This is a genomic window from Lutimaribacter saemankumensis, from assembly GCF_900100005.1.
Classification (GTDB): domain Bacteria; phylum Pseudomonadota; class Alphaproteobacteria; order Rhodobacterales; family Rhodobacteraceae; genus Lutimaribacter; species Lutimaribacter saemankumensis.
This window is the reverse complement of sequence record NZ_FNEB01000001.1, coordinates 223875-279421: the sequence shown is the minus strand read 5'-3', so window position 1 is coordinate 279421 and position 55547 is coordinate 223875. Positions and strand designations below refer to the sequence as shown.

At 64.2% G+C, this 55547-nt stretch carries 56 protein-coding genes and 1 pseudogene (2 of these 57 cut by a window edge); 32 read left to right on the top strand and 25 right to left on the bottom strand.

The window, feature by feature from the left end:
• Positions 1 to 438 carry the beginning of a trimethylamine methyltransferase family protein gene (locus BLT50_RS01365; protein ID WP_090025750.1) on the bottom strand. The gene continues 1107 nt to the left of window position 1, outside the view, so the window shows 438 of its 1545 coding nt (coding positions 1-438); it begins with the start codon at positions 436 to 438; the stop codon falls past the left edge of the window.
• A 363-nt stretch (positions 439 to 801) separates the two neighbouring features.
• Between BLT50_RS01365 and BLT50_RS01360 the strand changes: the two genes are divergently transcribed.
• From BLT50_RS01360 to BLT50_RS01320, 9 genes are all read left to right on the top strand, one after another.
• Positions 802 to 2004 carry an OmpP1/FadL family transporter gene (locus tag BLT50_RS01360; protein ID WP_175491364.1) on the top strand — a complete coding sequence of 401 codons (1203 nt, stop codon included), beginning with the start codon at positions 802 to 804 and terminating at the stop codon, positions 2002 to 2004.
• A 91-nt stretch (positions 2005 to 2095) separates the two neighbouring features.
• The gene (gene guaA, locus BLT50_RS01355) at positions 2096 to 3670 is read left to right on the top strand and encodes a glutamine-hydrolyzing GMP synthase (RefSeq protein ID WP_090025746.1); all 1575 of its coding nucleotides are present in this window, start codon (positions 2096 to 2098) and stop codon (positions 3668 to 3670) included.
• Between the two features lie 159 nt (positions 3671 to 3829).
• Positions 3830 to 4717, top strand: coding sequence for a DMT family transporter (locus BLT50_RS01350; protein WP_090025744.1), 888 nt, complete (start codon positions 3830 to 3832; stop codon positions 4715 to 4717).
• A gap of 60 nt (positions 4718 to 4777) precedes the next feature.
• Positions 4778 to 5638 carry an ATPase gene (locus BLT50_RS01345; protein WP_090025742.1) on the top strand — a complete coding sequence of 287 codons (861 nt, stop codon included), beginning with the start codon at positions 4778 to 4780 and terminating at the stop codon, positions 5636 to 5638.
• A gap of 48 nt (positions 5639 to 5686) precedes the next feature.
• A complete protein-coding gene (metA, locus tag BLT50_RS01340; protein WP_090025740.1) occupies positions 5687 to 6610 on the top strand; it encodes a homoserine O-acetyltransferase MetA in 924 nt (307 codons plus the stop codon).
• A gap of 1 nt (position 6611) precedes the next feature.
• Entirely contained in the window at positions 6612 to 7580 is a 969-nt protein-coding gene (locus BLT50_RS01335; protein WP_090025738.1) for an alpha/beta fold hydrolase, read from the top strand.
• 41 nt (positions 7581 to 7621) lie between these two features.
• Complete coding sequence (ppk2, locus tag BLT50_RS01330; protein ID WP_090025736.1) at positions 7622 to 8491, top strand: polyphosphate kinase 2; 870 nt, start codon at positions 7622 to 7624, stop codon at positions 8489 to 8491.
• Entirely contained in the window at positions 8484 to 9101 is a 618-nt protein-coding gene (locus tag BLT50_RS01325) for a TetR/AcrR family transcriptional regulator (RefSeq protein ID WP_090025734.1), read from the top strand. The genes ppk2 and BLT50_RS01325 overlap by 8 nt, the downstream gene beginning before the upstream one ends.
• Positions 9102 to 9306: 205 nt before the next feature.
• Positions 9307 to 9951: a hypothetical protein gene (locus BLT50_RS01320; RefSeq protein WP_090025732.1), complete on the top strand. Its 645-nt coding sequence runs from the start codon at positions 9307 to 9309 to the stop codon at positions 9949 to 9951.
• A 138-nt stretch (positions 9952 to 10089) separates the two neighbouring features.
• Here the strand turns inward: BLT50_RS01320 and rpsI are convergent, their stop codons facing one another.
• The 3 genes from rpsI to BLT50_RS01305 all read right to left on the bottom strand — a co-directional run bounded on the left by rpsI (position 10090) and on the right by BLT50_RS01305 (position 12132).
• Positions 10090 to 10590 (bottom strand): 30S ribosomal protein S9, encoded by a 501-nt coding sequence (gene rpsI, locus BLT50_RS01315; RefSeq protein ID WP_090025730.1) that lies wholly within the window; start codon positions 10588 to 10590, stop codon positions 10090 to 10092.
• Positions 10590 to 11057 carry a 50S ribosomal protein L13 gene (gene rplM, locus BLT50_RS01310; protein WP_090025728.1) on the bottom strand — a complete coding sequence of 156 codons (468 nt, stop codon included), beginning with the start codon at positions 11055 to 11057 and terminating at the stop codon, positions 10590 to 10592. The genes rpsI and rplM overlap by 1 nt, the downstream gene beginning before the upstream one ends.
• A gap of 175 nt (positions 11058 to 11232) precedes the next feature.
• The gene (locus BLT50_RS01305) at positions 11233 to 12132 is read right to left on the bottom strand and encodes a DMT family transporter (protein WP_090026973.1); all 900 of its coding nucleotides are present in this window, start codon (positions 12130 to 12132) and stop codon (positions 11233 to 11235) included.
• Between the two features lie 240 nt (positions 12133 to 12372).
• Between BLT50_RS01305 and speD the strand changes: the two genes are divergently transcribed.
• Positions 12373 to 12882, top strand: a complete 510-nt coding sequence (gene speD, locus BLT50_RS01300; protein ID WP_090025726.1) for an adenosylmethionine decarboxylase — start codon at positions 12373 to 12375, stop codon at positions 12880 to 12882.
• Positions 12879 to 13724 (top strand): polyamine aminopropyltransferase, encoded by an 846-nt coding sequence (gene speE, locus BLT50_RS01295; RefSeq protein ID WP_090025724.1) that lies wholly within the window; start codon positions 12879 to 12881, stop codon positions 13722 to 13724. Before speD ends, speE begins: the two co-directional genes overlap by 4 nt.
• 132 nt (positions 13725 to 13856) lie before the next feature.
• On the opposite strand, the gene BLT50_RS01290 is transcribed toward speE, so the two are convergent.
• Complete coding sequence (locus BLT50_RS01290; RefSeq protein WP_090026971.1) at positions 13857 to 14276, bottom strand: PaaI family thioesterase; 420 nt, start codon at positions 14274 to 14276, stop codon at positions 13857 to 13859.
• Between the two features lie 57 nt (positions 14277 to 14333).
• Between BLT50_RS01290 and BLT50_RS01285 the strand changes: the two genes are divergently transcribed.
• The 4 genes from BLT50_RS01285 to gluQRS are packed head-to-tail and all read left to right on the top strand — an operon-like array spanning position 14334 to position 18005.
• Complete coding sequence (locus BLT50_RS01285; protein ID WP_090025722.1) at positions 14334 to 15119, top strand: enoyl-CoA hydratase; 786 nt, start codon at positions 14334 to 14336, stop codon at positions 15117 to 15119.
• 57 nt (positions 15120 to 15176) lie between these two features.
• Positions 15177 to 16532, top strand: coding sequence for a methylenetetrahydrofolate--tRNA-(uracil(54)-C(5))-methyltransferase (FADH(2)-oxidizing) TrmFO (gene trmFO / locus BLT50_RS01280; RefSeq protein WP_090025720.1), 1356 nt, complete (start codon positions 15177 to 15179; stop codon positions 16530 to 16532).
• Positions 16533 to 16554: 22 nt separating this feature from the next.
• Positions 16555 to 17169, top strand: coding sequence for a class I SAM-dependent DNA methyltransferase (locus tag BLT50_RS01275; RefSeq protein ID WP_090025718.1), 615 nt, complete (start codon positions 16555 to 16557; stop codon positions 17167 to 17169).
• Positions 17166 to 18005 carry a tRNA glutamyl-Q(34) synthetase GluQRS gene (gene gluQRS / locus BLT50_RS01270; RefSeq protein ID WP_090025716.1) on the top strand — a complete coding sequence of 280 codons (840 nt, stop codon included), beginning with the start codon at positions 17166 to 17168 and terminating at the stop codon, positions 18003 to 18005. The genes BLT50_RS01275 and gluQRS overlap by 4 nt, the downstream gene beginning before the upstream one ends.
• 8 nt (positions 18006 to 18013) lie before the next feature.
• Here the strand turns inward: gluQRS and hisI are convergent, their stop codons facing one another.
• A complete protein-coding gene (gene hisI / locus BLT50_RS01265; RefSeq protein WP_090026969.1) occupies positions 18014 to 18373 on the bottom strand; it encodes a phosphoribosyl-AMP cyclohydrolase in 360 nt (119 codons plus the stop codon).
• A 66-nt stretch (positions 18374 to 18439) separates the two neighbouring features.
• Here hisI and BLT50_RS01260 point away from each other — a divergent pair, with 66 nt between their 5' ends.
• Positions 18440 to 18892 (top strand): iron-sulfur cluster assembly scaffold protein, encoded by a 453-nt coding sequence (locus BLT50_RS01260; protein WP_090026967.1) that lies wholly within the window; start codon positions 18440 to 18442, stop codon positions 18890 to 18892.
• Between the two features lie 195 nt (positions 18893 to 19087).
• Here the strand turns inward: BLT50_RS01260 and BLT50_RS19675 are convergent, their stop codons facing one another.
• The 5 genes from BLT50_RS19675 to sciP form a co-directional block, all read right to left on the bottom strand.
• Positions 19088 to 19210, bottom strand: a complete 123-nt coding sequence (locus tag BLT50_RS19675) for a hypothetical protein (protein WP_281241571.1) — start codon at positions 19208 to 19210, stop codon at positions 19088 to 19090.
• 110 nt (positions 19211 to 19320) lie between these two features.
• Positions 19321 to 21411, bottom strand: coding sequence for an ATP-dependent DNA helicase RecG (recG, locus tag BLT50_RS01255; RefSeq protein ID WP_090025714.1), 2091 nt, complete (start codon positions 21409 to 21411; stop codon positions 19321 to 19323).
• Entirely contained in the window at positions 21408 to 23528 is a 2121-nt protein-coding gene (ligA, locus tag BLT50_RS01250; protein ID WP_090025712.1) for an NAD-dependent DNA ligase LigA, read from the bottom strand. The genes recG and ligA overlap by 4 nt, the downstream gene beginning before the upstream one ends.
• A gap of 75 nt (positions 23529 to 23603) precedes the next feature.
• Entirely contained in the window at positions 23604 to 24329 is a 726-nt protein-coding gene (gene ctrA / locus BLT50_RS01245) for a response regulator transcription factor CtrA (protein ID WP_090025710.1), read from the bottom strand.
• An 88-nt stretch (positions 24330 to 24417) separates the two neighbouring features.
• Positions 24418 to 24705 (bottom strand): CtrA inhibitor SciP, encoded by a 288-nt coding sequence (gene sciP, locus BLT50_RS01240; protein ID WP_090025708.1) that lies wholly within the window; start codon positions 24703 to 24705, stop codon positions 24418 to 24420.
• A 137-nt stretch (positions 24706 to 24842) separates the two neighbouring features.
• Between sciP and mnmA the strand changes: the two genes are divergently transcribed.
• The gene (mnmA, locus tag BLT50_RS01235) at positions 24843 to 25985 is read left to right on the top strand and encodes a tRNA 2-thiouridine(34) synthase MnmA (RefSeq protein WP_090025706.1); all 1143 of its coding nucleotides are present in this window, start codon (positions 24843 to 24845) and stop codon (positions 25983 to 25985) included.
• A 3-nt stretch (positions 25986 to 25988) separates the two neighbouring features.
• On the opposite strand, the gene BLT50_RS01230 is transcribed toward mnmA, so the two are convergent.
• Positions 25989 to 26885, bottom strand: a complete 897-nt coding sequence (locus tag BLT50_RS01230) for a DMT family transporter (protein WP_090025703.1) — start codon at positions 26883 to 26885, stop codon at positions 25989 to 25991.
• 43 nt (positions 26886 to 26928) lie between these two features.
• Positions 26929 to 27564 (bottom strand): DUF2238 domain-containing protein, encoded by a 636-nt coding sequence (locus BLT50_RS01225; protein ID WP_090025700.1) that lies wholly within the window; start codon positions 27562 to 27564, stop codon positions 26929 to 26931.
• Positions 27565 to 27599: 35 nt separating this feature from the next.
• Between BLT50_RS01225 and BLT50_RS01220 the strand changes: the two genes are divergently transcribed.
• The 4 genes from BLT50_RS01220 to BLT50_RS01205 all read left to right on the top strand — a co-directional run bounded on the left by BLT50_RS01220 (position 27600) and on the right by BLT50_RS01205 (position 30702).
• Complete coding sequence (locus tag BLT50_RS01220; protein WP_090025698.1) at positions 27600 to 28298, top strand: endonuclease/exonuclease/phosphatase family protein; 699 nt, start codon at positions 27600 to 27602, stop codon at positions 28296 to 28298.
• A gap of 39 nt (positions 28299 to 28337) precedes the next feature.
• On the top strand, positions 28338 to 29189 hold the full coding sequence (locus BLT50_RS01215) for a PhzF family phenazine biosynthesis protein (RefSeq protein WP_090025696.1): 852 nt from the start codon (positions 28338 to 28340) through the stop codon (positions 29187 to 29189).
• Positions 29190 to 29286: 97 nt separating this feature from the next.
• On the top strand, positions 29287 to 30099 hold the full coding sequence (locus tag BLT50_RS01210; protein WP_090026965.1) for a tellurite resistance TerB family protein: 813 nt from the start codon (positions 29287 to 29289) through the stop codon (positions 30097 to 30099).
• 42 nt (positions 30100 to 30141) lie between these two features.
• On the top strand, positions 30142 to 30702 hold the full coding sequence (locus tag BLT50_RS01205; protein WP_090025694.1) for an rRNA large subunit pseudouridine synthase E: 561 nt from the start codon (positions 30142 to 30144) through the stop codon (positions 30700 to 30702).
• Between the two features lie 32 nt (positions 30703 to 30734).
• On the opposite strand, the gene BLT50_RS01200 is transcribed toward BLT50_RS01205, so the two are convergent.
• A complete protein-coding gene (locus BLT50_RS01200) occupies positions 30735 to 32357 on the bottom strand; it encodes a divergent polysaccharide deacetylase family protein (RefSeq protein WP_175491363.1) in 1623 nt (540 codons plus the stop codon).
• Positions 32358 to 32528: 171 nt separating this feature from the next.
• Here BLT50_RS01200 and BLT50_RS01195 point away from each other — a divergent pair, with 171 nt between their 5' ends.
• From BLT50_RS01195 to lexA, 6 genes are all read left to right on the top strand, one after another.
• Positions 32529 to 33110 (top strand): anthranilate synthase component II, encoded by a 582-nt coding sequence (locus BLT50_RS01195; RefSeq protein ID WP_090025690.1) that lies wholly within the window; start codon positions 32529 to 32531, stop codon positions 33108 to 33110.
• A complete protein-coding gene (gene trpD / locus BLT50_RS01190; protein ID WP_090025685.1) occupies positions 33107 to 34129 on the top strand; it encodes an anthranilate phosphoribosyltransferase in 1023 nt (340 codons plus the stop codon). Before BLT50_RS01195 ends, trpD begins: the two co-directional genes overlap by 4 nt.
• Before the next feature lie 66 nt (positions 34130 to 34195).
• Entirely contained in the window at positions 34196 to 35008 is an 813-nt protein-coding gene (gene trpC / locus BLT50_RS01185) for an indole-3-glycerol phosphate synthase TrpC (RefSeq protein ID WP_090025683.1), read from the top strand.
• Positions 35008 to 35484: a cyclic pyranopterin monophosphate synthase MoaC gene (gene moaC / locus BLT50_RS01180; protein ID WP_090025681.1), complete on the top strand. Its 477-nt coding sequence runs from the start codon at positions 35008 to 35010 to the stop codon at positions 35482 to 35484. The genes trpC and moaC overlap by 1 nt, the downstream gene beginning before the upstream one ends.
• Positions 35481 to 36665 (top strand): molybdopterin molybdotransferase MoeA, encoded by a 1185-nt coding sequence (locus BLT50_RS01175; RefSeq protein ID WP_090025679.1) that lies wholly within the window; start codon positions 35481 to 35483, stop codon positions 36663 to 36665. Before moaC ends, BLT50_RS01175 begins: the two co-directional genes overlap by 4 nt.
• Before the next feature lie 60 nt (positions 36666 to 36725).
• Entirely contained in the window at positions 36726 to 37421 is a 696-nt protein-coding gene (gene lexA / locus BLT50_RS01170) for a transcriptional repressor LexA (protein WP_090025677.1), read from the top strand.
• On the opposite strand, the gene BLT50_RS19760 is transcribed toward lexA, so the two are convergent.
• Complete coding sequence (locus tag BLT50_RS19760; RefSeq protein WP_425433921.1) at positions 37415 to 37741, bottom strand: hypothetical protein; 327 nt, start codon at positions 37739 to 37741, stop codon at positions 37415 to 37417. The genes lexA and BLT50_RS19760 overlap by 7 nt on opposite strands.
• 241 nt (positions 37742 to 37982) lie before the next feature.
• A pseudogene (locus BLT50_RS01165) lies at positions 37983 to 39329 on the bottom strand (ComEC/Rec2 family competence protein); the annotation flags it as partial.
• Between the two features lie 206 nt (positions 39330 to 39535).
• Between BLT50_RS01165 and gltX the strand changes: the two are divergent.
• The 4 genes from gltX (at position 39536) to BLT50_RS01145 (ending at position 44383) form a co-directional block, all read left to right on the top strand.
• On the top strand, positions 39536 to 40936 hold the full coding sequence (gene gltX, locus BLT50_RS01160; protein ID WP_090025675.1) for a glutamate--tRNA ligase: 1401 nt from the start codon (positions 39536 to 39538) through the stop codon (positions 40934 to 40936).
• Positions 40937 to 41022: 86 nt separating this feature from the next.
• Positions 41023 to 42318 carry a citrate synthase gene (gene gltA / locus BLT50_RS01155; RefSeq protein ID WP_090025674.1) on the top strand — a complete coding sequence of 432 codons (1296 nt, stop codon included), beginning with the start codon at positions 41023 to 41025 and terminating at the stop codon, positions 42316 to 42318.
• A gap of 172 nt (positions 42319 to 42490) precedes the next feature.
• On the top strand, positions 42491 to 43252 hold the full coding sequence (locus BLT50_RS01150) for a calcium-binding protein (RefSeq protein ID WP_090025672.1): 762 nt from the start codon (positions 42491 to 42493) through the stop codon (positions 43250 to 43252).
• Positions 43253 to 43435: 183 nt separating this feature from the next.
• Positions 43436 to 44383, top strand: a complete 948-nt coding sequence (locus BLT50_RS01145) for a calcium-binding protein (RefSeq protein WP_175491362.1) — start codon at positions 43436 to 43438, stop codon at positions 44381 to 44383.
• Between the two features lie 67 nt (positions 44384 to 44450).
• On the opposite strand, the gene BLT50_RS01140 is transcribed toward BLT50_RS01145, so the two are convergent.
• The 9 genes from BLT50_RS01140 to BLT50_RS01100 form a co-directional block, all read right to left on the bottom strand.
• Positions 44451 to 45227 carry an enoyl-CoA hydratase-related protein gene (locus tag BLT50_RS01140; protein WP_090026962.1) on the bottom strand — a complete coding sequence of 259 codons (777 nt, stop codon included), beginning with the start codon at positions 45225 to 45227 and terminating at the stop codon, positions 44451 to 44453.
• A 72-nt stretch (positions 45228 to 45299) separates the two neighbouring features.
• The gene (locus tag BLT50_RS01135; RefSeq protein WP_090025668.1) at positions 45300 to 45764 is read right to left on the bottom strand and encodes a cytochrome c-type biogenesis protein; all 465 of its coding nucleotides are present in this window, start codon (positions 45762 to 45764) and stop codon (positions 45300 to 45302) included.
• Positions 45761 to 47737, bottom strand: coding sequence for a heme lyase CcmF/NrfE family subunit (locus BLT50_RS01130; RefSeq protein WP_090025666.1), 1977 nt, complete (start codon positions 47735 to 47737; stop codon positions 45761 to 45763). The genes BLT50_RS01135 and BLT50_RS01130 overlap by 4 nt, the downstream gene beginning before the upstream one ends.
• 68 nt (positions 47738 to 47805) lie before the next feature.
• Positions 47806 to 48381: a holin family protein gene (locus tag BLT50_RS01125; RefSeq protein ID WP_090025664.1), complete on the bottom strand. Its 576-nt coding sequence runs from the start codon at positions 48379 to 48381 to the stop codon at positions 47806 to 47808.
• Entirely contained in the window at positions 48372 to 48983 is a 612-nt protein-coding gene (locus BLT50_RS01120) for a holin-associated N-acetylmuramidase (protein ID WP_090025662.1), read from the bottom strand. The genes BLT50_RS01125 and BLT50_RS01120 overlap by 10 nt, the downstream gene beginning before the upstream one ends.
• A gap of 61 nt (positions 48984 to 49044) precedes the next feature.
• Complete coding sequence (gene ccmE, locus BLT50_RS01115) at positions 49045 to 49491, bottom strand: cytochrome c maturation protein CcmE (RefSeq protein WP_090025660.1); 447 nt, start codon at positions 49489 to 49491, stop codon at positions 49045 to 49047.
• 108 nt (positions 49492 to 49599) lie between these two features.
• Complete coding sequence (locus BLT50_RS01110; protein ID WP_090025658.1) at positions 49600 to 50412, bottom strand: glutamate racemase; 813 nt, start codon at positions 50410 to 50412, stop codon at positions 49600 to 49602.
• Between the two features lie 23 nt (positions 50413 to 50435).
• Positions 50436 to 51314: a lysophospholipid acyltransferase family protein gene (locus BLT50_RS01105; protein WP_090025656.1), complete on the bottom strand. Its 879-nt coding sequence runs from the start codon at positions 51312 to 51314 to the stop codon at positions 50436 to 50438.
• Between the two features lie 98 nt (positions 51315 to 51412).
• Positions 51413 to 54820 (bottom strand): indolepyruvate ferredoxin oxidoreductase family protein, encoded by a 3408-nt coding sequence (locus tag BLT50_RS01100; protein WP_090025654.1) that lies wholly within the window; start codon positions 54818 to 54820, stop codon positions 51413 to 51415.
• A 175-nt stretch (positions 54821 to 54995) separates the two neighbouring features.
• On the opposite strand from BLT50_RS01100, the gene BLT50_RS01095 reads away from it, so the two are divergent.
• A protein-coding gene (locus BLT50_RS01095) for a LysR family transcriptional regulator (RefSeq protein WP_090025652.1) crosses the window boundary here: on the top strand, positions 54996 to 55547 show its 5' portion. It continues 354 nt past the right edge of the window; the window shows 552 of its 906 coding nt (coding positions 1-552); it begins with the start codon at positions 54996 to 54998; the stop codon falls past the right edge of the window.

Here is a 55547-nt window from a genome sequence, read left to right as displayed (position 1 = left end):
CGTCGCATAGCGGCGGCCGGTTTGCGCGTCATGCACGAAGGGAGGGCCATAGACCGGGGCCAGCACCAGGTTGCGGCCGCCGATTTCGACGTTGCGCGCGGGGTTGCGCGCGTGCTGGGTGAATTGCGATGGCGCGGTCGCGCACAGCTTGCGGGCCAGGCCGCGCGGGATACGCACCCGTTCGCCATCGACCTCGGCACCGGCATTGCGCCACAGTTCCAGCGCGGGCGGATTGTTGACGAAGTTGACGCCGATTTCGGCAAGAACCGTTTCCGCGTTCTCTTCGATGATCTGAAGCGCCTCTTCGTTCAGAACATCGAAGTTCGGGATGTTCCGTTCGATATATTTCGCGGTCTCGAAGGACACCGCCCCACGGGCCGCACGGCGCGCCGCGCCTCCACCACCCCGAACACGTTTGCGCGTTTCTGCGTCTGCCATCGCCTATCCTCTGCATCGCCGATGCCCCGCAGGATTCTGCGGGGTTGCCCTGTCATACAGCCTGTCCATTTCGTCAAAGGTCTGGAAACCGTCGCCTGACGTGAAAAAGCGACATCGCGCGCCCTGCGCGAATGGGCCGGACGCGAAAATGCAGTTTTTCGAAAAAAGGCATGACAACCCACATTCCGAAAACCTAATATCATGATTCAGGAATATACGCGACACAGGGACGGCCTGCCCACGTTACGGGCACAATCCAACAAAAGCGCCGCAAAGGCGCATCGCCAACGGGAGGGGACCACCCCAATGATACGATCATTTGCGCGCCTGGCTGCGGCGGGCGCACTTGCTTTCTGCGGCCTGATGACAGGCCCTGCTTCGGCCACCAACGGATATATCGCCAACGGTTACGGCGGCGGATCGAAAGGCATGGCCGGTGCCGGCGTCGCCGTGCCGACCGGCGTTCTGGGCATGGCCCAAAACCCGGCCACGGGCTATTCCATCGGCAACATGGCGGGCTTTTGCCTGACCACCTTCGCGCCCGACCGCTCGGTCACCGTGTCACCGGGCGGGCCGCTGACCGCCGGCACGTTCAAGAGCAGAAACAGCGTCTTTCTGATCCCGTGCGGCGGTGTGAACTGGAAGCTGAACGACCGCTCGACCCTGGGCGTCTTCATGTTCGGCAATGGCGGGATGAACACCGAATACGACACCAATTTCTATGCCGGGCTGGGCGCGGGGTCGGCCCCGCTGGGCGTCAACCTGGAACAGGCGTTCATCGGCATCAACTATGCCTGGCGGGCCAATGACCGCCTGACCCTGGGCGTGGCGCCGATCATCGCGATCCAGCGGTTCTCGGCCACCGGGCTCGAGGCGTTCGCGGGCATGTCGATCGACGGCGGGAACGTGACGAATCGCGGGGATGACTGGGCGTCCGGGGTCGGGCTCAATATCGGCTTGCTATACGAGGCAAGCGACGAATGGACGATCGGGGCCGCCTATCGCAGCAAGATCAACATGGGCCGTTTCGACAAGTATGCCGGCCTTTTCGCGGGCGGCGGAGAGTTCGACGTGCCCGCCGTCGCAACGCTTGGCGCGGCCTATACGCCGGCCACCAACCCGCAATGGACATTCACCGCCGAATATCAGCGCATTTTCTACGGCGACATTCCGTCGATCGCCAATCCCAACGCCCCGCCGCAAGGACCGTTGGGCGCGGATAACGGCATCGGCTTCGGCTGGGACGACATGGATGTCTTCCGCATCGGCGCGATCTATCGGCTGGACGACCGCTGGACGCTGCGCGGCGGGTTGAGTTACGCCACACAGGTCTTCGATGCCAGCGGGACCGTGATGAACGCGCTGACCCCGGCGACCCCGCAGCTTCATGCTTCGATCGGGGCAAGCTACAAGATCAACGCAAACTGGGGCTTTACTGTCTCGTACACCCACGCCTTCGACAAATCCCTGACCGGCAGCAACCCCGCGCTGACCGGCGTTGCACAACCCGTTGAGGTCAGGATGGACCAGCACGAAATCGCGGCCGGGTTCACCTATCGCTGGTAAGCCGCGCGAAAACGCACGAAAGCCGCGCAAGGGCCCTGCCCCGGCGCGGCTTTTTCTTGCGCAGGTCGGATGGTCGGACTACTAGGCAAACATGAGCCAGACATCCCATGACCGCCTTCTGATCATCGACTTCGGCAGCCAGGTGACGCAGCTTATCGCGCGCCGCCTGCGTGAGCTGAATGTCTATTGCGAAATCCACCCCTACCAGAACGTGACCGACGCGTTTCTGGACAGCTTTGCACCCAAGGCCATCATCTTTTCCGGCGGCCCGGATTCGGTGATGCGCGAGGGCTCGCCCCGGCCGCCGCGGCGCGCCTATGAGCTGGGCGTGCCGATCCTGGGCATCTGTTACGGGCAGCAGGTCATGATGCATGATCTGGGCGGCAAGGTCGAAGCGGGCGAACATGCGACGGCAGAGTTCGGCCGCGCCTATGTGTCGCCGACCGACGGGCCGCGCCCCGATTTCCTGAACGGCTGGTTCATGGATGGGTCCGGCCGCGAACAGGTCTGGATGAGCCATGGCGACCATGTATCTGAAATCGCACCGGGATTCGAGGTTCTGGGCACGTCGCCCGGCGCGCCGTTCGCGATCACGGCCGACCTTGACCGCCGCTTTTACGCGGTGCAGTTCCATCCCGAGGTGCACCACACGCCCAACGGCAAGACGCTGTATGAAAACTTCATCCGCGACGCCGGATTTACCGGTGACTGGACGATGGGCGCCTACCGCGAGGAAGCGATCCGCAAGATCCGCGAACAGGTCGGCGACAAGCAGGTGATCTGCGGGCTGTCCGGCGGGGTCGACAGCTCGGTCGCGGCGGTGCTGATCCACGAGGCGATCGGCGACCAGCTGACCTGCGTCTTCGTGGATCACGGGCTGCTGCGCCTGAACGAGGCGCAGGAGGTCGTGACGATGTTCCGCGACCATTACAACATCCCGCTGATCCACGCCGATGAATCCGAGCTGTTCCTGGGTGAGCTTGAAGGCATAAGCGACCCGGAAACCAAGAGAAAAACCATCGGGCGCCTTTTCATCGACGTGTTCCAGAAATACGCGAGCGAAATCGAGGGCGCCGAGTTCCTGGCCCAGGGCACGCTTTATCCCGACGTGATCGAAAGCGTGTCGTTCTCGGGCGGGCCCTCGGTCACGATCAAGAGCCACCACAACGTGGGCGGGCTGCCCGAAAAGATGGGGCTCAAACTGGTCGAGCCGCTGCGCGAACTGTTCAAGGACGAGGTGCGCGCGCTGGGTCACGAACTGGGCCTGCCTGCAAGCTTCATCGGGCGCCACCCGTTTCCCGGACCGGGTCTTGCCATCCGCTGCCCCGGCGAGATCACCCGCGAAAAGCTGGAAATCCTGCGCAAGGCGGACGCGGTCTATATCGATCAGATCCGCAAGCACGGTCTCTACGACGAGATCTGGCAAGCCTTTGTTGCGATCCTGCCGGTGCGCACCGTTGGCGTGATGGGCGACGGACGCACCTATGATTACGCCTGCGCGCTGCGCGCCGTGACTTCGGTCGACGGGATGACGGCCGATTACTACCCGTTCAGCCACGATTTCCTTGGCGAAACTGCCACGCGGATCATCAACGAGGTGAAGGGCATCAACCGCGTCACCTATGACGTGACGAGCAAACCGCCGGGAACGATCGAGTGGGAATGACGGGCGGACGGCGACAAGGCCCGGCATGAAACTGCCCTTGTTCCAACCAGTTGCGCCTTGCGGCGCCCGGGCAAAGGGGGGCTGTCTGCACCCCTCTTGGCCTTGCGGCCAATTCACCCCCCGAGGATATTTTCGGAAAGAGAAAACCAGGAGCGCGGCATGAACGAGACAGGCAACCGCAACGTCCTGATCGCCGCGCTTTGGATGACCGGGGCAATCGCGTCGTTTTCGTCGATGGCCGTGGCCGGGCGCGCGGTGAGCCTGTCGCTCGATACGTTCGAGATCATGATGTACCGAAGTTTCGTCGGGCTTGCGATCGTGCTGGCGGTCGGAGGGTTCGCGGGCACGTTGGGCCAGATCACGCGGCGGCACATGGGGCTGCACCTGATCCGAAATATCGGCCATTTCACGGGCCAGAATCTATGGTTCTTTGCCGTCACCGTGATCCCGCTGGCGCAGGTCTTCGCGCTGGAATTCACTTCTCCGCTGTGGGTGCTGGTGCTGTCGCCGCTGGTCCTGGGCGAGCGGTTCACCCGGGTGCGGGTGCTGGCCGCGCTGATGGGGTTCATCGGTATCCTGATCGTGGCACGGCCAAGCCCCGACAGCCTGAACATGGGTATCCTGACCGCCGCCCTGTCCGCCATCGGGTTCGCGACATCGATCATCTTCACCAAGCGGCTGACGCGGACTGAAACCCTGACCTGCATCCTGTTCTACATGACCGTCATGCAGGCCGTCATGGGGCTGGTCTGCGCCGGTTTCGACGGCGACATCGCGCTGCCAGACGCCACCACCCTGCCCTGGCTGGTGCTGATCGGATGCGCGGGCCTGCTGGCGCATTTCTGCCTGACCACCGCGCTCAGCCTGGCGCCGGCGACAGTCGTGGTGCCGCTGGATTTCGCGCGCCTGCCGCTGATCGCGGTGGTGGGTATGCTGCTCTACCAGGAGCCGCTCGACGTGTTCGTGTTCCTTGGGGCGCTGTTCATCTTTGGCGGCAACTATCTGAACATCTGGACGGAAACCCGCGCGGGGCGCAGCCGGGTCTAGCATTTGACCACCCCGCGCGACCCGGATAACAGGTCTTAGGCAACACAAGGGACCGGGCCGATGCTGTATTCTTCTGCCGATGACTGGCGCCGCGCGCCGCGCAAGCGTGTGCTGTTCTTTGCCATGTCCGGCCTGGGCAAGACCCATGTGTCGCGCATGCTGCGCGACAGCGGCGAATGGTTCCATTACTCGATCGATTACCGCATCGGCACGCGCTACATGGGCGAATACATCGCCGACAACGCCAAGGCGCACGCGATGAAGGTGCCATTCCTGCGCGATCTTCTGATGACGGACTCGATCTATATCGGATCGAACATCACATTCGAGAACCTGGCGCCGGTTTCGGCCTACCTGGGCAAGCCCGGCGACCCGGACAAGGGCGGGCTGGCCTATGGCGAATACACGCGCCGCCAGGCCCAGTTCCGCACCGCCGAAATCCACGCGCTGATGGACACCGCCTATTTCATCGACCGCGCCGAGCGGCTTTATGGCTATCCGCATTTCGTCTGCGACACCGGCGGGTCGATCTGCGAATGGGTCGATCCCGACGACGCCAACGATCCGCTGATGACCGAACTTTCGCAGAACACGCTGATGGTCTGGATCAGGGGCGACGACGCCCATACCGAAGAGTTGATCCGCCGGTTCGACCGCGCGCCCAAGCCGATGTCCTATCAGCCCGAATTCCTTGACCGTGTCTGGCAGGATTACCTGCAGCAAGAGGGCGTGGCCGAGGACCACGTCGATCCCGATGCCTTTATCCGCTGGACCTATGCGCAGGCACTGGCCCATCGTCAGCCGCGCTATGAAAAGATGGCGGATCGCTGGGGGATCACCGTGGCCGCCGACGACATGGCGCGGGTCCGAACCGCCACGGACTTCGACAGCCTGATCGCGGACACGCTTGCCGCCCGCTGAACCCGCGCCTATCTGGGATTTCTGAACCTACAAGGATACCTGACACCGATGCCGATAAAACTGCCCTCTGACCTGCCTGCCTTCGATGTGCTCACGCGCGAGGGTGTGATGGTCATGTCCGAGGACGCGGCCGCCCGGCAGGATATCCGCCCGCTGCGCATCGGGCTGCTGAACCTGATGCCGAAAAAGATCCAGACCGAAAACCAGTTCGCCCGGCTGATCGGCGCGACGCCCCTGCAGATCGAGCTCAGCCTGATCCGCATGACCGAACACGCCACCAAGAACACCGCCGCCGAGCACATGGAAGCGTTCTATCGCCCCTTCGCGGAAGTGGCGGACAGCGGCGAGAAATTCGACGGGCTGATCATCACCGGCGCCCCGATCGAGCATTTGCCCTTCGAAGAGGTGACCTATTGGGATGAGCTGACCCGCGTCTTCGACTGGACGCAGGGCCATGTGCATTCCACCTTCGGCGTCTGCTGGGGCGGAATGGCGATGATCCATTACTTGAACGGCGTGCCCAAGCACATGCTGGACCACAAGGCGTTCGGGTGTTTCCGGCACCGTAACCTTGCCCCGGCCTCGCCTTATCTGCGGGGATTCTCCGACGATTGCGTGATCCCCGTCAGCCGCTGGACCGAGGTGCGCCAATCGGATGTCGACGCGGTTCCCGGCCTGACCACCCTTTTGGGCAGCGACGAGGTCGGCCCCTGCCTTGTCGAGGATCCGGGCCACCGCGCGCTCTATATCTTCAACCACCTGGAATATGACAGCGGCACACTGAAGGAAGAATACGATCGCGACGTGGCGCGCGGCGAGCCGATCAACGTGCCGATGAACTATTACCCCGACGACGATCCCAGCAAACAACCGCAGAACCGCTGGAGAAGCCACGCGCATCTTCTATATGGCAACTGGATAAACGAAATTTACCAGACCACGCCATATGAACTTGCGCAGATCGGGAACTAGGATGCTGGGGGCCGCATTGACCGTTGCGGCCCTGGCGGGTTGCGGGGCGGTGATCGACCGCCGCGCCGACCTGCGCGAGGCCGCGGCCGAGGCGCGCTATCCGCCCACAGGCGAATTGATCGAAGTAAACGGCCGCATCGTCCATGCCCATGTCGAAGGGTCCGGTCCAGACCTCGTGCTGCTTCATGGGGCGAGCGGCAATACGCGCGACTTCACCTTTTCATTCGTTGACCGTCTGGCCGACGATTACCGCGTGATCGTGTTCGACCGGCCCGGCCTTGGCTGGACCGAGCGCGCGTCGGACAGATACGGCCCCTGGACGCCCCGCGCCGAAAGCCCGGCGGAACAGGCCGCCTTGCTCCAGGCGGCGGCGGACCGGCTCGGCGTAAAGACGCCCCTGGTGCTGGGCCACTCCTATGGCGGCGCGGTCGCGCTTGCCTGGGGGCTGTCACGCCCCGACGATACCGCCGGGCTGATCGTGGTGTCCGGCGCATCGAACCCGTGGCCCGGCGGGCTTGGGCCGATGTATCGGATCATCGGGTCAAGCTGGGGCGGTGCGCTGATCGCGCCGCTGATCAGCGCATGGTCGCCCTATGACCGGCTGAACGCCGCGCTTGAAGAGATCTTTGCCCCCGATCCGGTGCCCCCCGGCTATGCGCGCCATATCGGTGCGGGTCTGACACTCAGGCGTGAAAGTTTCCGCGCCAATGCCCGTCAGGTAAACACGCTGCGCCCGCATGTCGTCGAAATGAGCGAACGCTACCCGACGCTGCCGATGCCTGTCGAAATCGTTCATGGCACCGCCGACGACGTGGTGCCGATCGACATCCACTCGGAACCGCTGGCCCGCCAGATTCCCGGCGCGAACCTGACGCGGCTAAAGGGCGTGGGCCACATGCCGCATCATGCCGCGCCTGATGCGGTCGAGGATGCAATCCACCGTGCGGCCGCGCGCGCCCGATTGCGTTAAGCCCCTTAACATCCCATAGTGCCCGAAAAAAGGAGAGGCGCATGGAGCTGCCATTCGACGGCGCGATCAGCGACTATTACGAAAACCACGCACCGCAGCCGATCCGCGATGCCATCCGCCGGGCGGACAAGGACGACATCCTGAATCCCGCCTATCCGCATTCCGAGCGGATGAAGAAGAAATCCTATGAACGCGATATGGAGCGTGTGCAGGTCGAACTGGTCAAGCTGCAGCACTGGGCCAAGGCCGCCGGCGCCCGCATCGCCTGCGTCTTCGAGGGGCGCGACGCCGCGGGCAAGGGCGGCACGATCAAGCGGTTCCGCGAAAACCTGAACCCGCGCGGCGCGCGCGTCGTGGCGCTGTCGAAACCGACGGAAACCGAAGCCACGCAATGGTATTTCCAACGCTATGTCGATCACTTGCCGGCGGGCGGCGAAATCGTGTTCTATGACCGGTCCTGGTACAATCGCGGCGTGGTCGAAAAGGTGTTCGGTTTTTGCACCGACGAACAACGCGAACATTTCTTTCGCCAGGTGCCCGAGTTCGAAAAAATGCTGGTCGACGAAGGCATCCACGTCTTCAAGTTCTGGCTCAATGTCGGGCGCGCCGAACAATTGCAGCGCTTCATCAAGCGCGAGCGCGATCCGCTGAAGCAGTGGAAACTCAGCTGGATCGACGTCGAAGGTCTGAAAAAGTGGGACGCGTATTCGCAGGCGATCCGCGAAACTCTGGATCGGTCTCATACGGGCCACGCGCCCTGGACCGTGATCCGTTCCGACGACAAAAAACGCGCGCGCCTGGCGGCGATCCGCACCGTGCTGCATGCGCTGGATTACGACCGCAAGGATACCGGCGCCATCGGGGCCATCGACCCGGCGGTGTGTGGCGGGCCGGATATCTGGGATGGCTAAACGCGGCTATCATCACGGCAACCTGCGGCAGGCGCTGGTCGATTCCGCCCTCGAACTGATCGAGGAAAAGGGACCGACAGGCTTTACCCTGTCCGAGGCCGCCAAGCGCGCGGGCGTCACGCCAGCAGCGGTCTATCGCCATTTCGAAGGCCGCGAAGACCTGATCGCCGAAGCCGCGCGCCAGGGATACGAGATTTTCGCCGACCTTATGGATTACGCCTACAAGGGCGGGCAGCCATCGGCACTTGCCGCGTTCGAGGCCACGGGCCGCGCCTACCTGGCCTTCGCACGCAAATATCCGGGTCACTACATCGCGATGTTCGAAAGCGGTATCAGCGTCAACCGCACACCCGAACTAGCCGCCGTCGCGCGCCGGGCCTGGGACGTTCTGGAACGGGCCGCCGGCGATCTCAGCCAGCACATTCCCAAGGAAAAACGCCCTCCTGCGGCGATGTTCTCGGCGCATATCTGGGCGCTCAGCCACGGGGTTGTGGAACTCTTCGCCCGGAACTCTCCCGGCCGTGCCAGCCCGTTTCCACCCGAAGAGTTGCTGGAATCGGCCATTGGCGTTTACCTCCGGGGGCTGGGACTGATCCCGCCCGACAGTTAGGCGAACACCATCGCAACCGCCTGACAAACGGGCATTTTTGACGTTTCTGCCAATATTTTTTCGGCGCCGTCACAATTCCCTGATCCTTTTCTGCAGCGCAGCAATAACGCTTTTCGCGTGGTCCGGGAGCCATGCGAAAGAGGGAAAGGAGTTTCCAAACCTCGTGAGCCAGCCCCGCCATCAACGCACAACGAGGTTTCTAGAAATGAAGCAAATCCTTCTCAGCCTGGGCGCCAGCCTTGCCCTTTTGCCCGTGGCCGCAAACGCCGAGGGCATCAACCTGTCGGGCGGTGTCGCCGTCGCCACGTCTTATGACCTGACCACCGATTCCAACACCGAAGCGGAATACCCGCTGTCCTTCTACATGCAGGCGGAAAAGAACGGGTTCTACGGCCAATTGTGGTTCGGCACCCTGCCGTCGGGCCTGTCGCCGGACAAGTTCGAAATGGATCTCATCCTTGGATGGGGCACCGAGTTCAGCAACGGTGTCGGGCTCGACCTGTCCTATGCCGCCTATTTCCTGGATGACAGCGGCTATGACACGGCCGAACTGATCGCCGTTCTGTCCTATGGCCTGACCGACAGCCTCGCCGGGTCGTTCGAGGTGGGTTACGACGTCGAAAACGACGAAACCTATGCCGAGCTCGGCCTCGACTATGCCCTGACCGACCGCTGGTCGCTCCAAGGTCTGATCGGCACCGAAACAGCCGGTGACTCCACCTATTACGAACTTGGCGCAACCTATTCCGTGTCCGACGAAGTTGCGTTCAACATCCTTTACGAGGATGACGACACGACCGGGAATGACGGGCTGCTGACCTTTACCCTCAGCTACGATTTCTCGCTCTAGGTCAAAACCGTTCCCTCGGTCATGGCCTGACGGGGCGCCCGCAAGGGTGCCCCGTTTCTGTCTCGGGGAAAATGCCCTGCAACAACGAAAAAGGCCGCCCCTTGGGGACGGCCTTTCCAATGTCTTGCACGAAGCGGCTTAACGCTTCGAGAACTGGAAGCTGCGGCGCGCCTTGCGCTTGCCGAACTTCTTGCGTTCCACCACGCGGCTGTCGCGGGTCAGGAAGCCTGCGGCCTTCAGCGGCGCGCGCAGGCTGGGATCGTACAGTTGCAGCGCCTTCGAGATGCCGTGCTTGACCGCACCGGCCTGACCCGACAGGCCGCCGCCCTTGACGGTCGCCATCACGTCGAACTGGTCCTCGACACCGGCCACTTCGAAGGGCTGGCGCAGGATCATCTGCAGAACGGGACGTGCGAAGTAGCTGTTCAGCTCCTTGCCGTTCACCGTCACCTTGCCCGAACCCGGCTTGATCCAGACGCGGGCGACCGCATCCTTACGCTTGCCGGTGGCATAGGAACGGCCCAGTGCGTCGCGCTGGGGTTCTGCGGCCACTTCGTCTGCCGCCGCGCCCTGAACGCCCGCGATGTCGTCCGACACGGCGTCCTTCAGGTCTTCCAGGGAATTGATCTGATCAGCCATTATTTCGACACCCGCGTATTCTTGGAGTTCATGGATTTCACATCCAGCACTTCGGGGCTCTGGGCCTCGTGCGGATGCTCGGCGCCTGCATAGACGCGCAGGTTGGTCATCTGCTGACGCGCCAGGCGGTTGCCCGGCAGCATGCGCTTGACGGCCTGCGTGACCACGCGCTCGGGATGCGCGCCTTCGAGGATCTGCTCGGCGGTACGGCTCTTGATGCCGCCCGGATGGCCGGTGTGCCAGTAATAGTTCTTGTCCGAGCGCTTCTTGCCGGTCAGCTGCACCTTGTCGGCGTTGATGACGATGACATTGTCGCCCATGTCCATGTTGGGCGTGAAGCTCGGCTTGTGCTTGCCACGCAGGCGCATTGCGACGATCGAGGCAAGACGGCCCAGAACAACGCCCTCGGCGTCGATCAGGATCCACTTCTTGTCGATGTCTGCAGGCGTTGCAGAGAAGGTTTTCATGCGGGATCACCCTTGTTTGTCGTTATGGTGGCGGATCGGGTCCGACACCGAATTCGGATTGCGGGGTTATATACGTGCCAAATCGCAGGTCAAGCGCCGTATGCGCGAATTATGCATTACAAAACAATAGCTTAAAAAATAGGTATTATAATACCCCATATTTCAGGGGTTAAAATCACGCCCTTCGACGGTTCTCGCGCCAGATGATCAACGCCCCGGCCCCCACGACAAGCAACACGCCGGGGAACAGCGTGTCCACCGGCGCCTCTCCGAAGAACAGCCAGCCGATCACGAAGGCCGAAATCAGCCCGAAATATCCGAACGGCGCCAGCAGCGACGGCTCGCCCATCCGGTAGGCCAGCATCATGAACAATACGCCCGTGCCGCCGAGGATCGACATGACGAAGATCAGCCCGGCATCGGCTGCGCTTTGCAGCGGTGTGAACTCGGTCGTGACCGCCGCCATCAGGATTGCCCCGACAGCCGCCGCGACCGAGGCATAGAGATACAGCAGCGCGTTCGAGGTGCCAGACCCGAAAAACCGAACCGAGATCATCGAGAACGCGTAACAGACCGCGGCCCCCACAGGCAGCAGCGCATGGATCGAAAACGCCTCGCTGCCCGGCCGGATGATCCAGATCGCACCGGCGAAGCCAACGACCAGCGCCACGATCCGCCACGGCCCCACCCGTTCACCCAACAAGACAACCGACAGGATCACCACGAACATCGCGTTGGTCTGCCCCAGCGCCGAGACCGTCGCCAGTTCAAGCACGCCAAGCGCCGAGTAGAAACACAGCTGCGCCACCGCCACAGCCAAGCCGCGCACCACCGCAAGCGGCCATTTCTCGATCCGCAGGTTGCTGCCGCGCAGGCGCAATTCGCCTGTGGCCACCAGCAGCGCCAGGCTCGGGATGACCCCCAGGACGTTGCGGTAGGCCGAAAGCTCCAGCGCCGAATAGCGCGCAGACAAAAGCCGCACGAGGACCGACATCAGGTCAAAGCAGATGATCGCCAGCAACAGCAACCCCACAGCCTTGAGCGCGCGACGCGGATCTGGCGACAAACTGGTCATGCGTTTCCCCTTGCATCCATGAAACGGGAACGCCGCAAAAGGACAAGCATGCGCCGCTTGCGTGACGTAACGGAACGCCTGACCGTTTTTTTTGCGTGTCACGCGAAATTATCTCTTGAACGACTCGAACGCAGGGCTTAGGTGCCCGCTCACTTTCGGAACCGATCCCAACCCGCGATGACTTCCCGGGGGGCGCTAAGGGACCGACTGGAACGCACTACTGGCTTGAAGGGGAATGTCATGAAAGACATGGACCTCTTCCAACTGGGGTACGGTCTGGAGACAGGCGCCCAAGAGGAAGACACCACGCGGGGTCTCGCCCCCGCATGCAACCGTGACGTGTTCGACGATGCACGTGACGATCATTTCATCCGTGACGACAAGGGCGTTTTCGCCGGCACGCACCTCATCATCGAGGTGGTGAACGGCCAGGGGCTCGACGACGAGGCGCGCATTCAGCAGGCTTTCCGCGATTGCGTCGACACCTGTGGCGCAACGCTGCTGCACATCCACACGCACAAGTTCTCGCCCCAGGGCGTAAGCGGCGTGGCGGTGCTGGCCGAAAGCCACATCTCGGTGCACACGTGGCCGGAAATCGGCTACGGCGCCTTTGACGTCTTCATGTGCGGCGATGCCCGGCCCTGGCTGGCGGTCGACGTGCTGGCAAAGGCGTTCAACACCGCCGATGTGCGTGTGCGTGAACTGCGCCGCGGCGAAGGCGTGGTCGCCGAGGCGGGCGTGGCGGCATGACCGACTGGTCGACCGAGAAACTGCATGCGGACTACGCGCAATCGCTGCGCGTGGACCGTCTGCTCTACGACAGCGAAACCGAACACCAGCGCCTGCGCGTCTTCGAAAACCCCACCTTCGGGCGTGTATTGACGCTGGATGACGTGGTGCAGACCACCGAGGGCGACAATGCCATCTACCACGAGATGCTGACCCATGTGCCGATCCTCGCCCATGGCGCGGCGCGGCACGTCTGCATCGTGGGCGGCGGCGATGGCGGGATGGCGCGCGAGGTGCTCAAGCACGCCAGCGTCGACCATGTGACCATGGTCGAAATCGACGGCGGCGTCGTCGAGTTTTCCAAACAGTATCTGCCCGCCCTCAGCGCCGGGGCGTTCGACGATCCGCGCCTGAATCTCGTGATCGCGGACGGCGCCGATTTCATGCGCGAAACGCAGGGCGGCTTCGACGTGATCATCGTCGATTCGACCGATCCCATCGGTCCGGGCGAGGTGCTGTTCACCGACACATTCTATGGCCACGCGAAACGGGCGCTTGCTCCGGGCGGCATCCTCGTCACGCAAAACGGTGTGCCGTTCCTGCAGCCCGACGAGCTGACCAACACCATGCGCGCCTTCACCGCGCTCTTTGCCGATGCCACCTGCTATCTCGCCACGATCCCGACTTATGCCGGCGGTCCGATGGCGTTCGGCTGGGGCAGCGACGGCGACGCGCGGCACACAACGCTGGATGTTCTCCAGGGCCGGTTCGCGGCCGCCGGGCTCGATCCGTTCTACTATACGCCCGCGGTGCACAAGGCCGCCTTCGCCTTGCCCGGCTATGTGGCGCGGCTGCTGGGCTGACGCCCGATCGCGCGGTTTTGCAGCGAAACCGCGCGGTTTGCGCTTCCTGCAGCTTCATCTTGCCCGAAATACTCCGGGGGGTGAGGCCGAAAGGCCGAGGGGGGCAGCGCCCCCCTGCCCCGGCCGACGCGCTCAGCGCGGCGGAATCGAATAGGTCATCGACGCCCGCGCGACCGGCTGTTCCATCCCGGCCGAGAACATCAGCACATCGCCCACCGCCAGAACACGGCCCAGCTTCAGCAACCGGCATTTCGCGACGATGTCCTGCCCGGATGCCGGCTTGCGCATGAAATCGATGCTGCCGTTCGTGGTGACCGCCAGCCCCTGCGGCCCGATCATCGCCAGCGTCGCCAGGTAGATCGCGCAATCCGCCAGGCTGAACATCGACGGCCCCGACACCGTGCCACCCGGGCGCAGATGGCGCTCGGCCACTTTCAGGCGCAGGTCGATTTCCATCGGTGCCAGCCGGTCGATCGCGAAATCCTCGGCCACCTGCGGAAACTCGCGCTCCATGAATGCCTGCAACTCACCGGCCGTCATCTTCAGGGTCATCTTGTCCTCCGTCCCGTCCCGTGCGTAGAGTTGGCCGGAATTGGAGGAGAGGACAAGATGGCACTGCTGGAACGTCACGACACGGGCGCCGTGGCCCACCTGACATTGAATGCACCGGAAAAGCTGAACGCGCTGAGCGACGGCATGCTGGCCGCCTTGCAGGAAGAGTTCGACAGGCTCAAGGACGACACCGCCACGCGTGCGGTGATCATCAAGGGTGCGGGCAAGGCATTCTGCGCGGGGCACGATCTCAAGGAAATGACCGCGGGGCGGCAGGCCGAAGATGGCGGCAAGGCCTATTTCAAGGATCTGTTCGACCGCTGTTCGCGCATGATGACGTCGATCCGAAAACTGCCGCAGCCGGTTATCGCACAGGCCCACGGGATCGCGACCGCCGCAGGTTGCCAGCTGGTGGCAAGCTGCGACATGGCCGTGGCCGCGGAAGGTACGAAATTCGGGGTGAACGGCGTCAATATCGGGCTGTTCTGTTCGACGCCGATGGTGGCGCTCAGCCGCAACATCGCGCGCAAGCATGCGTTCGAGATGCTGACCACGGGCCAGTTCATCCCGGCGGAAAAGGCCGAGGCGCTTGGCCTTGTGAACCGGGTTGTCCCGCATGATCAACTCGACGACGCCACGCAGGAGCTGGCCGAAACCGTCGCCGCCAAGCTGGGTGCCGCCGTCAAGATCGGCAAGGAGGCGTTCTACAACCAGATCGAGATGCCGCTCGATGCCGCTTACGATTATGCGGGCGACGTCATGGTGCAGAACATGCTCTATCGCGACACCGCCGAAGGCATCGCCGCCTTCCTGGAAAAACGCCCGCCCGAGTGGTCGCAGTAAGCGGCAACAGGCAACACGATACTTTCCAAACGGCCCGCGATCCCCTAGATGGCTGGCATGGACAAAACATTGCATATCATCGGCGGCGGCATGGCCGGCTCCGAAGCCGCATGGCAGGCCGCGCGCGCGGGCGTGAACGTGGTCATCCACGAAATGCGCCCCAAGGTCGAAACCTTTGCCCACCGAACGGGGAACCTTGCGGAAATGGTGTGTTCGAACTCGTTCCGCTCGGACGACGACGAACAGAACGCCGTGGGCTTGCTGCATTGGGAAATGCGGCAGGCGGGCGGGCTGATCATGCAGATGGCCGACCGTCACCGCCTTCCCGCGGGCGGCGCACTGGCGGTAGATCGCGATCCGTTTTCGCAATCCGTCACCGATACGCTGCGCGCCTTGCCCAACGTGTCTGTCAGCCACGAGGAAATCACCGAGCTGCCCGATGAGGGCCAATGGATCATCGCCACGGGCCCGCTGACCTCGGACGCGCTGGGACAGGCCATCGCGCGCGAAACCGGGGCCGAACGGCTGGCCTTTTTCGACGCTATCGCCCCCATCGTCTATGCCGACAGCATCGACATGTCGGTGGTCTGGGCGCAGTCGCGCTATGACAAGGGCGAGACCGAGGCCGAACAAAAGGCCTATCTCAACTGCCCGATGACCAGGCCGCAATACGAGGCGTTCATCGACGCGTTGCTGGCCGCCGACAAGACCGAGTTTCACGAGGGCGAAACCGCCGGCTATTTCGACGGCTGCCTGCCGATCGAGGTGATGGCCGAGCGCGGGCGCGAAACACTGCGCCACGGCCCCATGAAACCGATCGGGCTGACCAACACCCACGCGCCGCAGGAAAAACCCTATGCCGTCGTGCAATTGCGCCGCGACAACGCGCTGGGCACGCTTTTCAACATCGTGGGTTTCCAGACCAAGATGAAATACGGCGCGCAGACGGACGTGTTCCGCATGATTCCGGGGCTGGAAAACGCCAGTTTCGCCCGTCTTGGCGGCATCCACCGCAACACGTTCATCAACTCGCCCACCCTGCTGGATGCCCAGATGCGCCTGAAATCGCGCCCCAACATCCGGTTCGCCGGGCAGATCACCGGCGTCGAAGGGTATGTGGAATCCGCCGCTATGGGCCTTTTGGCTGGGCGTCTGGCCGCAGCCGAAATCCTGGGCCAACCCTTGCCGACTGTCCCGCAGGACACCGCGATGGGCGCGTTGATCCATCACATAACCGGCGGGGCCGAGGCAAAGACGTTCCAACCGATGAACGTCAATTTCGGGCTGTTCCGGCCGGTCGACGGGCTCAAGGGCGGGCGGCGCGGCCGCAAGGACCGCTACAAGGCCTACACCGATAGGGCCAAGGCCGCATGGTCGGACTGGCTGACTCAGAGCGCACTGGACGCGGCCTGACCGGGCATCCTATGCTGCCAGCATGACACAAAACTTTCTCGACAAAGCCTACGACCTCCCCGAAGGTGGGGACGCGCGGAAACTTTATTCTGAATGGGCCGATACTTACGAGGCAGAACTAACGCAAAACGGCTATGCCACACCCGGCCGTATCGCCAAGGCCCTGGCGCGCTTTGCCCCGGACAAATCCTTGCCGTTGCTGGACTACGGATGCGGCACAGGCCTGTCCGGCGCTGCCTTTGCCGAAGCCGGGTTCACCACGATCGACGGGATCGACGTGACAAAGGAAATGCTGGATGTGGCGCGTGAAAAGCGGGTTTACCGCAACATCATTCTGGCTGATCCGTCCGCGCCGCCCCCGGTCGAGGCGGGCAGCTATCCGATGATCGCAGCGGTGGGCGTGATCGGCATCGGTGCTGCACCGCTGTCACTGTTCGACGTGCTGATGGGGCTTTTGCCCGCCGGCGGATTGTTTGCCTTTTCATTCAATGACCACGCGCTTGAACATCCCGAATTCGAAGCCAAGGTGAACGAATGGATCGATTGCGCGGCCGCGCGGCTGCTCAAGCGCGAACACGGGCCCCACATTCCCGGAAAGAACATCAACGCCAACGTTTATATCCTTGAAAAAGCGTGACATTCCGAACCCGTTTTGCCCCATCGCCAACCGGCCCTTTGCATTTGGGTCACGCCTATTCGGCAATCCTGGCGCATGACATGGCGCGCATTGCGGGCGGGCAGTTCCTGCTGCGGATGGAAGACACCGATCTTCAGCGCGCCAAGCCCGAATGGGATGCGCAGATCATCGAAGACCTCACATGGCTTGGCCTGACATGGGACGAACCTGTCTTGAGGCAATCCCGGCAGCTCGCCAGCTATGACGCCTATCTGGCCCGGTTCGAAGAGATGGGGCTGCTTTACCCCTGCTCGTGCAGCCGCAGCCAGATCCGTGCCGCGCTCAGCGCCCCGCAGGAAGGTGTTTCGCACGAGGTCTATCCCGGCACCTGCAAACACCGCGACATGGCCAGCCGTCAGCCCGGCGATGCGCTGCGCCTGCATCTGGATCGTGCGCTTGAACGGCTGGGCCGGGAAATGCCGCACTTCGTGGAAACCGGCGCAGCCTTTGCCGGAACCCACCGGATCGACCCCGAGCGCGCAATGCAAGAGATTGGCGATATCGTGTTGTGCCGGAAGGAAGACGGAATCGTTGCCTATTTCCTTGCTTCGGCCCTGGATGACGTCGCACAGCGCATCACGACCGTGGTCCGTGGCGAGGATCTTTTCGACTTCACCGCCGTTCAGGTTCTGCTGCTGGCATTGCTGGGATTGCCAATCCCCGAATATCACCACCACGCTCTGATCCGCGATGAGGCGGGAAAGCGGCTGGCAAAACGCGATGATGCGCGCGCGATCGCCCGGTTTCGCGCCGATGGGGCCAGCCCCCAGGACATCCGGCGTATGGTCGGGCTGTAACGGTCACGTCATTCCATCGGCGTCATGATCTCGACTTCATGATTGTTGCGTACCGCGGTGTAAAAACAGCTCCGGCGGTTCGTATGGCAGGCCGGACCGGTTTGTCGTACCCGGACAAGCAGGCAATCGCGGTCGCAATCAACCCGCAATTCCACCAGTTCCTGCACATGGCCCGAGCTTTCGCCCTTGATCCAGAACGCCTGGCGCGAGCGGCTCCAATAGGTCACGCGCCTGGTTTCCAGCGTGCGCGCGACGGCCTCGGCGTTCATCCAGGCCATCATCAGCACCTCACCGCTGGTATCATCCTGCGCGATGACGGGGATCAGCCCGCGGTCGTCGTATTTCAGCGTGGCCGGATCGAAAGACATGGCATTTTCCTTTGGCATCGGGCTGGACAAAGCCTATCTATGAGGTCCGAAGACGAAGGAAAAGCCATGAGTGCCGAAACCGACCTGATCAAGCTCTATTCCGGGCGCATACTGGAGTTGGCGGCGGACATCCCCCACAACGAACGCCTTGCGCACCCGCAGGCGACGGTGCGCAAACGCTCGCCGCTGTGCGGATCGACAGTGACCGTCGATGTCGTGGCAAAGGATGGCCGCGTGTCCGAGTTCGGCCAGGACGTCAAGGCATGTGCCCTGGGCCAGGCGGCTGCCGCAGTTGTGGGCGGCGCCATCATCGGCTGTACCCAGGCCCAGATCGAAGAGGCGCGCGACGCCCTGAAGGCGATGTTGAAGGAAGACGGGCCGACACCGCCCAAACCCTTCGAAGGGTTCGAGGTGCTGCGCCCGGCGCGCGACTACAAGAACCGTCATGCGTCGATCCTGCTGTCGATCGAAGCCGCCGCCGAGGCGATGGCGGAAATCGCGGCGCATCAATCGGCCTGATCCAGCCCTGCCAAAAAAAACCGCCGCGCGTCACGGGGGACGGCGGCGGACTAGTGGCGCGTCTTGGGTTTCCGAAGGCGGGTCAGAGGCAGTGGACCCTTGGGACAGGTTCGAGAGACAGGCAGTATCTCAGATCGCGCATCTAATGGGGACAGGGATGCGCGCAACCTTCGGTTCAAGTGCGCAGGCAGAAACTCAGGACAGGACCGGCAGGTGAAGCCCGGCCACCAGCAGCACCATAAGGGCGGCCACACCGATCGCATCGGCGGCAAGCGTGTCGTGGTTGCGGCGCGCGGCGGTGATAATCTGGTTCAGCATCGGGTAACTCCTGCTCGGGTGTGTTCCGTTGTTGCCTATTTGTTCTCATATCCTTAACGGCCTGTAAAGAACTTTTTGAGAACATTTGCGAACTTTTAAGAACGTCGGTGTTAACCCACTGAAATCAAACGGATCGCCTGATCCTGTTCCATCAGCCACAACAGGATGCGCGCTGCCCTGCCCCGGTCGCTCTGCAATTCGGGATCGTCGGCCATCAGCTTGCGCGCATCGCTTTGCGCCGTTGCCATCAGCGCGGCCTGCCGTTCCAGATCGGCCACGCGGAACCGTGGCAAACCGGACTGCGCCGTGCCGATCAGATCGCCCGCGCCGCGCATGTCCAGATCGACCTCGGCGATGCGAAACCCGTCTTCGGTGTCGCGCAGCGTGGTCAGGCGCCTTTCACCGCCTTCGGACAAGGGCGGCTGGTACATCAGCAGGCAGGTCGATGCCTGATCGCCCCGCCCGACCCGGCCACGCAACTGGTGCAATTGCGCAAGGCCAAAGATCTCGGCCCTTTCGATTACCATGATCGTGGCATTGGGCACGTTGACGCCGACCTCGATCACCGTGGTAGCGACCAGCACGCTGGTTTCGCCGCGCTGAAACGCGGCCATTGCGGCATCCTTTTCCGCCGGAGGCATCTGCCCATGGACCAGCCCGACCACCCCTTCTCCGAGCGCCGCGCGCAGGCGCTTGAAGCGGTCCTCGGCGGCGGTCAGGTCGACCAGTTCGGATTCGTCGACCAGCGGGCAGACCCAATATGCCTGCCGCCCTTCGGCCACGGCCTTGCGCAGGTGGTCGACCACCTCGTCCATGCGGCCGTTCGAAATCAGCGCCGTCTTGATCGGCTTGCGGCCGGGCGGTTTTTTATCCAGCACCGAGACATCCATGTCGCCGTACTGCGCCAAGGCAAGGCTGCGGGGAATCGGCGTTGCCGTCATCACCAGAACGTCCACCGCCTGCCCCTTGCGCCCCAGTTCCAGCCTTTGGCGCACCCCGAACCGGTGCTGTTCGTCCACCACGGCCAGCCGCAGGTCGTGGAATTCGACATCCTTCTGGAACACCGCATGCGTGCCAACCAGAACGTGAATGTCGCCCCGCGCCAGCGCCGCCAGCTTGGCCTTTCGCTCGGCGCCCTTGTCGCGGCCTGTCAGGATTTCCAGAACGACGCCCGCGTCTTCGGCCATCGGCCGCAACCCTTCGAGGTGCTGACGCGCCAGGATTTCGGTGGGTGCCATCATCACGCCCTGCCCGCCCGCCTCGACCGCGATCAGCAGCGCCATGAAGGCGACCAGCGTCTTGCCCGCCCCCACATCGCCCTGCAAAAGCCGGTTCATCCGCAGCGGGTTCGCCATGTCGTCGGCGATTTCGCCGACGGCACGGGTCTGTGCACCGGTGGGCGCATAGGGCAAGGCGGTCAGGACACGGGCCTGCAACGCACCGGTGCCCTTGGTCTGCCGCCCCTTGGCGCGGCGCAGCTTGGATCGGGCCAGCGCCAGCGTCAGTTGATGGGCCATCAACTCGTCATAGGCCAGCCGTTCGCGCGCCGGCGCGGTGGCGGCCAGGTCGGCCAGCGTTTGCGGCGCGTGGGCCGCCGCGATGGCCGCGTGCCAGTCGGGCCACCCGGCCTGCCTTTTCTGTTCTGGGTCGATCCATTCGGGCAGGTCGGGGACACGGCTCAACGCGCCCTGCACCGCCTTGGTCATCTGCTTGAGGCTCACACCGTGCGTCAGGGGATAGACCGGTTCGAAAGCCGGGATGTCGGCCGCCTCATCCACCGTGACCACATGATCGGGATGCACCATCTGCGCGATGCCGTCGAACAGCTCGACCCGGCCGGACACGACGCGGCGCTGCCCGGTCGGCAGCAGCTTTTGCAGGTAATCGCCGCGCGCGTGAAAGAACACGAGCTGAAAGCTGGTTTTCGCATCCTCGACCGTTACGCGATAGGCCCCGCCCTTGCGGGCCGGGGCGCGGTGCTGGCCCACCATGACCTCGACGGTCAGCACCTGCGGCAGGTCCGCGCCCAGCACGCTGTCGCGGCGGCGGCGGTCGATGCCGGTATGCGGCAGCGTCAGGATCAGGTCGCGTGGGCGTGTGATTTCAAGATGTTCCAGCAGCCCCGCGGTCTTGGGCCCCACGCCCGGCAGCGTGTCGATCCCGGCGAAAAGCGGGAAAAGTTGCTCGGGCCGGCCGCTCATGCGTCGCCGATCAGCGCAAGCCAGCCGTCTTCGTCGATCGTCTCGACGCCCAGTTCGGCGGCCTTTTTCGCCTTGGAGCCGGCCCCTGGCCCCGCCACCAGCAGGTCGGTCCGCGCAGATACGCTGCCCGACACCTTGGCGCCGAGGGCCTCGGCGCGGGCCTTGGCCTCGGCCCGCGTCATCTTTTCCAGCGTTCCGGTAAAGACGACGATCTTGCCGGCCACGGGGCTGCCGCTGGTGTCGGGACGAGCGGCTTCTTCGACGGTCAGGTGGGCGACGAGCCGGTCGATGCTGTCGCGCTCGTGTTCCTGCGCGAAGGCGGTGACAAGTGCGCGTGCCATCACCTCGCCCACGCCATCGATGCCCAGCAGGCGGTCCCATTCCGGGCCCTCGAACGGGCGTGCGGCATCCATCGCGGCGGTGAATTCGTCCCACGCGCCGTAGAACCGCGCCAGCATGTTGCTGGCCGCCTCGCCTACGTGGCGGATGCCGAGCGCGAACAGCAGGCGGCCAAACGGGATGCGCCGCTTTTCGTCGATGGCGCGAAACAGGTTCTGCGCCGATTTCTCGCCCCAGCCTTCGCGGTTCTTGAGTTGCTGCAACCCGCTGCCATAGCGCTCTTCCAGCGTGAAGATGTCCGCAGGCTCGCGAATCCATCCGTCGCGGTAGAACTGTTCGACCTGCTTTGCGCCCAGCCCTTCGATGTCAAAAGCCGCGCGGCTGACGAAATGTTTCAGCTTTTCAACGGCCTGCGCCGGGCAGATCAGCCCGCCGGTGCAGCGGCGCACGGCGTCGCCCTCTTCGCGGATAGCGGCCGAGCCGCATTCGGGGCACTCGGTCGGGAACGCATAGGGCGCGGCCCCGTCCGGGCGCTTGGACAGGTCGACATCGGCGATCTTGGGGATCACGTCGCCCGCGCGGTAGACCTGCACCCAGTCGCCGACGCGGATGTCCTTGCCGTCGCGGATCGGGTTGCCGCGCGCGTCGCGCCCGGCGATGTAATCCTCGTTATGAAGGGTGGCGTTGCTGACCACCACGCCGCCCACGGTGACCGGCGTCAGCCGCGCAACGGGGCTGAGCGCGCCGGTGCGCCCGACCTGGATGTCGATCGCTTCCAGCCGCGTCCAGGCCAGTTCGGCGGGAAACTTATGCGCGATCGCCCAGCGGGGCGTGGTCGAGCGAAAGCCAAGACGCGCCTGCAGGCCCAGATCGTCGACCTTGTAGACGACGCCGTCGATATCATAGCCCAGCGTCGCGCGTTGCTGTTCGATCTGCGCGTAATGCGCCAGCAGGTCGGCCAGGTCGGTACAGCGTTCCGTCAGCGGATTTGTGGAAAATCCCAGGCCGGCCAGCCGCGCGATGGCCCCCATCTGGGTGTCGGCCAGCGGTGCGGACAACTCGCCCCAGCTATAGGCGAAAAAACGCAGCGGGCGGGACCGGGTGATTTCCGGATCAAGCTGGCGCAGCGATCCCGCGGCGGCATTGCGGGGGTTGGCGAATGTCTTGGCCCCGCGGTCTGCCTGGCGGGCGTTCAGCGCTTCGAAATCGACATGGCTCATATAGACCTCGCCGCGCACTTCGAGAATCTCGGGCGCGCCGTCCAGGGTCTGCGGGATGTCATCAATCGTACGCGCGTTGTCGGTCACGTTTTCGCCCACGGCCCCGTCGCCACGGGTGGCCGCGCTGACCAGGCGGCCATGTTCATAGCGCAGCGACAGGCTCAACCCGTCGATCTTGGGTTCTGCCGTGTAGGCAAGATCGGAATCGGCGGACAGGCCCAGATACTTGCGGACCGAGGCATCGAATTCAGCGACGTCCTCGTCGTCGAAGGCGTTCCCGAGGCTCATCATGCGCACGGCATGGGTGATCTTGCCAAAGCCCTCGGCCGGGGCCGCGCCGACCTGTTCGGTGGGGCTGTCATCGCGTTTCAGGTCGGGAAACCGCGTTTCGATGTCCTGGTTGCGGGCCTTCAGCCGGTCGTATTCGGCATCCGAAATCTCGGGGGCATCGTCCTGGTGATATGCCCTGTTCGCCGCGTCCAGGATCGACGCAAGCCGGCTCAGCTCGGCCTCGGCCTGGGCCAGGGTCAGCTTTTCTACGGGTGTTTCTTTCGTCATGGATGCGCCCCCATCACCACAGCCCAAGTGATAGGGGCGCGACCGCCCGAGGTCCAGCCCGTGAGTGGTGGTGGATCAGGCCCCTATTGCGATCTGCCGGCCATCTTCGGCCGGGTCGGTCGCCGGTTGCGGATCGCGCAGGACATAGCCGCGTCCCCAGACGGTTTCGATATAGCTGTCGCCGCCGGTTGCCTGGCTCAGTTTCTTGCGCAGCTTGCAGATGAAGACGTCGATGATCTTCAGTTCGGGTTCGTCCATCCCGCCGTAAAGGTGGTTGAGGAACATTTCCTTGGTCAGCGTCGTGCCCTTGCGCAGCGAAAGCAGTTCCAGCATCTGGTATTCCTTGCCGGTCAGGTGCACCGTCTGCCCGTCGACATCCACGGTCTTGGCATCAAGGTTCACGTTCACCTTGCCGGTGCGGATCACCGATTGCGAATGACCCTTGGACCGGCGGATAATGGCGTGGATACGCGCCACCAGCTCGTCACGGTGGAACGGCTTGGTCAGGTAATCGTCCGCGCCGAACCCGAAGCCTTTGATCTTGCTGTCCGTGTCGTCCGCCCCGCTGAGAATGAGAATGGGCGTTTCGACCCGCGCAAGACGCAGCTGGCGAAGAACCTCGTGCCCGGTTATGTCGGGCAGGCCCAGGTCCAGAAGGATCAGGTCGTAATCGTAAAGCTTGGCAAGATCGACCCCTTCTTCGCCAAGGTCGGTCGTATAGACGTTAAGGTTGGCATGGGTCAGCATCAGTTCGATGCTTTTCGAAGTCGTCGGATCATCTTCAACCAGCAGCACGCGCATCTTGTTCTCTCCGTTAATCGGCCCTCTTCGGAAATCAAACGTGAACAAAAATAGTTAACCACACGTTACCCGATGCCATGACCATATATTACTCGCCTTTAGGTTGTCTATATTTTTGCACTGCGGTGGCCTTGAGCGCGTCGAATCCGTGAAACCGGATCGCATCTAGCCAGCCGGCGAATTCCTCGTCGCTCAGCCCGTAACGCTCCAGTGCCTCCGCCTGCGTGATCAGACCGTAAAGAACCCCGCGCACCACGGCCGCCTTGCGGGCAGCCACCCAGCGCCGCGTGTCCGCCGGCGGCAGATCCGCGCGGGTCATGACCGAGCCATCGGGCAGCGTGACCGCCCTGGGCCCTTCCACCTTCTTGAGATACATGTCAGCCGTCCCTTTTCAAACGCGCGGCCAGAGTGAACGGACAGGGTTTAACGCGGCGTGAAACCGGGGCTTGAGACTGTCTTGGATTTTCCTATATTCTCGCCGACTTCGGAAACGCACGAAAAAGGGACGCCGCCATGGCCCTCGACACCGACACGCCACTGAACTCGCTGGGCTTTGCCAAGCCTCCGGCGGAAACCCGCGTGGTCGTCGCCATGTCGGGCGGCGTCGACAGCTCGGTCGTGGCCGCGCAACTGGCCGAAGAAGGCTATGACGTGGTGGGCGTGACGCTGCAGCTTTACGATCACGGCGCGGCGCTGGCCAAGAAAGGCGCCTGCTGCGCGGGCATCGACATCCATGACGCGCGCCGTGTGGCCGAAGAGATGGGATTTCCGCACTACGTGCTGGACTATGAAAACATCTTCAAGGACGCGGTGATCGACGAATTCGCCGACAGCTACCTTGCCGGTGCGACGCCCGTGCCCTGCATCCGCTGCAACGAACGGGTGAAGTTCAAGGACCTGCTGGAAACCGCCCGCGATCTGGAGGCCGACTGCATGGCCACCGGCCATTACATCCAGCGCAAGATGGGTGCCAACGGGCCGGAATTGCACTGCGCGGCGGATGCGAACCGCGATCAGAGCTATTTTCTGTTCTCCACGACGCCCGAACAGCTCAGCTATCTGCGGTTTCCGCTGGGCCACCTGCCCTCCAAGGCGGCAACGCGAGAACTGGCGGCGAAATACGGGCTGGCGGTTGCGGACAAACCCGACAGCCAGGACATCTGCTTCGTGCCTAATGGCGATTATGCCAGCGTGATCGAAAAGCTGCGCCCCGGGGCCGCGGAACCGGGCGAGATCGTGCATGCCGACGGCCGGGTTCTGGGCACGCATGAGGGCGTCATTCATTACACCATCGGCCAGCGCCGCGGGCTTGGGATCGGCGGGCTGTCCGAGCCGCTTTACGTTGTGAAACTGGATGTGGACACGCGCCGCGTGATCGTCGGCCCGAAAGAGATGCTGGCCACGCGGATCGTGCCGGTACGCGAAATCAACTGGTTGGGCGACGCGCCGTTCGACAGCCGCCCGGAATGGCATGTGTCGGTCAAGGTCCGCTCGACCCGCCCCCCGCGCGAAGCGATCATCCGCCCGACCTCGGCCACCACCGCCGATGTCGAGCTGCTGACGCCCGAGGAAGGCGTCAGTCCCGGCCAGGCCTGCGTGTTTTACGAAAGCGACGGCAGCCGCATCCTGGGCGGCGGCTGGATCTGGAAGGGGTGACGGTCAGGCACCGCCCTGTGGGCGGTGCCGGCGGTTGATCAGCACCAGTCCGATCGCGACCATCACCAACGCGGCGACGGTGTTCCAGCCGACCTCTTCGCCCAAGAGCGCCCAGCCGAAGAACACGCTCAGCACCGGGGACAGAAAGCTGAAACTGGCAACGCCAGACGCCGGGTAGACCGACATGAGGAAGAACCAGAACATGTAGCCGAGGCTGGCGACCACGACCACCTGGTACAGCAGTGCCCAATAATGCACCGGCTGGGGATCGCGCAGGAACGGCCCGAAGAAGAACGCCGCCGCGATCAGCATGATGGACGACACGATCAGCTGCCACATCAGCTGCATTTCGGGGCGTTGCTCGGCCACGGGGGTAAGCCGCACGGTCAGCGCGATACCTGCCCAGCCGGCCGCCGCCGCCAGGGCCGCGACATCGCCCATGATGGACGCCTCGCCGCCCTTGCGGACCGACAGGACCAGCGCAACGCCGCCCATCGCCATAACCAGCCCCGCCGCACGCCGCAGCGTGAGCCGTTCGCCCGGCAGCACGAAATGCGCCACCGCCGCCAGCATCATCGGCATCGTGTAGAACAGGATTGACGCGCGCGACACCGTGGTGTTGTCGAGCGCCCAGAACAGGCAGACGAATTCGAACCCGAACAGCGCCCCGAGAAGAAAGCCCGACGCCCAGTAGCGGCGGCTGAAATCCACCGAAACGCCGCGCACCCGCATCCACAGGATGAGAACGACCAAAGCACCGAGGGATCTGAGACCGGCCATGAACACGGGCTGAAACCCGCCTGTACCCACCTTGATGACCACCTGGTTGAAGGCCAGCACACAGGCAAAGCCGACCAACGACACGACACCGAAAAGGTCGATATGATCCTTGCGTTCCATCGCGGGCACTCAGACGGGAAAGCCCGCCCGCCGTCAAGAACCCTTAACGTTTGAAGCGTCGAAAGAACCGCGGATTTCTCTGCACGAAATCGTCGATCAACCGGCTCAGCCCGCCGCGCGACTGCCATTTCAGATAGGCCCATCCCGATCCCGCACCGATCAGCGCGCCGCCGGTATCGACGATCAGGTCGCCCATCGTGTCCATCAGCCCCGATTTCTGCATGTTGAGCCCGAATGCCTGGTCCATCGCGAATTCGAAAATCTCCCACATCGCCCCGATCGCCAGCGCGAAACAGAACGCGAAGAACGCAATCGCCAGCGGCGGCGCGGCATAGCGGTCGCCCTGGAACATCATGAACACCAGGATGAACCCGATAAGCCCGAAGCCGACGGCACTGCCGCCATGCATCGCGATATCCCACCACCAGAAGCGTTCGTAGAAATCGAACACCTCGCCCAGGAACAGCGTGCCCCCGACGAACATGGTGATGGCGGCCACGAAACTCGGCGGCACGAATATCTCGGCCCACCGCCCGACATAGACGGGCGCCAGCGACAGCAGCAGCGTCGCCAGCGACACGAAGGCCAGCGGCCAGTTGCCCACGAAAAGCGCATCGAGCAGAAAAAACACCAGCAGGGCCCAGATCGCCTTGGCCACCCATGTCTGATCTGCGAACATCGCGTCGTCCTTTCGCTTGCCGATGATCCCGATATATGTGTGCAAAGCCGCTCAGACTAGCCACTTACAACCTGCAGAAATGCGTCGGGCTCGATCTGCGCCGCCGTCCCGACCGGTCTTTGCAGGTGATCGGAGCGACCGGCGCGGATGTCGTCGTGCTGCAGGAGGCCGACAAACGCCTGCCTCCGCGCCCCGCCGCCCTGCCCGCCCACATGGCCGAAGACGCCGGCTGGCGGGTGGTCGATCTGGGGGAACCCGGCGGCTCGATCGGCTGGCACGGCAACGCCATGCTGATCGCACCGAATGTGGCGGTCATACGGACCGCGCGGTTCGATCTTCCGGGGCTGGAGCCACGCGGCGCGATCCGGGTCGAACTGGACACCGCCATTGGGCCCCTGCGGGTGATGGGGGTGCATCTGGGGCTGGTCAAACGGTACCGTCTGCTGCAACTCGCCGCGATCACCCGCACCCTGCGCACACTGCCCGACATGCCGACCGTGGTCGCAGGCGATTTCAACGACTGGGGCAAGGGCTGGGATCTCGATGCGCAGGTGCCGGGTCTGCGCTTTGTTGCGCCTGCACCGAGTTTTCCCAGCCCCCGCCCCGTCGCCGCGCTGGACCGGTTCCTGATCTCGGACGAGCTGCGCGCGCTGTCGGGGGGTGTGCATGTCCGGCGTCCTGCGCGCATCGCCTCGGATCACCTGCCGGTCTGGGTCGATCTTGCGCGCGCCTGAAACCCCGTGCACCCTGCGCCCCGAACAAAGGAGCCCGCGATGACCGCGTATCTTGTCTACGATGTGTTCACCGACACGCCGTTCGGCGGCAACCAACTGGCGGTGATCCCGGATGCGACCGCCCTGCCCGAAGCGGACCTGCAGCGCATCGCGGCCGAGTTCAATTTTTCCGAGGTGACATTCGTCTATCCACCCGCCGATGCGACCCATACCGCCCGGGTCAAGATTTTCACGCCGACGATGGAAATACCGTTCGCCGGGCACCCGACAATTGGCACCGCCGTCGCGCTGGCCGATCTGGGGCGGGGCCCGGACATGGTTCTGGAACTGGGCGTGGGCCCGATCCGCGCCCATGCGGCGGGTGGCATGGCGCGCTTCACGACCGAGGCCGCGCTGGAACGGCTGGCCGATCCCGATCCGGCGCTGGTGGCCCGCGCGCTGGGCCTTGAGCCGGGGCAGATACGCACCGAAACGCATGCCCCGGTCATGGCGACGCTTGGCCTGCCCTTCACCATAACCGAGCTTGCCGACCGTGCTGCGCTGTCCGCGATACGCACCGATATCGCGGCCTTCCGCGAAGGCAACGACCGCTATCCCGGCGCGCTGGACTTTGCGCAGCTGGCCTATGTTCGGGATGGCGACCGTATCGACGCGCGGATGTTCGCCCCGCTCGACAACATCCCCGAAGACCCGGCCACCGGCAGTGCGGCGGCAACGCTTGCGGCGCTGCTGGCGCAGGTGCTGGGACGTGACCTCGCGCTCGATTACCGGCAGGGCGACGACATGGGCCGCCCCAGCCGCATCCTCCTGCAAACGGACGGTCCGCGTGTCACGGTATCTGGCCGCGCACTGCGGGTGATGGAGGGCCGGCTGGTCTATCCGCGCGGGTGATTTGGCGCGCCTGGTGACGTGTGTCGCCGGGTTTTCCCATGACACAAACACGCGCACCGTGCATGATCGGGGGACAACCAAAGGGGGACTTGCCGTCATGAGCTTGATGAAAACACTGGCCAAAGTGGCCGTTGGTGTTGCCGTCGCCAAGGGGGCCAGCGCCATGATGCAGCGCCGTGCTGACGGCGGCCAGGATGCCGGCGGCGGGTTGTTCGGACAGCTTCAACATCAGATGCAGAAACAACCGGACGCCATGCAAAGCCGCGCCGGAATCGAAGATTTGCTGGGTGGCCTGCTGGGTGGCGGCGCCGCAAGCGGCGGTCTTGGCGGCCTTCTTGAGCAGCTCGGCGACGGCGGAGCGCTGGGCGCACGTGGCGGCGGCATCGACGACCTGCTGGGCGGTCTGGCCGGCGCGGGGGCCGCGGGCGGGATTGGCGGGCTCTTGGGCGGTATGCTGTCGGCCGGGGCGCCCTCGACCTCACGGGGCGGGTTTGGCGACGTGTTGAACCAGGCGATCGCCCGCCAGGATGAACCGGACGAACAACCGACGACAGAACAGGAACTGGCCGCGGGCCTGATGCTGCGCGCCATGATCCAGGCCGCGAAATGCGATGGCAATCTCGATGACGGGGAACAGGCGCGGCTGCTGGAAAAGCTCGGCGATGTCTCGCCCGAGGAACAGGCCTTCGTGAAGGCCGAATTGCAGGCGCCGGTGGATGCGGCGGGTCTCGCCGGCCAGGTTCCACAGGGGCTCGAACCGCAGATTTACGCCATGTCGGTCATGGCGATCGACCTCGACAGCCAGGCCGAGGCGCGTTACCTGCACCAATTCGCGCAGGCACTGGGGCTCCAGCCGCAGACCGTGAACCATATCCATGACCAGTTGGGGGTGCCGACCCTCTATACCTGATGGGCCTGTTCAGGCGCGCAAAGCCGCGCTATGGAGCGCGTCATGGCGCGGCTGATCCTGTTCAACAAACCCTTCGACGTGTTGTCCCAGTTCACCGACCGGGGCAGCGCGGACAGTCCGCGCGCGACGCTTTCGAATTTCATCGACCTGCTCGGCGTCTATCCCGCCGGCCGCCTGGACCGCGACAGCGAGGGCCTGTTGCTGCTGACCGATGACGGCAAGCTTCAGGCGCGGATCAGCCACCCGAAGAACAAGATGCCCAAGACTTACTGGGCACAAGTCGAAGGTGTGCCCGACGACACCGCCCTGGCGGCCCTGCGCAAGGGCGTGACGCTGAAGGACGGCCCGACCCGTCCGGCCAAGGTCGCACGGATCAAAGAGCCGCCGGGCCTGTGGCCGCGCAACCCGCCGATCCGTTTCCGCAAATCCGTGCCCGACGCCTGGATCGAGCTAACCATCACCGAAGGCCGCAACCGCCAGGTGCGGCGGATGACGGCTGCCGTTGGTCACCCCACGTTGCGATTGATCCGGGCACGGATCGGACGCTGGTCGCTGGACGGGCTACAACCGGGCGACTGGCGCGAGGTCGATCCGAACGCCTGAACCGCGCGATTACCGGGTGAAACCGCGCGGTTTCACTCGGCCCGGGACAGGTCCGCCTCCATCCCCGCCCGCGCCCGCAGCAGCGCAGATACCGGCGCCAAAGCCACGCGCCCTGCCCGGTCGGCCAGCCCCCAGAGGATCAGCGCCGAAACCGTCTCGGGCCGTGCACGTCCCACCATCACCACGCTGGCCGGTTCCTGTGCCGCCTTGAAGGCCGCCTGATCCAGGAACCGCCGGATCACGTTGGCATCCTGCCCGTTGGCGTCGAAATCGCGAAACAGCGTCACCGCGGGCACGCCTTCCTTTTCGGCCAGCTTGCGCGCGGTATCGAGCCCCTTGGGATACATCACCAGCCCATGTCCGCTGTCGCGCAGGTAAGCCGCCGCCTGGTCGGAAATCGCGCGGTTCGATTGCAGCCCGCTGCCGTCGCCCTCCATGACCGCGACCACATCGGGCAGCGCGGTCAGGGCGGCGGCAAGATTGACCTCGACATCGGTGGCTTGCGCCGCCTCGGGAATGTCGACCAGCGCCAACACCTCGAACCCGGCGGCGCGATACCGGGCCGCGGCTTCTGCCGCTCCGTCCTGCAACGGATCGATGGCAAAGCTGACGGGATAGGGAAAGGTGCTGAGAGCCTCGACGGCGCTGGAAAAGTCGCCGCGATCAATCAGCACGATCGACATCAGCGGCTTGCCCTCTGGGTTCTGGAATGCGGCGGCATGCGCGATGATGGGCGGGGCGTCTGCAGGTATCTCGGCGGCTTCCGCTTCTTCCGCCTGGTCGCCCGCGTCGTCCTGCTGATCGGCGGCAACGGATGGCAGGCGCGAGGAAACCCGCGAATCCGCCCGTTCGAAAAGCGTGGTCGCAGGCGTTCCGACGCTGGGCCGGTCCGTTGCGTCCTCTTCGGGCGCGGGCTCGGTAGTTTCGGCCGTATCTGGCGCGGCATCGGCGCTTGGTGCTGGTTCCGGCGCAGGCGTTGCGACCGGTGCGGGCGCCGGGGCGGCGGGCTCGGACGGGTCCGTGGCCGCGATCCGATCCTGTGCCGGCACCTCTTGGGCGGGCGGCTGCATGGCGGGCGCGGTATCTTCGACAACCGGGGCCGCGTCGGTATCCGCCCCTGATTGCCCGGCGGTTTCCTGCGGCGCTTCCTGCGGCGCCTCTTCCTGCCGGGTCTGCTGCACGGGGTCCGCCGCCGGTTCAGGAGCGGCAGGGCTTGCCGGCGTGTCGACGCTGTCCTCGGCCATTGGCGCCACGGGCAAAGCGGCCTGTGCGCTGGGCAGGACAGGCGCGTCGGTCACGACCTCGACGCGCCCACGTTGGCCCTGCGCGGGCGGCGTTGAAAGCGTATCTTCGGGCGCGCCGGTCTGTGGCTGGGCGGCCGGGTCGGTATCCGCGCCCTGCATCGGCGCCAGCGTGTCGGGTTCGGGCGCGGCCACGACGGGCGGCGCGCCCGGCTCGGGCTGCGGCAGCGGTGCGGGGACCGCCGCTTCGCGGTCTTCGCGGCGTTCCTGGAACTCGGACCCCGGCGTGACCTCGACCGATGCGGTTTCGGGCTGTGGCGGCACAGGAGGTCCGATGACGGCCGTGATGGCGACGGCAGCGATGACCGACACCACCCCGCCAAAAAGTATCCCACCCAAGAATCCGCGCGCCATCTGCCTGCTCCTGTTTGCCGATCTTTGCCCCGGCCCGGTCCTGCCTGCCCGTTGTTTGGGGTATTGCGTGCCTTTTGGTGGCATTGCTTGACCTTGCCACGCAAGCCTGAACAAGTATACCGCGACCGATACCGGGGGCTCTACCCCCGAAAATGCGAAAAGACCGGGCTGATGCTTCTTCTCATCGATAACTACGACAGCTTTACCTACAACCTCGTCCATTACCTGGGCGAGCTTGGCGCCGATGTCGAGGTGCACCGCAATGACGCGCTGGACGTGCAGCAGGCGATGGCGCTGAAGCCTGCGGGCATATTGCTGTCGCCGGGGCCCTGCGATCCCGACCAGGCGGGCATCTGCCTGTCCCTGACGCAAGCGGCCGCGGAAACCGGCACACCGCTGCTGGGTGTATGCCTGGGCCACCAGACGATCGGGCAGGCCTTTGGCGGCAAGGTCGTGCGCTGCCACGAGATCGTGCATGGCAAGATGGGCGTGATGCACCACACCGGCAGCGGCCTGTTCGCCGGGCTGCCCAGCCCGTTCGAGGCCACGCGCTATCACTCGCTGGTGGTCGAACGGGACAGCCTGCCCGACTGCCTGGAAGTGACGGCCGAGTTGGAGGATGGCACGATCATGGGCCTGCAGCACCGCACGCTGCCGATCCACGGTGTGCAGTTCCACCCCGAATCCATCGCGTCCGAACACGGGCATGCCCTTCTCAAGAATTTCCTCGACATGATGAAGGTGCCGGCATGAGCGACACACTCAAACCCCTGATCGCCGCCGCCTGCGAACGCCCGCTGACGCGCGACGAGGCCGAAGAGGCGTTTACCATCCTGTTCGACGGCGAAGCGACGCCCAGCCAGATTGGCGGCTTGCTGATGTCGCTGCGCACGCGCGGCGAAACGGTGGACGAATACGCCGCAGCCGCCGCGGTGATGCGCGCCAAGTGCCACAAGGTGCGCGCGCCCGAGGGGGCAATCGACATCGTCGGCACCGGTGGCGACGGCAAGGGCACTCTGAACATTTCGACCGCGACCGCGTTTGTCGTGGCCGGCGCAGGCGTGCCGGTGGCCAAGCACGGCAACCGCAACCTTTCGTCGAAATCGGGCGCGGCGGATGCCCTGACGCAGATGGGCATCAACGTGATGGTCGGGACGGAAGTTGTTGAAAAGGCGCTGAAATCCTGCGGGATCGCTTTCATGATGGCGCCGATGCACCATCCGGCCATGGCCCATGTCGGCCCGACGCGGGCCGAGCTGGGCACGCGCACAATTTTCAATATCCTGGGGCCGCTGACCAACCCGGCCGGCGTCAAGCGCCAGCTGACCGGCGCGTTCTCGCGCGAGATGATCCGCCCGATGGCGGAAACGCTGGGCCGGCTGGGCAGCGAACACGCCTGGCTGGTGCACGGCAGTGACGGCACCGACGAGATGTCGATCAGCGGCATAAGCTGGGTCGCCGCGCTGGAACGCGACGGCACGATCCGCGAGGTTGAGCTTCACCCCGAGGATTTCGGCCTGCCTGTCCACCCGTTCGAAGCGATCCTGGGCGGCGCGCCCGAAGACAACGCCCGCGCCTTCCGCGCGCTGCTGGACGGGGCCGACGGCGCGTATCGCGATGCGGTTCTGCTGAACGCTTCGGCGGCACTGGTCGTGGCCGACGCCGCGCCGGATCTGAAAACCGGCGTCGAGATCGCACGCGAAAGCATCGACAGCGGCGCTGCAAGGGCCAAGATCGCCCAACTTGCCAAGGCCACGCAGACCGGAGGCTGACCATCGGGGGCGTTCAACACCCGGATGCCGCTTTCCCTTGTCCACACGCTTGGGTATGAGTGAGTCATGACAGATACCATTCTAGACAAGATCAAGGCCTACAAACTGGAAGAGGTGGCCGCCGCAAAGGCGGAAAAGCCGCTCGAAGCGATTGAGGCCGACGCCGCCGCCGCCGACCCGGTGCGCCCGTTTTCCGACGCGCTGTTCCAGGGCAGCCGAACCGGCTATGGCCTGATTGCGGAAATCAAGAAGGCCAGCCCGTCAAAGGGGCTGATCCGCGAAGATTTCGACCCCGAGGCGCTGGCCGCGGCCTATGCCGATGGCGGCGCCACCTGCCTGAGCGTGCTGACCGACACGCCCAGTTTCCAGGGCGCCAAGGAGTACCTGGTGCAAGCCCGCGCCGCCTGCAACCTGCCGGTGCTGCGCAAGGATTTCATGTACGATCCCTACCAGGTGGCCGAGGCCCGCGCGCTGGGTGCGGATTGCATCCTGATCATCATGGCAAGCGTCAGCGACGACCAGGCCGCCGAGCTGGAAGATGCCGCCGACCGCTGGGGGATGGATGCGCTGATCGAGGTGCATGACGATGTGGAACTGGAACGCGCAAGCGCGTTGAAATCCCGGATGATCGGGATCAACAACCGCAATCTCAAGACCTTCGAGACCTCTCTCGATACCACGCGGCGGCTGGCGCGCATGGTGCCGCCCGACCGTCTGATCGTGTCGGAATCGGGTCTCAACACGCCCGAAGACCTGGCCGATATCGCCCGCTATGGCGCGCGCTGCTTCCTGATCGGGGAAAGCCTGATGCGCAAGCAGGACGTGGCACAGGCCACGCGCGATCTGCTGGCGAACCCGCTGACCGCCGGGCCGTTCTGATGGCGGGGCTGACGCATTTCGACGGCAAGGGCGATGCCCATATGGTCGATGTGTCCGATAAGGCCGTGACCGCGCGCGTCGCCACGGCAGAAGGCCATGTAAAGATGGCGCCGCAAACCTTTGATATCATTTCGGAAGGGCGCGCCAAGAAGGGCGATGTCCTGGCCGTCGCCAGGCTGGCGGGCATCATGGGCGCGAAAAAGACGCCCGAGTTGATCCCGCTGTGCCATCCTCTGCCGGTGACCAAGGTGGCGGTCGAACTGACGCTCGATCCCGACCTGCCCGGCGTGCGGATCGAGGCCACGGTCAAGACCACCGGGCAGACCGGTGTCGAAATGGAAGCGCTGACCGCCGTCAGCACCGCGGCCTTGACCGTCTATGACATGGCCAAGGCCGTGGACAAGGCGATGGAGATCGGCGGCATCCGCGTGACGCTCAAGGATGGCGGCAAATCCGGCCGCTACGAGGCGGAATGATCACCGTAAACGAGGCTTTGGACCACCTTTTCGCGCTGGCCCCAGCGATGCCGCGCGAGACTGTGCCGCTGTTGCAGGCGCGCGGGCGCGTGATGATCGAGGATGCCGTTGCCCGGCGCAGCCAGCCGCCTTTTGCCGCGTCGGCCATGGACGGCTATGGCGTGGCAGCAGGCGCGGCCCAGCCCGGTCAGAGTTTCGACGTGATCGGCGAGGCCTCTGCCGGCCACGGGTTCGCCGGCGTGGTCGGCCCCGCTCAGTCGGTGCGCATCTTTACCGGCGCCCCCGTGCCCGAGGGTGTGGGGCATGTCGTGTTGCAAGAGGATTGCAGCCGCGACGGCGCCCGCTTGACGATCACCGGCACCCCCGGTGAGGGAACGAACATCCGGCCCGCGGGTGGCGATTTCCACGAAGGTGACAGGCTGGGCGCACCGCGGCGCCTGACACCGGCGGACCTTGCGCTGCTCGCCTCGATGAACGTGGCCGAAGTGCCGGTGTCACGAAAACCCGTCGTCGCGCTGATATCCACGGGGGACGAATTGGTGATGCCGGGAGAAACCCCGGGCCCCGACCAGATCATCGCATCGAACACGTTCGGCCTGCACGCCCTGATCGAAGAGGCCGGCGCCACCGCCCGCCTGCTGCCTATCGCCAGCGACAACGCGGCTTCGCTGGCGACGGCGTTCGAGCTGGCGCAAGGTGCGGATGTGGTGGTGACGATCGGCGGCGCATCGGTAGGCGATCATGATATCGTGGCACGCGTGGCCGAGGAAATCGGGATGGAGCGCGCCTTCTACAAGATCGCGATGCGCCCGGGCAAACCGCTGATGGCGGGACGTTTGGGCGAGGCTGTCATGATCGGCCTGCCCGGCAATCCGGTCTCGGCCATGGTCTGCGGACACCTGTTCCTGTTGCCCGTGCTGCGCGCGATGATGGGCCTGCCCGCCAGCCCTGCCCCGCGTATCAACGCCGTTCTGGGCGCGGATGTCGGTGCCAACGGCCCGCGCGAGCATTACATGCGCGCGCGTCTGTCCGGCGGCGTCGTCACCCCTTTCGACCGGCAGGACAGCTCTTTTCTGTCGATCCTGTCCGACGCCAACGCGCTGCTGGTGCGCCCCATAAGCGACGGACCGCGCAAATCCGGCGAAACGGTCGAGGTCGTGCCGCTTTCGCGTGAGAGTTGACACAAACCGTGAACATGCGTAGAACAAAACAAAACGCATGCTAGCGGAGGGCAACCGCCAATGTTGACGAAAAAGCAGCTCGACCTGTTGGAATTCATCCATAAACGTGTGCAGCGCGATGGCGTTCCACCCAGCTTCGACGAAATGAAGGAGGCGCTGGACCTGCGGTCGAAATCGGGCATTCACCGGCTGATCACCGCGCTGGAAGAACGCGGTTTCATCCGCCGCCTGGCCCATCGGGCGCGCGCGATCGAGGTCGTCAAGCTGCCCGAGGCATTGGGCGGCAAGGCCGACACCCCGCACCTGAGCGTGATCGACGGCGACCGTCCCGACAGCCGCCCACCCGCGGCGCGCGACATCGAAGCCGTGCATGCACTGGAATTGCCGGTGATGGGGCGCATCGCGGCCGGTGTGCCGATCGAAGCCATCGCCGAAGTGTCGCACCACGTTGCCGTTCCGGGGGCGATGGTGTCGGGCAAGGGCGAGCATTACGCGCTGGAGGTCAAGGGAGACTCGATGATCGAGGCCGGGATCAACAGCGGCGATATCGTGATCATCCGCGAAACATCCGTCGCCGATAACGGCGATATCGTCGTGGCCCTGGTCGAAGACCAGGAAGCGACGTTGAAGCGGTTCTACCGCCGCGGCGCGTCGATCGCGCTCGAGGCCGCGAACCCCGCTTATGAAACGCGGGTCTTGCCGTCGGACATGGTCAAGGTACAGGGCAAGCTTGTCGGCCTGATCCGCACTTACTGATCCCCGGCGGGCGCCGCATGCGCGGCACCGCCATTCCAAAGCCGCGCGCCGGATGTCTCGCGCGCGGTGACGATCCGGGGGCCGTCGGGGCCCGGCCAGATCGCAAGTGACCCGCTTTTTCGCAGCCGCTGCGGATCGTAGATTTCGCAAGACCGGGCCGCAGGGTCGGGTACGTTCGTCACAAGCCAGTCGCCCGCCGCGCAGTTTGCCGTCAGAACCGCGCGCTTTCCCTTGGCGACATGAAGGCGCACGCCCTGCCCCAGATCCACGCTGCCCGGCCAGCCCCAAGGCGGCGCTTTTCTGATCGGTCGGGCGCCCATCGTTTTCCAGCCAGACCGTGGCGACGAACCCGGCACCGCGGTCGGCACTCAACACGCGGCCCTTGTCGGTCATGACGCCCACAAGCGCGCCGTTGTCCGCAATCAGGATCGGCGGCCTGTCCGCCTCCGTCCACAGGACCGCCGCCACGGCCACCGGCGCAAAGCCAAGCCACCGCAACCGCCCCTGCCACAGCACGACAAGAAGCCCGCCCAACGCCATGAGCGGCAGCACTTCCGGTCCGGGCGCGACGACCCCACCGGTGGCACCGGGCAGAGCGGCCGCGTGATGCGCCACGTTCAGCACCCAGCCAAGCCCCAGCCCCATGACCCACAACGCCCCGCCTTCCAGCCCCAGCGGCATCAGCACCCCCGCCAGCACCGCGGCCGGCATCACGACGATCCCCATGAGAGGAACCGACAAAAGGTTCGCGGGCAGCCCGTAATGGGCCATCTGGTTGAAATGGGCAGCCCCGACCGGCGCGGTCGCCGCACCTGCCACGGCCGAGGAAATCACCACTGCCAGCACAGGCTGCACCCATTTCGGCGCGCGGTTCCAGCCCAAGTCCCGCATCATAGAAAACACGGCGACCAGTGCTGTCGTTGCGGCAAAGCTCATCTGGAAACCGGGGCTGAGAAGCGCCTCTGGCCGCAGGAACAGGACGATCACCGCCGCGACCGCGACCGCCCGCAACGACAGCGCGCGGCGGTTCAGGATGACCGCAACCAGCATTACGGCGATCATGACAAAGGCGCGCTCGGTCGCGACGTTGCCGCCCGACAGGGCCAGATAGCCCGCGGCGACAGGCAGGGCGAGCGCCGCGGCCAACTGCTTGGCCGGCACGCGCAGGCCGAGCACCGGTACGGCGGCAAATCCCAGGCGGAACGCCGCGAAGACGAACCCCGCCAGCAGCCCCATATGCAGCCCGGAGATCGCCAGCAAATGCGCCAGGTTTGAATCGCGCAGGGCCTGCAATGTCGTCTGGCTGATGCCCGAACGGTCGCCGGTCATGATCGCGGCGGCGAAAGCCCCCCTTTCGCCGGGCAGCGCGGCCTGGACGCGTTGCGAAATGGCGTGCCGTGCGGACGCAATCCACGCGCCCTGCCGGTCTTGTGCCGCCAGAACGACCGGTGTCCGGGTATAACCGACTGCGCCAAGCCGCAGAAACCACGCGTGGCGCTGGAAATCGAAGCCGCCCGGCTCGACCGGGCCTGCGGGTGGGCCAAGATGCGCCGTCATCATGACCCGGTATCCAGGGTCCAGCGGGGCGAAACCCTGCTCGCCATGCAGCGATATGCGTACACGATCCGGCGTGCGATGCGGCGGGACATCCGCCAGCACGACATGATCGAGCACGACCCGGATCGCATCGGAAGCGGAGCGGTCGATGCCGACGATGCGCCCTTCGACGGGGCCGTAATAGCGGAACTCCAGCACCGGCGCGGCCACCCAATGCGCCCGAGCGCCCGCCAGAACGCCGCCCGCCGGGATCAGCGCGCAAAGCCACAGCACCGGCCCAAGCGCGACGCCGGCCCGTCCGGCCAACACGCCGGGGACTAGCGCCGGGATGGCGGCGATCAGGTAATGCATGGGCCCCGGCTCCCACCGGAGTGCGAAGTACCCGCCGATCCCACAGGCCAGACAAACCGGCACCCATGGGAACAAATGCCCGCGCTGCGCCGCGATCATCGCCCCGAGCGCGTTCCACATGCGCATCCCTTGCCCCCCGCTTTGAGCATCGGTAGACAGGCGCCAACGCTATCTCCAACATCCTTACCGAAAGGTTAACCGCAGCCATGACCGACCCTGTCGTCACCCGTTTCGCGCCCTCGCCCACGGGCTATCTGCATATCGGCGGAGCGCGCACGGCGCTGTTCAACTGGCTTTATGCGCGCGGACGGGGCGGCAAGTTCCTGTTGCGCATCGAGGATACCGACCGCGAAAGATCGACCCCCGAGGCGACGGCGGCGATCCTGAAAGGCATGGAGTGGCTTGGCCTGGATCACGATGGCGACGTGGTCAGCCAGGCGGCCGGCGCAGAGCGCCATGCCGAGGTGGCACATCAGTTGCTGGCCGAGGGCAAGGCTTACAAGTGTTTTTCCACCCAGGAGGAAATCCAGGCCTTCCGCGAGGCCGCACGGGCCGAGGGCAAATCCACGCTGTTCCGGTCGCCCTGGCGCGATGCGGACCCGGCCACCCATCCCGACGCGCCCTACGCCATCCGCATCAAGGCGCCCCAGGACGGCGAAACCGTGATCCGTGACAAGGTGCAGGGTGACGTGACGATCCGCAACGATCAGCTGGACGACATGATCCTGCTGCGCAGCGACGGCACGCCGGTCTACATGCTGGCCGTGGTGGTCGACGATCACGACATGGGCGTCACCCATGTGATCCGCGGCGACGACCACCTGAACAACGCCGCGCGCCAGATGCTGATCTATCAGGCGATGGGCTGGGACGTGCCCGTCTGGGCGCATATTCCGCTGATCCACGGGCCGGACGGCAAGAAACTGTCCAAGCGGCATGGCGCGCTGGGTGTCGATGAATACCAGAAGATGGGTTATCCGGCGGCGGGCATGCGCAACTACCTTGCGCGGCTGGGCTGGAGCCATGGCGATGACGAGTTCTTTACGGATGCGCAGGCGCAGGCGTGGTTCGACCTCGACGGTATCGGCAAGAGCCCGGCCCGGTTCGATTTCAAGAAGCTGGAAAACCTTTGTGGTCAGCACATCGCCGCGTCCGACGATGCTGCGCTGCTGCATGAGCTTCAGGCCTTTCTTGCCGCGACGGATCAGCCTGCGTTGAGCGACGCAAGGTCAGACCTGATGGGCAAGGCGATGTACTGCCTGAAAGAGCGCGCCAAGACCTTCCCGGAACTTCTTGAAAAGGCACAATTTGTTCTTGCCGACCGTCCGATCAGGCCGGATGAGAAAGCCGCCGCGCAACTGGATGATGTATCCCGTGGTATACTGAAAGAATTGACGCCGCATCTGCAAAATGCTAGCTGGACGCGAGACGCGCTCGAGGCCGTCGCGAACGAGTTTGCCGAAAGCAAGAATACAAAATTCGGCAAGCTGGCCGGCCCCTTGAGGGCGGCCCTTGCGGGGCGTTCCGCGACACCCAGTGTCTTTGATATGATGTTGGTTCTTGGGCGCGAGGAAACCCTTGCCCGATTGACCGACGCGGCGGGCTGAAACCGATTAACCCGGAATTCAGACGCCCCGGAATAGGACAGCCCGGCGCGCATGCGCCCGCGGCCATTGAGGAAGGGAACTAGGCCATGACAGAGACCGGCAAGACCGCCACGCTTTCGTTCGACGGAAAGAGCTTTGAGTTGCCCATGCACAGCCCGACGGCCGGGCCCGATGTGATCGACATCCGCAAACTGTACGCGGACGCCGGCGTATTCACCTACGATCCGGGGTTCACGTCGACGGCCAGCTGCGACAGCACCATCACCTATATCGACGGTGGTGCCGGCATTCTTTTGCACCGCGGCTATCCGATCGACCAGTTGGCGGCAAAGTCGCATTACCTCGAAGTGTGCTACCTGCTGCTTTACGGTGAATTGCCGACGGCCGCCCAGCTTGAGGATTTCGAGACGCGCGTGACGCGCCACACGATGATCCATGAGCAGATGCACAACTTCTTCCGCGGGTTCCGCCGCGATGCGCACCCGATGGCCACGATGGTCGGTGTCGTGGGCGCCATGTCGGCGTTCTATCATGACTCGACCGATATCGCCGATCCCTGGCAGCGCGAGGTCGCGTCGATCCGCCTGGTCGCCAAGATGCCGACGATCGCGGCGATGGCCTACAAGTATTCGATCGGGCAGCCTTTCGTGTATCCGCGCAATGACCTGGATTACGCGGCGAACTTCCTGCACATGTGTTTCAGCGTCCCGGCCGAGAAATACGAGGTGAACCCGATCCTCAGCCGTGCGATGGACCGCATCTTTACCCTGCATGCCGATCATGAGCAGAACGCATCGACCTCGACGGTGCGGCTTGCATCGTCGTCGGGCGCGAACCCGTTTGCCTGCATTGCCGCCGGCATCGCCTGCCTTTGGGGCCCGGCCCATGGCGGCGCCAACCAGGCCTGCCTGGAAATGCTCAAGGAAATCGGCAGCGTCGATCGTATCCCCGAGTTCATCGCGCGTGCCAAGGACAAGGACGACCCGTTCCGCCTGATGGGGTTCGGCCACCGCGTCTACAAGAATTTCGACCCGCGCGCGAAGGTGATGAAGCAGTCGGCCGACGAGGTGCTGGACCTTCTGGGAATCGAGGATAACCCGATCCTGCAGGTCGCCAAGGAGCTGGAAAAGCAGGCGCTGGAAGATCCGTATTTCGCCGAGAAAAAGCTGTTCCCGAACGTGGATTTCTATTCGGGTATCATCCTCGAGGCGATGGGTTTCCCGACCTCGATGTTCACACCGATCTTTGCGCTGAGCCGGACGGTGGGCTGGATCAGCCAGTGGAAGGAAATGATCGGCGACCCGCAGATGAAGATCGGCCGCCCGCGGCAGCTCTATCTCGGCGAGACGGAACGCGACTACGTGGATGTCGAAGACCGTTGATCGCAGCATGATCCGAAAATCGAAGGGCGCCTGTCAGGGCGCCCTTTGTCGTTTCGGATGACCGCTGCCTGATTGTTTCAATTTGAAAGACAATTTGCGCCGAACCGGGCGCATCTGAAGCCTTTGTTTACCCTGCCACGCAATCCTGCCCCCAACCAGCAGGAGGTTGGCGATGATTGCAGCGGTGTTGATGGCGATGGGGATGCTTTTGGGCCTTGGCGGATTGTCCATTGGCGAGGGGGAAACCACATTGGAGGGTGGCGACGATCCCGAAGCGCTGACCGGCAGCGACGGTGACGACAGCCTGTCGGGCGGCGGCGGATCGGACCTGTTGCTGGGTCATGGCGGGGATGACAGCCTGTCTGGGGGAACCGGCAACGACTGGCTGTTCGGGTTGGAAGGCGACGACCTGATCAACGGCGGCCCGGGCAATGACGTCATTTCCGGCGGCTACGGTTCCGACACGATCAATGGCGGTGGCGGCGACGATTTTGTGGAAAGCGCGGGGCTGCTGGACGATCCCGCCCTCTTGCAGTCCGCCGGGACGGCAGACGATTTCGGGGACCTGGCATTTCTTTATGATTTCGACCAGCCGGGCGATACGGGCGACGTGATCGACCTGGGCCCCGGTGACGACACGGTCGTTGCGGGCAGCGACGATACGGTGACCACGGGGGACGGCAGCGACACCATCGCGATGGGCGACTGGCATCGCGGGGACGCACCCGTTGTGATTACCGATTTCGATCCGGCTTCGGACTTGATCACCTTTGCCCATGATCGCGCAGGCCCCGCCCCCGTTTTCGAGACTTTCGTCAACCCGCTGAGCGGGGATGCGGAATTGCGGGCCGATGGTGAAACCTTTGCCGTCATCCGCGGCGCAGGTGCCGATTTCCAGGCCGTCGAGGTGCTGCGCAAAAGCTATGCAGCCTGATTGCGGCGAGTCGGTTGATCAACTTTGTTTCCGTTTTATTAACGGCCAGCAATTTCAAGGCTGACTGTCGCGAAACCACCGCCTCGAAAGGTAAAAACACCCCAAAATCCCAATTCTAATTGTGGCGATTTCATGCTCAAATCGGGCAAGAATGTGTCACACGCTGCTTGTGGGGAATTGGTAATGGTGGAAATAATACTGCTCAGCCTTTTGGGCTGGGGGGCTGTCGGCGCGCTCCTGGTGGAGGTGTTCGACGATGACGAGGACGACGACACACCGGACACTCCCGGTGACGAGCAACCCGTCGAAGAGGTATCGCCCCCGCCCAGCGACCAAAGCGATCTCGTGACGGGCACCAGCGATGCCGACCGCATACCAGCCGGTGAAGGTGATGACACCGTGTTGGGCGGAGCCGGCGATGACACGCTGCTTGGCGAAGACGGCGAAGACGTACTTCTGGGCCAGGATGGGAACGATTCGCTGGATGGTGGCGCGGATGCGGACACGCTGGTTGGCGGGCCAGGCGACGACATGGCCTTTGGCCGGACGGGCAACGATCTTATCCTGGGTGAGGACGGCGATGACGGGCTGTTTGGTGCACAGGGTGAGGATCTGCTGGTCGGCGGCGACGGCGCCGACACGATGGTCGGCGGTGTGGGCGACGACATCCTTGTCGGTGTCGATCTCGGGATCGACAACCTGCTTGAGTCGCTGGACAGCCCTGCGGACGCTTCCGGGGAAGAGGCATCGTTAAGCGTCCCCGACCTGTTCGACCCGCAATCCGACGAAGGCGATACAATGGCGGGTGGTTATGGCGACGACACGATCCTTGTCGGCAGCGCCGATCAGGCGACCGGCGACGAAGGCGACGATACCTTCCTGCTGGGCGACTGGATCGACACAACCGAACCGGCGCTTATCACGGATTACGAGGACGGTGCCGACCTCATCGCCATCAGCCACGATCCGGCACTAGCAGACCCCGAAGTGACAATCGGCACGAATGCCGCCGGTGCCGCGCTTGTGTCGCTCAACGGGCAGCTGCTGGCCGAGGTGGCGGGCGCTGGCGCGACGCTCGCCCCGGAAGACATCGTTCTGATCGCACGCGAACCGACCATGGCAACGGGCTGAGCCTGCGCAGTTCAAACAAAAAAGGGCGCCGCAAGGCGCCCTTTTGCGTTCTGTCGAAGGTGGCTGCTCAGCGGCCTTCGAAATGCGACGGCCGCTTTTCAAGGAAGGCCAGAACGCCCTCCTGGAAGTCGCGCGTCTTGCCGCATTTGCCCTGAAGACGGCCTTCGAGGCCAAGCTGATCCTCGAGCGTGTTGTCCCAGGCCCCGCGGATCGCCTGTTTGACATGCGCATAGGCCACGGTCGGCCCTTTCGCGAGATGCGCGGCACGCGCCTTCCATGTCGCGTCAAAGGCGTCATCTGCGACCGATTCCCAGATCAGGCCCCAGTCATCGGCCTGCTTGGCCGTGATCTTGTCGGCGAACAGCGCCGCGCCCATCGCCTTGGCAGCGCCCATGCCGCGCGTCATCCAATAGGTGCCGCCTGCATCGGGGATCAGGCCGATCCGCGTGAAGGCCTGCAGAAAGTATGCGCTTTCGGCGGCGATCACGACATCGGCGGCCAGTGCAAGGTTGGCCCCTGCCCCTGCGGCCGCGCCGTTCACCGCGCTGATCGTCGGGATCGGGCTGTCATAGATGGCGCGCAGCATCGGACCGTATTCGTCGCGCAGCGTGCGCTCCATGTCCAGGTTGGCGGCGTTGGCGCGGTCGCTCAGATCCTGGCCCGAGCAGAACGCCCGGCCCTTGCCCGTCAGCACCATGACGCGCGCGTCCTTGGGTGCCTGCAGCGCCGCGTCGGCGATCTCGGCACGCATCTGCGCGTTGAGCGCGTTCATCTTGTCTTCGCGATTGAGCGTGATCACCGCGACGTCGTCGGCAACCTCATAGGTGATGGTCTGGTAATCCATGCGCTGGCCCTCCCTGTTCCGTTTCCCGCGCAGCATAACCGACCGCGTGGTAAGGAAAAGGGGAACTGCGCGTCACTTGTCCAGAATATCGTCCAGACGGGCCTTTTCTTCGTCGCTGAGCGCAACGGTATCGGCCGGTTCGGGCATCGCTTCCCTGCGGCGCAGATAGGCGACCCCGATACCGAACCCAAGCACCAGCATGATCGGACCGGCGGCCCAAAGCAGCCAGTTCGCCCCGGTCGCACGCGGTTGCAGCAGCACATATTCGCCGTAGCGGTCGACGACGTAGTCAATCACCTCGTCGTCGCTGTCACCGGCAACAAGGCGCTCGCGCACCAGAAGGCGCAGGTCGCGCGCAAGCGTGGCGTTGGAGTCGTCGATATTCTCGTTCCGGCAGACAAGGCAGCGCAGCCCTTTCGAAAGCTCGCGCGCGCGCTCCTCGAGCACGGGGTCGTCCAGAACCTCGTCGGGTTGCACCGCGAATGCGGGCGTCAGCGGCAGCAGCGCAAGCATCAGGGCCAGAATCAGTCGTTTCATTCCGCAGGAACCCCCGCGGGCCCGCGGGTGCGGCGCGCACCTGCGGCCACACGGTATCTGCGGTCGCTCAGGCTGATGAAGCCACCCAATGCCATCAGGATCGAGCCGCCCCAGATCCAGTTCGCCAGCGGCTTGTAATAGGTCCGCACGGCCCAGCCGCCTTTATCCTGCGGATCGCCGATCACGACATAGACATCCCGCAGGAACCCGTTGTCGATCGCCGCCTCGGTGGTGGGCATTTCGGCCACCGGATAGAACCGTTTTTCGGGATAGAGCGTGGAAACCGTCCGGCCGTCACGCGTCACCTCGACCGTGCCCATCGTGGAGATGTAGTTCGGCCCCTGCACGCGCTGCACGTCTTCCAGCGTCAACGTAAAGCCGGCAATGTCAAAACTTTCGCCCTTCTGGACCACGCGGATATCCTCGGCCTCCCAGGCCATAAGTCCCGCGATGCCGAACATCGTCACGCCCAGGCCGGCATGGGCCACTGCCTTGCCCCAGTCGGCGCCCGGCAGTCGCAACAGCCTGCGCGACCGATCCCCGATCGCGCCGCGGCCCGTTCTGCTCCAGATATCCACCGCCGCGCCAAAAACCAGCCACGAGCCCAGGAACAAGCCAAGCGGGCCCATAGCGCTGCGCCCGGTCTGGAGTGCGAAAGCCAGCGCCGCCAAGGCCACCGCCAGTGCGAATGCCCCACGCAGCGGCCGGAACGCACGGGTAATGCTGCCGCGTTTCCAGGGCATCATCGCGCCCACGGGCAGGATCGCGCCCAGAATGATGAAGAACGGTGTGAAGGCCATGTTGAAGAACGGCGCGCCCACAGACAGTTTGCGGGCGAAGGCGAGTTCGGCCACAAGCGGCCAGATCGTGCCGACGAACACGACGAATGCGCTGACCGCCAGCAGGATGTTGTTCACCACCAGCGCGCTTTCGCGGCTGACCATGCTGAACACGCCCTTGGCCTCCATCGCCTGCGCCCGTGCGGCGTAAAGGATCAGCGCGCCGCCCATGAAGAACCCCAGGATCAGCAGGATGAACACGCCGCGTTCGGGGTCGTTGGCAAAGGCATGGACACTGGTGATGACGCCCGAGCGCACGATGAAGGTGCCGATCAGGCTGAACCCGAACGCCATGATCGCCAGCAGGATCGTCCAGCTTTTCAGCGCCTCGCGCTTTTCGACCACGATTGCGGAATGCAGCAAGGCGGCGGCGATCAGCCAGGGCATGAAGGATGCGTTTTCGACCGGATCCCAGAACCAGAAACCGCCCCAGCCGAGCTCGTAATAGGCCCACCAGCTGCCAAGACCGATACCGATGGTCAGAAACACCCACGCGGCCAGCGTCCAGGGCCGCACCCAGCGGCCCCAGGCGGCGTCGACGCGGCCTTCGATCAGGGCGGCAACCGCGAACGAGAACGCCATCGAAAGCCCCACATAGCCGAGGTAGAGGAAGGGCGGATGGAAGGCGAGGCCCGGATCCTGCAGAAGCGGGTTCAGATCCTGCCCGTCAAAGGGCGGCACCGCCAGGCGCAGGAACGGGTTGGACGTGAACAGGATGAAGGCGAAGAACGCCACCGAAATGGCCGATTGCACGGCCAGAACACGGGCCTTCAGCGTCGGCGGAAGGTTGCCGCCGAACCAGGCCGCCGTGGCGCCGAACAGCGTCAGTATCAGCACCCACAGCAGCATCGAACCTTCGTGGTTCCCCCAGACGCCCGAGATCTTGTAGATCATCGGCTTGAGCGAGTGGCTATTCAGCGTCACCAGCCGCAGCGAGAAATCCGATGTCACGAACGCATAGGTCAGCGCTGCAAAGGAAAACGCCGTCAGCAAAAACTGCGCGTTTGCAGCAGGTTCGGCCACGGCCATCCAGCCAGGCCAGCGCTTGTGCGCACCGATGAGGGGAACGACCGCCTGAACGCAGGCGACCAGGAATGCGAGGACAAGGGCGAAGTGGCCGAGTTCTGTAATCATGTCCTTGTTATATGCCTTTAGATCAGGCGGGCAAATCCGATTCTGCCCACCTGTTCAACTTGTCGCGGTCAGCGCCGTCCCGCGTCATGGCGCCAGGCCTCGAGCGCCGGGTTGGCATCGGGGCGCACCGCATCCAGCGTCAGGGCCGCGTCGCTGTCGCTGCGCGCAATTCCGGGGCTTTGGGCCCCGCTGCGCCGCAGCCGGGCTTGACCACCGTGCAGACCAGACCCGCGCGCCATTCCCCGCGCGATCCGCATCTGGAACTCTTGCCCCTTGGCCTGATGGCGCGCGCCGAAGTAAAAACTGACGATCGCCCCAAGAAGCCACCACAGCGGCTCGGGCACGAGGGCAAGCCCCTGCATTCGCGCCCCGAACCAGACCGGATCGACCATCGCCGACACGAAAAGGCCCAGCGTCCCTAGCGCCAGGGCCGGTCGCGGGAAGCGGTTGACCGCGTCCATGACCCGGTCGAAACGGGTTCGCTCCGCGGCGGCGAATTCGGCCCCGAACTGTTCCAGCGCCGCGGCGTGGCGGTCTGCCGCACGGGCGCCCGCCGCTTCGGCGTTTTCGCGAAAAACCTCGGCGGTGCGGCGTAGCCCGTTGTCACCGAACACCGTGTCGAGAAGCGTGTCGATCAAAGCCATCCGGCAATCCTTTCCTGAAATTCGGTGCGTGTCAGGTGAAACCGGGGGGAAATGAACTCTTCCGCCCGCACGATCCATCCCCCTTTGCCGCCATCGCGGCGCCGGACGTATTTGCGGCTGGCCGCGCGGGTGTCGGCGATGCGGAAATAGTAGTTGCGCCGCGCGATCCCGTAGGCATCGGAAATATGGTCGGGCGCGGCCTGTGCCGCGGCTTGCGCTGCGGCAATGGTTTGCGGCCCGATCACACCGTCGACAGCCACGTCATGCCCCATCTGGCGCAGCAGGCGTTGCAGGATGCGCACCGCGTTCGATCCCGCGTTCACGTACATGTCGAATACGCTGGCCTGCAGAACCTCGGGCAAGGCCGCGACCCGGGGCCCATGGAAATAGTGCTGCAGGAAAATCCGTTCGGCCTCGGCGCGGGTCAGTTGCCGCACGTCGGAAATGTCGACCTGCCCGTCGCCCGTCAGGTCGAGCCCCAGTCGCCGCATGGTGTGAATGGTAACGCCATGCTTGGTGGCGCCGCCGGGATCGTCGGGGTCGTTCACGAACCCACCTTCGCGCGCCACTATGGCGCGCGCGATGTCTTGGATGTCAGGCATGAAACCCGCCTCATGGTTTGCTCAGATGCAAACCGTGGCGGGTCACGGGTTAATGGCGTGATTAACTACCGTTCGGGTCTTTGTAGACGCCCTGTTCTTTCAACGCGTCCACAACTTCCTTGGGCATGTAGGTTTCGTCGTGTTTCGCAAGGATTTCAGAGGCTTCGAAGATACCGTTCACGTATTTTCCGGTTCCGACCATGCCCTGGTTCTCTTCGAAAAGATCAGGAAGAACACCGGTGTAGTGAACGGGAATCGTCGCACCGCCATCGGTCACGGCAAAGCGGATTGTCTCGCCCTGCCCGCGTTGCAGGCTGCCTTCGGCGACAAGGCCGCCGATGCGGAACACCTCGGTCGGGCCCGGCGGCTCGGCCAGAACCTGTGCCGGAGAGCGGAAAAAGTTGATCCCGTCCCGCATCGCATAGCCGATCAACGCGGTCGATACGACCAGCGCCAAAGCTGCCAGGGCAATCACCTGGATACGGCGGGTTTTCTTCAGCGATTTCATGGGGCCATTCCCGATCTGACGGCATACATTCGAATGCAGTTAAGATATGTATTCGCCGCATCTATGCCAAGAGGCCAGTCTGCTACCTATTGTCCCTTTCGCGGCAGCTCAGGCCCCGTCGAAGGTGATCTGCCGGCGCAGGAACTGTGTGGCACGGCTAGATACCCGCTTGGGATCGCCCGTCGTCAGGTATTTCTCTTCCGTACCGCTGCCGATCATGCCGGGGTGCCGCTGCAGGTAATCCGCAAGGCTTTCCGCCACAAGGTTGGCCTGGCTGTAGAAATTCACATCGGCGCCGAGCGCATCCTGGAACACGTCCTGCAGCAGCGGATAATGCGTGCAGCCAAGGATCGCGGCCTCGGGGGTGGGCATCTTGCGCCTGAGGGCGTCGACATGGCTGCGCACCAGCGCCTCGGCCAGGATCATGTCGCCCTCTTCGATGGCATCGACCACGCCGCCACAGGCCTGCGCCTCGACATCCACACCGATGGCGCGAAAGGCCAGTTCGCGCTGAAAGGCGCGGCTGGCAACGGTGGCTGGTGTCGCGAACAGCGCCACATGCTTGACCGCAACCTCGCGGGGCGGACTGTTGTCGCCCCATTGCCGTTCGGTCAGCGCCTCGATCAGCGGCACGAACACGCCCAGCACACGCTTTTCACGCGGCACCCAGGATTCCTGCATCCGGCGCAATGCCGCCGCGCTGGCCGTGTTGCAGGCCAGGATCACAAGATCACATCCCGCATCCCACAACCGTTCGACAGCGGAGGTCGTCAGGTTGTAGATATCGTCGGCATCGCGCACGCCATAGGGCGCATGGGCGCTGTCACCGAAATAGACGAACGGCACATCCGGCAGGCGCTTGCGCGCCGCTTCGAGCACCGTGAGGCCACCAAGGCCGGAATCGAAAATGCCAACTGCCATGGGCCCGTCCGTTCTCTTGCACCTCAAGCGCGGTGCTTTTCCTCGAATTCAAAGCCGTAGTCATAGGTGGCCAGCGGCGTCGGAGACAACTCATAGGTTGCTTTGCGCAGGAAATCCATCATTGCCCGCGCATCGCAGGCGCGGGCGTCCAGTTCGGCCTGCGCGATGGGCTGGCCGACGACGACGCGCACGGGCGTATCCACCCGCTTGCGGAATTCCTTGATCAAAAGACCCATGCGCAGCGTCGAATGCAGATGGCTTGCGATCTGGAACAGCCGGCTTGTGTGGCCGTCGAAATAAACAGGCACCACCGTCGCGCCTGACTTGGCCACCATCCGCGCGGTGAACGACCGCCAGCCGGGATCCATCGGTTGTGAAAACGGGCGTACGGCGGTGGACACCGTGCCGCCGGGGAAAATGCCGATGGCCCCACCGGCGGACAGATAGCGCAGCGCCTCTTTCCGCGTGGCGAGGTTTTCCTGCACCGACTCGCGGCTTTCATCGAAATTCACCGGCAGGATGATGCGGTTCAGGTCTGCGGCCTTGCGAAAGACCTTGTGCGCCAGGATGCGGAAATCGCCGCGGACGGTGGACAGGATGTGCCCCATCATCAGCCCGTCGAGGATGCCATAGGGATGGTTGGCGATCAGAATAAGCGGCCCGTTTGCCGGGATGTTCGACAGGCTGCCACCCACCACATCCAGGCTCAGCCCGTAGCGGTCCACCATCACTTCCCAGAAATCGCGCCCGGCGGCGACCTCGTGTTCATAGCCGGCGGCGCGCTTGATCAGGCTGATCCGGCCGGTCACGTTTTCCATCACACGGATAACCGCGCGCCCGCCGCGGGTGGCGGCGGAATGCGCATAAGATATGTCACGGGCGATATGACGCTGGCCCGTCATCGGCACATCCTCCAAAACACTGGCGACGATTTACGCCGCTGGCACGAGTCTGGCCAGTGTTTTTGAAAAATGTGTGAATGGCTGTTGCAAGGCGGCGATCATTCCGCCGCCTTGGCCAGCCCCGCTCCTCCATCCCGGAACGCCGCGAGCAATTCCTCGCGCCGCTTGGCCGCCTTGCGTTCGTTGGCCTCTTTCACCGGGCCGAAGCCCCGGATCTGCAAGGGCAGTTCCGCAATCGCCACGGCGATGTCCATAGTCGCCGGCGTAACCTTTGGCAGGATATCGGCCATGTCGGCCTCGTACTGCTTGATCAGCGCGCGTTCCATGCGGCGCTCCGATGTCCGGCCGAAGGGATCGAGCGGCGTGCCGCGCAGGCCCTTCATCTTGGCCAGCAGACGGAACCAGCGCATCATGCCGGGGCCGAATTCGCGCTTGGCGGGGCGGCCATCGGGCCCTTCCTTGGACAGGATCGGCGGGGCGAGGTGGAATTTCATGGTGAAATCGCCCTCGAATTCCTTTTTCGCCTTTTCGTAGCTGTCCAGATGCAGGCGCGCGACCTCATATTCGTCCTTGTAGGCCAGCAGCTTGTGATACCCCTTTGCGACCGCCTCTTTCAGGCGGGCGTCGTCGGCGCGGTCTACCAGCTTGCGATACCGCTTTGCCAGACGCTTGCCCTGATAGGCCACAAGGTGATCGGCGCGGAACGCGATCTTTTCGTCCAGCGACTTCGGCTTTTGCACCACTTTCGGTTCGATCAGCCGCGCGGCCTCTTCGGGGTTCAGAGCAGCCCAGCGGCCGATTTCAAAGGCCCGCAGGTTGCGGTCGACCGCCGCGCCGTTCAGCTCGATCGCGGTCTTGATCGCGTCATAGCTGACGGGAACCAGCCCGCGTTGCCATGCCGCGCCAAAGATCATCATGTTCGAAAAGATCGAGTCGCCCAATGTCGCCTTGGCCAGGTCCGACGCGTCGAACAGGATCACCTGGTCACGCAACCGCGCCTCCAGCGCGAGCGTCAGACGGTCGGTCGGCAGGGCGAATTCCGTGTTGCGGGTGAAATCGCCGGTGATGATCTCGTGGCTGTTGACCACAGCCCCGGTGCGGCCCTGCCGCGTCAGGCCCAGCGTCTTGGCCCCGGCGCTGACCACAAGGTCGCCGCCGATCAGCGCATCGGCCTCGCCGGTGGCGACGCGCACGGCGCTGATATCCTCGGGCTTGTCCGCCAGGCGGCAGTGGATATGCACCGCGCCGCCCTTTTGCGCGAGGCCCGCCATTTCCATCATGGCCGCCCCCTTGCCGTCGATCTGTGCCGCCTGCGCCAGCACCGCGCCGATCGTCACCACGCCGGTGCCGCCGACGCCGGTGATCACCACGTTCCAGGTGCCGTCGATAGCAGGCAGGTCGGGTTCGGCCATATGCGGCAGTTCCAACTCGGTCGTCGCGGCCTTCTTGACCTTCGCCCCCTCAAGCGTGAGGAACGATGGACAAAACCCTTTCAGACAAGAGAAATCCTTGTTGCAGCTCGATTGGTCGATGGCCCGTTTGCGGCCCAGTTCGGTTTCGACCGGAACGATCGAGACGCAGTTCGACTGCACGCCGCAATCGCCACAGCCTTCGCAGACATCGGTGTTGATGAACACGCGGCGATCGGGATCGGGGAAATTGCCCCGCTTGCGGCGGCGGCGTTTTTCCGCCGCACAGGTCTGGATATACAGGATGACGGAAACGCCCGGAACGTCGCGCGCGCGCTTCTGGACGCTGTCCATCTCGGCGCGCTCAAAGCTTTGGACGCCCTTGGGCAGGCGCGACAGGTCCACGTCCTCTTTCTCGTCATAGACGACAAAGACTTCCTTGACGCCCATCGCCTTGACCTCGGCGGCGATGCGGTAGGCATCCAGCCCACCCTCGTTGCCCTGCCCGCCGGTCATGGCGACAGCGTCGTTGTAGAGGATCTTGTAGGTGATGTTCACGCCCGAGGCCAACGCGGCCCGGATCGCCATGATACCCGAGTGGTTATAGGTGCCATCGCCGAGGTTCTGGAACACATGGCCGCGTTGGGAAAACGGCGCCTCGCCGATCCAGTTCGCGCCTTCGCCGCCCATATGGGTGTAGCCCAGCGTGTCGCGGTCCATCCACTGGACCATGAAGTGACAGCCGATGCCCGCATAGGCGCGGCTGCCCTCGGGCACCTTGGTCGAGCTGTTATGCGGGCAGCCCGAACAGAAATACGGCAGGCGCGCGGCGATTTCCTCGGCGTTGTCGTTGCGCTTGATCTCGTCCAGCGCGGCCATCCCGGCCTTGATGCCGTCGGTGTCGCGGCCTTCCTCGATCAGGATGTCGCCCAGTTTCTCGGCGATCATCACAGGGTCCAGCGCCCAGCGGCTTGGGAACAGTTCCAGCCCGTTCTGGCCCTTGTGCCAGCCATAGACGCGGCGGCCGCGGCGATCGTCAAAGATCGCTTCCTTGACCTGCACCTCGATCAGCTTGCGCTTTTCCTCGACCACGATGATCAGGTCGAGGCCCTCGGCCCAATCGTGGAATCCCCGCATGTCCAGCGGCCAGACCTGCCCCACCTTGTAGGTGGTGATTCCAAGGCGTTCGGCCTCGGCCTCGTCGATCCCCAGCAGCGACAGCGCATGAACAAGGTCGAGCCAGTTCTTGCCGTGACTGACAAGCCCGATCTTTGCCCCCGGCTTGCCCCAGACCCGCTTGTCGATACCGTTCGCATGGGCGAACGCCTCGGCGGCGTGCCGCTTGTAATCGATCAGACGCGCCTCCTGTTCGATGCGGTCATCGACAAGACGGATGTTCAGCCCGCCTTCGGGCATTTCGAATTCCGGGCGCACCAGCTGCATCCGGTCGGGGCGGCCATCGACAACGGCTGTTGCCTCGATCGTGTCCTTCATCGTCTTCAGGCCGACCCAGACACCGGCAAACCGGCTGAGCGCATAGCCATAGATCCCGTAATCCAGGATTTCCTGAACGCCCGCCGGGCTGACCACGGGCATGTAGGCATCCACCAGCGCCCATTCCGACTGGTGCAGCACCGTCGAGGATTCGCCGGTATGGTCGTCACCCATCGCCATCAGCACGCCGCCATGGGGGCTGGTACCGGCCATGTTGGCATGACGCATCACGTCACCGGACCGGTCGACGCCCGGACCCTTGCCGTACCATAGACCGAAAACACCGTCGAAACTGCCTTCGCCGCGCAGTTCGGCCTGTTGGCTGCCCCAGATCGCGGTGGCGGCCAGATCTTCGTTCAGACCCTCCTGGAATTTGACGTCCGACTGCGCGAGAAACTTTTCGGCGCGCCGCATCTGCATGTCGACCGCCCCAAGCGGCGACCCGCGATAGCCGGTGACAAAGCCGGCCGTATTCAGGCCGGCCGCCGCGTCGCGGGCCTTTTGCATCAACATCAACCGCACCAGCGCCTGCGTGCCATTCAGCAGCACCGGCGACTTTTCCAGATCAAACCTGTCGTTCAGTGAAATGTCGGCTTTCGTCATGTCACCCCCCTGTTGCGCGTTTCGTCTTACTATAGCTTAGTTGCTCATCACTTTAGGTCAAAAAACGTGACCTATAAAGCAAATAAGCGGAAATCACCCAACGTAAGACGGTTCCAACCTGTTAATTTTCCATATATTCCGCAAAACTGTAGCGAGTAACACGGAAATTGCGGACATGGACTGGGACAAGCTCAGAATTTTTCACGCGGTCGCGGATGCGGGCAGCCTGACACATGCGGGGGAGGCCCTGCATCTCAGTCAATCTGCCGTGAGCAGACAGGTGCGCGCGCTCGAAGAAAGCCTGAACACCACCTTGTTCCACCGTCATGCACGCGGCCTGATTCTTACCGAACAGGGCGAATTGCTGTTCGACGCGACAAGCGCGATGGCAAAACGCCTGGACGCCGCCGCCGCGCGCATCCGCGACAGCGAAGACGAAGTGTTCGGGGAACTGCGCGTGACTACGACCACCGGCTTCGGCAGCCTGTGGCTGGCCCCGCGCCTGCCCGCGCTGTACGAAAAATACCCCGATCTCAAGATCGACCTGATGCTTGAAGAGCGCGTGCTCGACCTGCCCATGCGCGAGGCCGATGTCGCCATCCGCATGAAGGAGCCGAGCCAGGCCGACCTGATCCGCAAGCGCCTGATGGCGGTGCGCATGCAGCTTTATGCATCGCCCCGGTATCTCGACAAACACGGCCTGCCCGAGGTGATCGAAGACATCAGC

What these genes read in the sequence shown, in the direction of transcription:
- gltX (WP_090025675.1), top strand. Translation starts at nt 39,536, where the DNA reads ATGACCGACCCTGTCGTCACCCGTTTCGCGCCCTCGCCCACGGGCTAT.
- BLT50_RS01145 (WP_175491362.1), top strand. Translation starts at nt 43,436, where the DNA reads ATGGTGGAAATAATACTGCTCAGCCTTTTGGGCTGGGGGGCTGTCGGC.
- BLT50_RS01175 (WP_090025679.1), top strand. Translation starts at nt 35,481, where the DNA reads ATGATCACCGTAAACGAGGCTTTGGACCACCTTTTCGCGCTGGCCCCA.
- ctrA (WP_090025710.1), bottom strand. Translation starts at nt 24,329, where the DNA reads ATGCGCGTGCTGCTGGTTGAAGATGATCCGACGACTTCGAAAAGCATC.
- rpsI (WP_090025730.1), bottom strand. Translation starts at nt 10,590, where the DNA reads ATGGCTGATCAGATCAATTCCCTGGAAGACCTGAAGGACGCCGTGTCG.
- BLT50_RS01225 (WP_090025700.1), bottom strand. Translation starts at nt 27,564, where the DNA reads ATGTTCGCAGATCAGACATGGGTGGCCAAGGCGATCTGGGCCCTGCTG.
- BLT50_RS01305 (WP_090026973.1), bottom strand. Translation starts at nt 12,132, where the DNA reads ATGACCAGTTTGTCGCCAGATCCGCGTCGCGCGCTCAAGGCTGTGGGG.
- hisI (WP_090026969.1), bottom strand. Translation starts at nt 18,373, where the DNA reads ATGTCTTTCGATCCGGCCACGCTGAAATACGACGACCGCGGGCTGATC.
- BLT50_RS01230 (WP_090025703.1), bottom strand. Translation starts at nt 26,885, where the DNA reads ATGGAACGCAAGGATCATATCGACCTTTTCGGTGTCGTGTCGTTGGTC.
- BLT50_RS01100 (WP_090025654.1), bottom strand. Translation starts at nt 54,820, where the DNA reads ATGACGAAAGCCGACATTTCACTGAACGACAGGTTTGATCTGGAAAAG.
- guaA (WP_090025746.1), top strand. Translation starts at nt 2,096, where the DNA reads ATGAGCCAGACATCCCATGACCGCCTTCTGATCATCGACTTCGGCAGC.
- ppk2 (WP_090025736.1), top strand. Translation starts at nt 7,622, where the DNA reads ATGGAGCTGCCATTCGACGGCGCGATCAGCGACTATTACGAAAACCAC.
- moaC (WP_090025681.1), top strand. Translation starts at nt 35,008, where the DNA reads ATGGCGGGGCTGACGCATTTCGACGGCAAGGGCGATGCCCATATGGTC.
- BLT50_RS01105 (WP_090025656.1), bottom strand. Translation starts at nt 51,314, where the DNA reads ATGACGGGCCAGCGTCATATCGCCCGTGACATATCTTATGCGCATTCC.
- BLT50_RS01220 (WP_090025698.1), top strand. Translation starts at nt 27,600, where the DNA reads ATGTGTGCAAAGCCGCTCAGACTAGCCACTTACAACCTGCAGAAATGC.
- speD (WP_090025726.1), top strand. Translation starts at nt 12,373, where the DNA reads ATGAAAGACATGGACCTCTTCCAACTGGGGTACGGTCTGGAGACAGGC.
- trpC (WP_090025683.1), top strand. Translation starts at nt 34,196, where the DNA reads ATGACAGATACCATTCTAGACAAGATCAAGGCCTACAAACTGGAAGAG.
- BLT50_RS01110 (WP_090025658.1), bottom strand. Translation starts at nt 50,412, where the DNA reads ATGGCAGTTGGCATTTTCGATTCCGGCCTTGGTGGCCTCACGGTGCTC.
- trpD (WP_090025685.1), top strand. Translation starts at nt 33,107, where the DNA reads ATGAGCGACACACTCAAACCCCTGATCGCCGCCGCCTGCGAACGCCCG.
- rplM (WP_090025728.1), bottom strand. Translation starts at nt 11,057, where the DNA reads ATGAAAACCTTCTCTGCAACGCCTGCAGACATCGACAAGAAGTGGATC.
- sciP (WP_090025708.1), bottom strand. Translation starts at nt 24,705, where the DNA reads ATGTATCTCAAGAAGGTGGAAGGGCCCAGGGCGGTCACGCTGCCCGAT.
- BLT50_RS01150 (WP_090025672.1), top strand. Translation starts at nt 42,491, where the DNA reads ATGATTGCAGCGGTGTTGATGGCGATGGGGATGCTTTTGGGCCTTGGC.
- BLT50_RS01350 (WP_090025744.1), top strand. Translation starts at nt 3,830, where the DNA reads ATGAACGAGACAGGCAACCGCAACGTCCTGATCGCCGCGCTTTGGATG.
- BLT50_RS01290 (WP_090026971.1), bottom strand. Translation starts at nt 14,276, where the DNA reads ATGACCCTGAAGATGACGGCCGGTGAGTTGCAGGCATTCATGGAGCGC.
- BLT50_RS01260 (WP_090026967.1), top strand. Translation starts at nt 18,440, where the DNA reads ATGAGTGCCGAAACCGACCTGATCAAGCTCTATTCCGGGCGCATACTG.
- BLT50_RS01130 (WP_090025666.1), bottom strand. Translation starts at nt 47,737, where the DNA reads ATGATTACAGAACTCGGCCACTTCGCCCTTGTCCTCGCATTCCTGGTC.
- BLT50_RS01320 (WP_090025732.1), top strand. Translation starts at nt 9,307, where the DNA reads ATGAAGCAAATCCTTCTCAGCCTGGGCGCCAGCCTTGCCCTTTTGCCC.
- BLT50_RS01360 (WP_175491364.1), top strand. Translation starts at nt 802, where the DNA reads ATGACAGGCCCTGCTTCGGCCACCAACGGATATATCGCCAACGGTTAC.
- BLT50_RS01195 (WP_090025690.1), top strand. Translation starts at nt 32,529, where the DNA reads ATGCTTCTTCTCATCGATAACTACGACAGCTTTACCTACAACCTCGTC.
- BLT50_RS01140 (WP_090026962.1), bottom strand. Translation starts at nt 45,227, where the DNA reads ATGGATTACCAGACCATCACCTATGAGGTTGCCGACGACGTCGCGGTG.
- BLT50_RS01325 (WP_090025734.1), top strand. Translation starts at nt 8,484, where the DNA reads ATGGCTAAACGCGGCTATCATCACGGCAACCTGCGGCAGGCGCTGGTC.
- BLT50_RS01125 (WP_090025664.1), bottom strand. Translation starts at nt 48,381, where the DNA reads ATGGCTTTGATCGACACGCTTCTCGACACGGTGTTCGGTGACAACGGG.
- BLT50_RS01275 (WP_090025718.1), top strand. Translation starts at nt 16,555, where the DNA reads ATGACACAAAACTTTCTCGACAAAGCCTACGACCTCCCCGAAGGTGGG.
- mnmA (WP_090025706.1), top strand. Translation starts at nt 24,843, where the DNA reads ATGGCCCTCGACACCGACACGCCACTGAACTCGCTGGGCTTTGCCAAG.
- ligA (WP_090025712.1), bottom strand. Translation starts at nt 23,528, where the DNA reads ATGACGAAAGAAACACCCGTAGAAAAGCTGACCCTGGCCCAGGCCGAG.
- trmFO (WP_090025720.1), top strand. Translation starts at nt 15,177, where the DNA reads ATGGACAAAACATTGCATATCATCGGCGGCGGCATGGCCGGCTCCGAA.
- BLT50_RS01210 (WP_090026965.1), top strand. Translation starts at nt 29,287, where the DNA reads ATGAGCTTGATGAAAACACTGGCCAAAGTGGCCGTTGGTGTTGCCGTC.
- BLT50_RS01345 (WP_090025742.1), top strand. Translation starts at nt 4,778, where the DNA reads ATGCTGTATTCTTCTGCCGATGACTGGCGCCGCGCGCCGCGCAAGCGT.
- recG (WP_090025714.1), bottom strand. Translation starts at nt 21,411, where the DNA reads ATGAGCGGCCGGCCCGAGCAACTTTTCCCGCTTTTCGCCGGGATCGAC.
- metA (WP_090025740.1), top strand. Translation starts at nt 5,687, where the DNA reads ATGCCGATAAAACTGCCCTCTGACCTGCCTGCCTTCGATGTGCTCACG.
- lexA (WP_090025677.1), top strand. Translation starts at nt 36,726, where the DNA reads ATGTTGACGAAAAAGCAGCTCGACCTGTTGGAATTCATCCATAAACGT.
- BLT50_RS01285 (WP_090025722.1), top strand. Translation starts at nt 14,334, where the DNA reads ATGGCACTGCTGGAACGTCACGACACGGGCGCCGTGGCCCACCTGACA.
- BLT50_RS01120 (WP_090025662.1), bottom strand. Translation starts at nt 48,983, where the DNA reads ATGCCTGACATCCAAGACATCGCGCGCGCCATAGTGGCGCGCGAAGGT.
- ccmE (WP_090025660.1), bottom strand. Translation starts at nt 49,491, where the DNA reads ATGAAATCGCTGAAGAAAACCCGCCGTATCCAGGTGATTGCCCTGGCA.
- gltA (WP_090025674.1), top strand. Translation starts at nt 41,023, where the DNA reads ATGACAGAGACCGGCAAGACCGCCACGCTTTCGTTCGACGGAAAGAGC.
- BLT50_RS01335 (WP_090025738.1), top strand. Translation starts at nt 6,612, where the DNA reads ATGCTGGGGGCCGCATTGACCGTTGCGGCCCTGGCGGGTTGCGGGGCG.
- speE (WP_090025724.1), top strand. Translation starts at nt 12,879, where the DNA reads ATGACCGACTGGTCGACCGAGAAACTGCATGCGGACTACGCGCAATCG.
- BLT50_RS01135 (WP_090025668.1), bottom strand. Translation starts at nt 45,764, where the DNA reads ATGAAACGACTGATTCTGGCCCTGATGCTTGCGCTGCTGCCGCTGACG.
- BLT50_RS01200 (WP_175491363.1), bottom strand. Translation starts at nt 32,357, where the DNA reads ATGGCGCGCGGATTCTTGGGTGGGATACTTTTTGGCGGGGTGGTGTCG.
- BLT50_RS19760 (WP_425433921.1), bottom strand. Translation starts at nt 37,741, where the DNA reads ATGGGCGCCCGACCGATCAGAAAAGCGCCGCCTTGGGGCTGGCCGGGC.
- BLT50_RS01205 (WP_090025694.1), top strand. Translation starts at nt 30,142, where the DNA reads ATGGCGCGGCTGATCCTGTTCAACAAACCCTTCGACGTGTTGTCCCAG.
- BLT50_RS01215 (WP_090025696.1), top strand. Translation starts at nt 28,338, where the DNA reads ATGACCGCGTATCTTGTCTACGATGTGTTCACCGACACGCCGTTCGGC.
- BLT50_RS19675 (WP_281241571.1), bottom strand. Translation starts at nt 19,210, where the DNA reads ATGCTGAACCAGATTATCACCGCCGCGCGCCGCAACCACGACACGCTT.